General features: G+C 59.1%; 44 protein-coding genes, 2 tRNA genes, 2 pseudogenes and 2 riboswitches (2 of these 50 cut by a window edge). Of the genes and pseudogenes, 27 read left to right on the top strand and 21 right to left on the bottom strand.

The genetic code is table 11. From position 1 onward, the window contains the following. On the top strand, positions 1–1,838 hold the 3' portion of the coding sequence (locus ACA058_RS18230; protein WP_497635268.1) for an NEL-type E3 ubiquitin ligase domain-containing protein. The gene continues 364 nt to the left of window position 1, outside the view; only the last 1,838 of its 2,202 coding nucleotides appear in the window; the start codon falls outside the window, past its left edge; it ends in the stop codon at positions 1,836–1,838. A 55-nt stretch (positions 1,839–1,893) separates the two neighbouring features. Here the strand turns inward: ACA058_RS18230 and metH are convergent, their stop codons facing one another. Beyond that, a complete protein-coding gene (metH, locus tag ACA058_RS18225; RefSeq protein ID WP_497635266.1) occupies positions 1,894–5,604 on the bottom strand; it encodes a methionine synthase in 3,711 nt (1,236 codons plus the stop codon). 156 nt (positions 5,605–5,760) lie between these two features. On the opposite strand from metH, the gene ACA058_RS18220 reads away from it, so the two are divergent. Beyond that, positions 5,761–8,070, top strand: coding sequence for a fatty acid cis/trans isomerase (locus ACA058_RS18220; RefSeq protein ID WP_497635265.1), 2,310 nt, complete (start codon positions 5,761–5,763; stop codon positions 8,068–8,070). A gap of 192 nt (positions 8,071–8,262) precedes the next feature. After that, positions 8,263–8,847 (top strand): Fe-S biogenesis protein NfuA, encoded by a 585-nt coding sequence (gene nfuA, locus ACA058_RS18215; RefSeq protein WP_007912592.1) that lies wholly within the window; start codon positions 8,263–8,265, stop codon positions 8,845–8,847. 215 nt (positions 8,848–9,062) lie between these two features. On the opposite strand, the gene cobM is transcribed toward nfuA, so the two are convergent. From cobM to ACA058_RS18195, 4 genes are all read right to left on the bottom strand, one after another. Then, positions 9,063–9,809 (bottom strand): precorrin-4 C(11)-methyltransferase, encoded by a 747-nt coding sequence (gene cobM / locus ACA058_RS18210; protein WP_497635264.1) that lies wholly within the window; start codon positions 9,807–9,809, stop codon positions 9,063–9,065. A gap of 83 nt (positions 9,810–9,892) precedes the next feature. Then, positions 9,893–10,306, bottom strand: coding sequence for a cobalamin biosynthesis protein (locus tag ACA058_RS18205; protein WP_497635263.1), 414 nt, complete (start codon positions 10,304–10,306; stop codon positions 9,893–9,895). Beyond that, positions 10,303–11,007, bottom strand: a complete 705-nt coding sequence (locus ACA058_RS18200; protein ID WP_497635262.1) for a CbtA family protein — start codon at positions 11,005–11,007, stop codon at positions 10,303–10,305. The genes ACA058_RS18205 and ACA058_RS18200 overlap by 4 nt, the downstream gene beginning before the upstream one ends. Before the next feature lie 11 nt (positions 11,008–11,018). Next, positions 11,019–11,213, bottom strand: a complete 195-nt coding sequence (locus tag ACA058_RS18195) for a CbtB domain-containing protein (protein WP_497635261.1) — start codon at positions 11,211–11,213, stop codon at positions 11,019–11,021. A gap of 122 nt (positions 11,214–11,335) precedes the next feature. Further along, positions 11,336–11,560: riboswitch (cobalamin riboswitch) on the bottom strand. A gap of 255 nt (positions 11,561–11,815) precedes the next feature. Beyond that, positions 11,816–12,027, top strand: a riboswitch (cobalamin riboswitch). A 99-nt stretch (positions 12,028–12,126) separates the two neighbouring features. Here ACA058_RS18195 and cobW point away from each other — a divergent pair. The 8 genes and pseudogenes from cobW (at position 12,127) to ACA058_RS18155 (ending at position 21,660) form a co-directional block, all read left to right on the top strand. Beyond that, positions 12,127–13,209 (top strand): cobalamin biosynthesis protein CobW, encoded by a 1,083-nt coding sequence (gene cobW, locus ACA058_RS18190; protein ID WP_497635259.1) that lies wholly within the window; start codon positions 12,127–12,129, stop codon positions 13,207–13,209. Positions 13,210–13,212: 3 nt separating this feature from the next. Beyond that, positions 13,213–17,097, top strand: coding sequence for a cobaltochelatase subunit CobN (cobN, locus tag ACA058_RS18185; RefSeq protein WP_497635258.1), 3,885 nt, complete (start codon positions 13,213–13,215; stop codon positions 17,095–17,097). Positions 17,098–17,129: 32 nt separating this feature from the next. Then, the gene (locus ACA058_RS18180) at positions 17,130–18,128 is read left to right on the top strand and encodes a magnesium chelatase ATPase subunit I (RefSeq protein ID WP_497635257.1); all 999 of its coding nucleotides are present in this window, start codon (positions 17,130–17,132) and stop codon (positions 18,126–18,128) included. Positions 18,129–18,247: 119 nt separating this feature from the next. Next, positions 18,248–18,793, top strand: a complete 546-nt coding sequence (locus ACA058_RS18175; protein ID WP_497635256.1) for a VWA domain-containing protein — start codon at positions 18,248–18,250, stop codon at positions 18,791–18,793. Positions 18,794–18,988: 195 nt separating this feature from the next. Further along, positions 18,989–19,343, top strand: a pseudogene (locus tag ACA058_RS18170) (transporter associated domain-containing protein); the annotation flags it as partial. 159 nt (positions 19,344–19,502) lie between these two features. Then, positions 19,503–19,892, top strand: a complete 390-nt coding sequence (locus ACA058_RS18165; RefSeq protein WP_497635255.1) for a RidA family protein — start codon at positions 19,503–19,505, stop codon at positions 19,890–19,892. 274 nt (positions 19,893–20,166) lie between these two features. Beyond that, a pseudogene (locus ACA058_RS18160) lies at positions 20,167–20,403 on the top strand (IclR family transcriptional regulator); the annotation flags it as partial. Positions 20,404–20,442: 39 nt separating this feature from the next. Further along, a complete protein-coding gene (locus ACA058_RS18155) occupies positions 20,443–21,660 on the top strand; it encodes an amino acid deaminase (protein ID WP_497635254.1) in 1,218 nt (405 codons plus the stop codon). Between the two features lie 259 nt (positions 21,661–21,919). On the opposite strand, the gene ACA058_RS18150 is transcribed toward ACA058_RS18155, so the two are convergent. Further along, positions 21,920–22,195, bottom strand: coding sequence for a peptidylprolyl isomerase (locus tag ACA058_RS18150; RefSeq protein ID WP_007933743.1), 276 nt, complete (start codon positions 22,193–22,195; stop codon positions 21,920–21,922). Positions 22,196–22,270: 75 nt separating this feature from the next. Next, on the bottom strand, positions 22,271–24,799 hold the full coding sequence (locus ACA058_RS18145) for a PAS domain-containing hybrid sensor histidine kinase/response regulator (protein ID WP_497635252.1): 2,529 nt from the start codon (positions 24,797–24,799) through the stop codon (positions 22,271–22,273). A gap of 120 nt (positions 24,800–24,919) precedes the next feature. Between ACA058_RS18145 and ACA058_RS18140 the strand changes: the two genes are divergently transcribed. After that, positions 24,920–26,029, top strand: a complete 1,110-nt coding sequence (locus tag ACA058_RS18140) for a PilT/PilU family type 4a pilus ATPase (protein ID WP_497635251.1) — start codon at positions 24,920–24,922, stop codon at positions 26,027–26,029. Positions 26,030–26,149: 120 nt separating this feature from the next. Here ACA058_RS18140 and ACA058_RS18135 read toward each other — a convergent pair whose 3' ends face one another. From ACA058_RS18135 to ACA058_RS18090, 10 genes are all read right to left on the bottom strand, one after another. Beyond that, on the bottom strand, positions 26,150–28,105 hold the full coding sequence (locus ACA058_RS18135) for an acetoacetate--CoA ligase (RefSeq protein WP_497635250.1): 1,956 nt from the start codon (positions 28,103–28,105) through the stop codon (positions 26,150–26,152). 149 nt (positions 28,106–28,254) lie between these two features. After that, entirely contained in the window at positions 28,255–29,028 is a 774-nt protein-coding gene (locus ACA058_RS18130; protein WP_497635249.1) for a 3-hydroxybutyrate dehydrogenase, read from the bottom strand. A gap of 7 nt (positions 29,029–29,035) precedes the next feature. Continuing rightward, positions 29,036–30,427: a GntP family permease gene (locus ACA058_RS18125; protein WP_497635247.1), complete on the bottom strand. Its 1,392-nt coding sequence runs from the start codon at positions 30,425–30,427 to the stop codon at positions 29,036–29,038. A gap of 286 nt (positions 30,428–30,713) precedes the next feature. Beyond that, on the bottom strand, positions 30,714–32,129 hold the full coding sequence (locus ACA058_RS18120; RefSeq protein ID WP_497635246.1) for a sigma-54 interaction domain-containing protein: 1,416 nt from the start codon (positions 32,127–32,129) through the stop codon (positions 30,714–30,716). Between the two features lie 162 nt (positions 32,130–32,291). Beyond that, positions 32,292–33,869 carry an ABC transporter ATP-binding protein gene (locus ACA058_RS18115; RefSeq protein WP_497635245.1) on the bottom strand — a complete coding sequence of 526 codons (1,578 nt, stop codon included), beginning with the start codon at positions 33,867–33,869 and terminating at the stop codon, positions 32,292–32,294. Between the two features lie 14 nt (positions 33,870–33,883). Beyond that, positions 33,884–34,906: an ABC transporter permease gene (locus ACA058_RS18110; RefSeq protein ID WP_497635244.1), complete on the bottom strand. Its 1,023-nt coding sequence runs from the start codon at positions 34,904–34,906 to the stop codon at positions 33,884–33,886. Next, entirely contained in the window at positions 34,906–35,976 is a 1,071-nt protein-coding gene (locus ACA058_RS18105; protein ID WP_497635242.1) for a microcin C ABC transporter permease YejB, read from the bottom strand. Before ACA058_RS18105 ends, ACA058_RS18110 begins: the two co-directional genes overlap by 1 nt. Beyond that, entirely contained in the window at positions 35,976–37,844 is a 1,869-nt protein-coding gene (locus tag ACA058_RS18100) for an extracellular solute-binding protein (RefSeq protein WP_497635241.1), read from the bottom strand. Before ACA058_RS18100 ends, ACA058_RS18105 begins: the two co-directional genes overlap by 1 nt. A 135-nt stretch (positions 37,845–37,979) precedes the next feature. Further along, entirely contained in the window at positions 37,980–38,261 is a 282-nt protein-coding gene (locus ACA058_RS18095; protein ID WP_497635240.1) for a peptidylprolyl isomerase, read from the bottom strand. Between the two features lie 106 nt (positions 38,262–38,367). Next, positions 38,368–39,249: an esterase/lipase family protein gene (locus ACA058_RS18090; protein WP_497635239.1), complete on the bottom strand. Its 882-nt coding sequence runs from the start codon at positions 39,247–39,249 to the stop codon at positions 38,368–38,370. Between the two features lie 667 nt (positions 39,250–39,916). Between ACA058_RS18090 and ACA058_RS18085 the strand changes: the two genes are divergently transcribed. Continuing rightward, positions 39,917–40,942, top strand: coding sequence for an IS110 family RNA-guided transposase (locus ACA058_RS18085; RefSeq protein ID WP_497634895.1), 1,026 nt, complete (start codon positions 39,917–39,919; stop codon positions 40,940–40,942). A 420-nt stretch (positions 40,943–41,362) separates the two neighbouring features. Here ACA058_RS18085 and ACA058_RS18080 read toward each other — a convergent pair whose 3' ends face one another. Next, entirely contained in the window at positions 41,363–42,439 is a 1,077-nt protein-coding gene (locus ACA058_RS18080) for a 3-deoxy-7-phosphoheptulonate synthase (RefSeq protein WP_497635237.1), read from the bottom strand. 637 nt (positions 42,440–43,076) lie between these two features. On the opposite strand from ACA058_RS18080, the gene ACA058_RS18075 reads away from it, so the two are divergent. From ACA058_RS18075 to umuC, 8 genes are all read left to right on the top strand, one after another. After that, entirely contained in the window at positions 43,077–43,553 is a 477-nt protein-coding gene (locus ACA058_RS18075; RefSeq protein WP_497635235.1) for a GNAT family N-acetyltransferase, read from the top strand. 127 nt (positions 43,554–43,680) lie between these two features. Beyond that, complete coding sequence (gene gacA / locus ACA058_RS18070; RefSeq protein WP_497635234.1) at positions 43,681–44,322, top strand: response regulator transcription factor GacA; 642 nt, start codon at positions 43,681–43,683, stop codon at positions 44,320–44,322. Between the two features lie 2 nt (positions 44,323–44,324). Then, on the top strand, positions 44,325–46,148 hold the full coding sequence (gene uvrC / locus ACA058_RS18065) for an excinuclease ABC subunit UvrC (protein ID WP_497635233.1): 1,824 nt from the start codon (positions 44,325–44,327) through the stop codon (positions 46,146–46,148). Between the two features lie 33 nt (positions 46,149–46,181). Then, positions 46,182–46,742 (top strand): CDP-diacylglycerol--glycerol-3-phosphate 3-phosphatidyltransferase, encoded by a 561-nt coding sequence (pgsA, locus tag ACA058_RS18060; RefSeq protein WP_150734258.1) that lies wholly within the window; start codon positions 46,182–46,184, stop codon positions 46,740–46,742. 63 nt (positions 46,743–46,805) lie between these two features. Continuing rightward, positions 46,806–46,881, top strand: a tRNA-Gly gene (locus tag ACA058_RS18055). A gap of 45 nt (positions 46,882–46,926) precedes the next feature. Then, positions 46,927–47,000 (top strand) — tRNA-Cys (locus ACA058_RS18050). Positions 47,001–47,200: 200 nt separating this feature from the next. Further along, positions 47,201–47,626 (top strand): LexA family protein, encoded by a 426-nt coding sequence (locus ACA058_RS18045; protein WP_497635232.1) that lies wholly within the window; start codon positions 47,201–47,203, stop codon positions 47,624–47,626. After that, positions 47,619–48,896: a translesion error-prone DNA polymerase V subunit UmuC gene (gene umuC, locus ACA058_RS18040; RefSeq protein WP_497635231.1), complete on the top strand. Its 1,278-nt coding sequence runs from the start codon at positions 47,619–47,621 to the stop codon at positions 48,894–48,896. The genes ACA058_RS18045 and umuC overlap by 8 nt, the downstream gene beginning before the upstream one ends. 96 nt (positions 48,897–48,992) lie before the next feature. Here umuC and ACA058_RS18035 read toward each other — a convergent pair whose 3' ends face one another. The 3 genes from ACA058_RS18035 to ACA058_RS18025 form a co-directional block, all read right to left on the bottom strand. After that, positions 48,993–49,346: a hypothetical protein gene (locus tag ACA058_RS18035; protein ID WP_497635230.1), complete on the bottom strand. Its 354-nt coding sequence runs from the start codon at positions 49,344–49,346 to the stop codon at positions 48,993–48,995. A 568-nt stretch (positions 49,347–49,914) separates the two neighbouring features. Continuing rightward, positions 49,915–50,103 (bottom strand): helix-turn-helix domain-containing protein, encoded by a 189-nt coding sequence (locus tag ACA058_RS18030; protein ID WP_497635229.1) that lies wholly within the window; start codon positions 50,101–50,103, stop codon positions 49,915–49,917. A gap of 307 nt (positions 50,104–50,410) precedes the next feature. Then, positions 50,411–51,706 (bottom strand): hypothetical protein, encoded by a 1,296-nt coding sequence (locus ACA058_RS18025; RefSeq protein WP_497635228.1) that lies wholly within the window; start codon positions 51,704–51,706, stop codon positions 50,411–50,413. Positions 51,707–52,234: 528 nt separating this feature from the next. Between ACA058_RS18025 and ACA058_RS18020 the strand changes: the two genes are divergently transcribed. From ACA058_RS18020 to ACA058_RS17995, 6 genes are all read left to right on the top strand, one after another. After that, positions 52,235–54,604 carry a replication protein RepA gene (locus tag ACA058_RS18020; protein WP_497635227.1) on the top strand — a complete coding sequence of 790 codons (2,370 nt, stop codon included), beginning with the start codon at positions 52,235–52,237 and terminating at the stop codon, positions 54,602–54,604. A 148-nt stretch (positions 54,605–54,752) separates the two neighbouring features. Beyond that, a complete protein-coding gene (locus ACA058_RS18015; protein WP_497635226.1) occupies positions 54,753–55,412 on the top strand; it encodes a PDDEXK family nuclease in 660 nt (219 codons plus the stop codon). Positions 55,413–55,534: 122 nt separating this feature from the next. Beyond that, entirely contained in the window at positions 55,535–56,020 is a 486-nt protein-coding gene (locus tag ACA058_RS18010; protein ID WP_497635225.1) for a hypothetical protein, read from the top strand. 3 nt (positions 56,021–56,023) lie between these two features. Continuing rightward, positions 56,024–56,530 (top strand): hypothetical protein, encoded by a 507-nt coding sequence (locus ACA058_RS18005; protein WP_497635224.1) that lies wholly within the window; start codon positions 56,024–56,026, stop codon positions 56,528–56,530. A gap of 23 nt (positions 56,531–56,553) precedes the next feature. Next, positions 56,554–56,991: a hypothetical protein gene (locus tag ACA058_RS18000; RefSeq protein ID WP_497635223.1), complete on the top strand. Its 438-nt coding sequence runs from the start codon at positions 56,554–56,556 to the stop codon at positions 56,989–56,991. 243 nt (positions 56,992–57,234) lie between these two features. After that, positions 57,235–57,671, top strand: the 5' portion of a protein-coding gene (locus ACA058_RS17995; RefSeq protein ID WP_497635222.1) for a terminase large subunit domain-containing protein. It continues 991 nt past the right edge of the window; the window shows 437 of its 1,428 coding nt (coding positions 1–437); its start codon is at positions 57,235–57,237; the stop codon falls past the right edge of the window.

Genomic DNA, 57,671 nt, shown 5'->3' with positions numbered 1-57,671 from the left:
GTAATTTGCCGCCGACTTCCGCCGCCCGGCTGCAGCGTCTAGATCCGCAACTGGGCGAGGCGCAAGCCGTCGAACGAGTCAATGCATGGTTGGCCCGCGGCCTGGGGGCGACGGAGATTGAAGCGCGACTGGTGCAATGGGAGCAGCAACAGACCCAACTGATCAGTCGTTTGAATGAGTGGATCGATGCCCCGGCGTCACGCCTGCGTCGCGCATGGGTAAACGCTGTGGACCGGCGCCGGGCAGCTGACCAATTGCTGGAAAGCTGGCAGCTCACGCTGAGAGATGTTCCCGGAGTCGAGGGAACTCTCGATTTTAACGGGCTGATCCTCGGCGATCTGCCCACAATGCCCTTCATCTTCAATCATGTGGTGGAACTGGACCTCAGTGGCGTCGGGCTATCGGCGAATTCCGAAGGATTTCTGCGGTCTTTTCCGCGCTTACGCTACATGACACTCAATCTGAACGGCCTGGGCAGCTTGCCCGAGGCGGTGACCCAATGTCAGGAATTGACCCGCCTGAACGCCAGTTTTGTCGATATTCGCGCCAGCGAACCTTTACAGCGCCAGTTGCGCGCCTTGCCGCGCCTGCAATGGCTGGACCTGGGCGAAAACCACTTGAGTGATTTTGACCTCACCGGCCTCGACCGACTGCAAGTCCTGGATCTGCGTGGCAACGACCTGCGCGATTGGCCGGCGGGAGTACTGCAGTCACCCGCATTGACCACTCTGGACCTGACGAGCAACCAGATATCGACCATTCCCCAGGCAGCATTTCAGCCGGAACACGCCAATCTCATGATCGGCACCAACCTGTTCGATAACCTGCTGGAGCCGGATGAGTTCGTGCGCTTGCAGGACTACTTGCGGCAAACCGGGCAGGGGTTGGGCTTCACTCACCTGGATATCGACCACTTTCTGGCGGGATTTGACTCCGAGCAGTCGGAGCCTGGTGAGGGTGTCGCGCATCCTGATCGAGAATCGGACGATGTCCAGAAAGAACGCTGGTTCAGAGGTATTGCGGCGGATTCGGAAAAGCACGCAATGTGGAACGCAATTAAAGAGCGGGACACTACCCACGACTTTTCATACATTCTGTCGCAGCTTCGCCATACCCAGGATTTTCACGCGGATCGCCTCGGCCTGACCCAGCGAGTGTGGCGCGTGATTGAGTCGGCCTATGCCGACGAGGCGCTGAGCGAACGGCTGATGGGCCTGGCGCGGGCACTGCGCCACCAGGCGACCTGTGGCGATGGTCGAATCCTGTTGTTCAACGAGCTGGAAGTCGAGGTGTTCGAGTTCGAAGCCTTGAAGTCCATTGCCCCTGAACATAAAGGTCGCGAGCTGCTCAAGCTGTCCAGGCGGTTGTTTCGCCTGTCGCAGGTGGAAGAGGTCGCCAGCGAAAGAATCAGTGCTCATCCGACTACCGATCCGGCGGAAATTCGCCTGGCCTACCGCATCGGTCTGGCACAACGCTTGGATCTTCCCGATCAACCCAAAGGCATGCTTTACGCCAACTTGTCGGGAGTGGCGGCGGCGGATCTCGATCAAGCCTACACCCGGATCATTGCCCAGGAGCAGACAACGGTGTTCAACGACCAATTGGTTTCGCGCAAATACTGGAGAGACTATCTGGAAGAAAAGTACCCGGATGAATTCACCCGGGTGCAACAGCAATTCCAGGATAAATGCACGGCCCTTGAAGACAAGTACGCCGAGTTCAACGAGGCGTACTTTCAGGAACTCAAGGCGCTGGAATCGGACAACGGGGTTGACCGCAAGAACCTGCTGAGCGAACTCACGTCCCGTGAACTGGCCGAGCAGGCCACGATGACCTGATCCTCGATGGGCAACACTCTGGAGTCGACAGCGTTCGACTCCAGAACTCACCATATCAGTTGTCGTAACCGAGGTTCGGCGCCAGCCAGCGTTCGGTGACGCTCAACTCCTGACCCTTGCGTGACGTATAGCTCTGTACCTGATCCTTGTCGATCTTGCCCACGAAAAAGTACTGCGCCTGCGGATGGGCGAAGTACCAGCCGCTGACCGCTGCCGCCGGGAACATCGCGTAGTGCTCGGTGAGGAACACGCCGCTGCGCCCGGCGCGCATTTCGCTGGCCTCAGGGTCGAGCAAGGCGAACAGCGTCGACTTCTCGGTGTGATCCGGGCATGCCGGGTAGCCCGGCGCAGGGCGGATGCCGCTGTATTGCTCTTTGATCAACGCCTCGTTGTCGAGCGTCTCGTCCTTGGCGTAACCCCAGTAGTCTTTGCGCACTTGCTGGTGCAGCCATTCGGCACACGCTTCGGCCAGACGGTCGGCGAGGGCCTTGACCATGATCGAGTTGTAATCGTCGCCGGCGTCCTGATAAGCCTTGGCCACTTCTTCGGCGCCGATGCCTGCGGTGGTGATGAAACCGCCCACGTAGTCGGTGATTTCGCTGTCCTTCGGTGCAACAAAATCGGCGAGGGAGAAGTTCGGCTTGCCGTCGGTCTTGATGATTTGCTGGCGCAGGTGATGCAGCTTGGCCAAGGGCTTGCCGTCATCGCCGTAGACTTCAATGTCGTCGTCGCGCACCTGGTTGGCCGGCCAGAAGCCGAACACCGCACGGGCGCTGATCAGTTTGTCGTCGATCAGTTTGGCGAGCATTTCCTGGGCGTCGGCGTACAGCGCGGTCGCGGCTTCACCGACCACTTCGTCCTGGAGGATGCGCGGGAACTTGCCGGCCAGATCCCAGGAAATGAAGAACGGCGTCCAGTCGATGTATTCGGCCAGTACTTTCAGGTCGATGTTGTCCAGCACTTTGGCGCCGGTAAAGGTCGGCTTGACAGGCGTGTAGGCACTCCAGTCGAACTGTGGCTTCTTGGCGATCGCAGCCGGGTAGCTCAGGCGTTCGGTGCGGGCGCTGCGGTTGGCGGTGCGCTCGCGGACTTCGATGTACTCCTCGCGGGTTCTCTCGACGAAGCCGGCCTTCAGTTCCCTGGACAGCAACTGGGTCGCCACGCCGACAGCGCGGGAGGCGTCAGTGACATACACCACCGCGTCGTTGCTGTACCTGGGCTCGATCTTCACCGCCGTGTGCGCCTTGGAGGTGGTAGCACCACCGATCATCAACGGCAGGTGGAAATCCTGGCGCTGCATCTCGCGCGCCACATGGACCATCTCATCCAGCGACGGCGTGATCAGGCCGGACAGGCCGATGATGTCGCACTTCTGTTCCTTGGCCACCTGCAGGATCTTCTCCGCCGGCACCATCACGCCGAGATCGACGATGTCGTATCCGTTGCAACCCAGCACCACGCCGACGATGTTCTTGCCGATGTCGTGCACGTCGCCTTTTACGGTCGCCATGAGGATCTTGCCCTTGGCCTGTGGCTTGTCGCCTTTTTCCAGTTCGATGAACGGAATCAAGTGGGCCACGGCCTGCTTCATCACCCGGGCGGATTTCACCACTTGCGGCAGGAACATCTTGCCTGCGCCGAACAGGTCGCCGACGATGTTCATGCCGGACATCAGCGGCCCTTCGATCACTTCGATCGGGCGGGCGAAGGACTGGCGCGACTCTTCGGTGTCTTCGACGATGTGCGTGGTAATGCCTTTGACCAGCGCGTGTTCAAGACGCTTGTTGACGTCCCAGTTGCGCCACTCTTCGGTCTCGGCTTCCTTGACGCTGCCGTCGCCCTTGTACTTGTCGGCGATGGCGAGGAGGGCGTCGGTGCCCTCCGGGGTGCGGTTGAGGATCACGTCCTCGACGGCGTCGCGCAGTTCCACCGGGATCTGGTCGTAGATCTCCAATTGCCCGGCGTTGACGATGCCCATGGTCAGGCCGGCGCGGATCGCGTACAGCAGGAACACCGAGTGGATCGCCTCGCGCACCGGGTTGTTGCCGCGGAACGAGAACGATACGTTGGACACGCCGCCCGACGTCAGCGCATAGGGCAGTTCGTCGCGGATGTAGGCACAGGCGTTGATGAAGTCCACAGCGTAGTTGTTGTGTTCTTCGATACCGGTGGCCACGGCGAAGATGTTCGGGTCGAAGATGATGTCTTCCGGCGGGAAGCCGACTTCATTGACCAGAATGTCGTAGGAGCGTTTGCAGATCTCTTTCTTGCGCGCTTCGGTGTCGGCCTGACCAGCTTCGTCGAAGGCCATGACCACGACGGCGGCGCCATAGCGTTTGCAAAGCTTGGCGTGGTGAATGAACTGCTCGACGCCTTCTTTCATGCTGATCGAGTTGACGATGCCCTTGCCCTGGATGCACTTGAGGCCGGCTTCGATCACTTCCCACTTCGAGGAGTCGATCATGATCGGTACACGGGAGATGTCCGGTTCGCCGGCAATCAGATTGAGGAAGGTCACCATGGCCTTCTTCGAATCGAGCATCCCTTCATCCATGTTGATGTCGATCACCTGGGCGCCGGCCTCGACCTGCTGCAGGGCGACTTCCAGGGCTTCGGTGTAGTTGTCTTCACGGATCAGGCGGGCAAATTTGGCCGAGCCGGTGATGTTGGTGCGCTCGCCGACGTTGACGAACAGCGAGTTGCGATCGATGGTGAATGGCTCCAGGCCCGAGAGACGGCAGGCCTTGGGGATTTCCGGAATCTGGCGCGGCGCATAGCCGGCCACGGCCTTGGCGATGGCTTCGATGTGGCCCGGCGTGGTACCGCAGCAGCCGCCGACGATGTTGAGGAAGCCACTTTGGGCGAACTCTTCGATGACCTTGGCGGTTTGCGACGGCAGTTCGTCGTACTCGCCGAACTCGTTGGGCAGGCCGGCGTTCGGGTGCGCGGAAACGTGGGTATTGGCCTTGTTCGACAGCTCTTCCAGGTACGGGCGCAATTCGCTGGCGCCCAGTGCGCAGTTCAGGCCGACCGAAATCGGCTTGGCATGGGCCACGGAGTTCCAGAACGCTTCGGTGGTCTGGCCGGACAGGGTGCGGCCCGAGGCATCGGTAATGGTGCCGGAAATCATGATCGGCAACTCGATGCCAAGCTCTTCGAACACCCCTTGTACGGCGAAGATCGCGGCCTTGGCGTTGAGGGTGTCGAAGATGGTTTCGATCAGGATCAGGTCGGCGCCGCCTTCGATCAGGCCCTTGGTGGATTCGGTGTAGTTCTCCACCAGCTCATCGAAGGTCACGTTGCGGTAACCGGGGTTGTTCACATCCGGCGACAGCGAGCAGGTACGACTTGTAGGACCGAGCACGCCGGCGACGAAGCGTGGTCGGTCCGGGGTTTCCAGGGTCTTGGCGTCGGCCACCTTGCGGGCCAGGCGCGCGCCTTCTACGTTCAACTCGTATGCCAGGCCCTGCATGCCATAGTCGGCCAGGGAAATCTGGGTGGCGTTGAAGGTGTTGGTTTCCAGGATATCGGCACCGGCATCCAGGTAGGCTTTCTCGATGCCACCAATCACGTCCGGGCGCGTCAGCACCAACAGGTCGTTGTTGCCTTTGACATCGCTTGGCCAGTCGGCGAAGCGTTTGCCACGGTAATCCTGCTCTTCGAGCTTGTAGCTCTGGATCATCGTGCCCATGCCGCCATCGAGAATCAGGATGCGCTCTTTGAGGGCGTGCTTGAGGGCTTGGAGGCGAACGCTGCGATCGGACATTGGGACTACTCGGAAAGACCATGACGAAGGGCCGGGATGATAGCAAACCTGTGCGCTTTTAGAGCATGTCCGGGTTTTCCATGAATATCGCTCATGTTGGTGGGTCAGCCAGACCGGTAGAATCGCGGCGCTTTCTAAAGGATCGGGACCAGGGACATGTCGTATCGCGTCGTCATCAGCAGTGTATTGCTGCTTCTAAGCTTGGGTGCGGTTGCGCAAGATCCGGTCATTTCCGCAGGTATTTCCTCAGCTCTTTCCTACAGTCGCGACATTCAACCGATCTTCACCGAAAAGTGCGTGGCCTGCCACGCCTGCAACGACGCCGCCTGTCAGCTCAACCTGGGCAGCGGGGAGGGCGCGGCACGTGGCGCGACGAAAGTCCCGGTGTATGACGGTGATCGCAGCCAGGCTGTCGCGCCGAGCCGTCTGTTTTATGACGCGTTCGGCAAACGGGCCTGGCAACAAAAAGGCTTTTATTCGGTGCTCGACACCCAGGGCAGCCAAGCTGCATTGATGGCGCGCATGCTTGAACTCGGTCACACCAACAGGTTGCAACCCAATGCCAAATTGCCCGAGGACATCGTCCTGGGCCTCAATCGCGACAACATGTGCGCCCTGCCGGCCGAGTTCGACGGTTATGCCAGCGCGCATCCCAGGGAAGGCATGCCCTTGGCGGTCACCGGCCTGACCGATCAGCAATACCAGACGCTGCAACGCTGGCTGGCTTCCGGTGCGCCGATCGATGAACAGGTCCTGGTGCCCAGCGCGAAGGAAGCGTTGCAAGTGGTTCAGTGGGAAAACCTGCTCAACGCACCGGGCGCCCGGCAGAGTCTGGTAGGACGCTGGTTGTTCGAGCACTGGTTTCTCGCGCACATCTATTTCAAGGACGGCGAGCCGGGGCATTTCTTCCAGTGGGTGCGTTCGCGCACGCCGACCGGCCAGCCCATTGACCTGATCAACACCCGTCGGCCGAATGACGACCCCGGCACACAGGTTTATTACCGCTTGTGGCCGGTCCAGGGGGTGATCGTGCACAAGACTCACATCACCTATGCGCTGAGCGCGGCGAAGATGGCCCGGGTCAAAAGCCTCTTTTACAACGGCAACTGGCAGGTCAACGCCTTGCCGGGCTACGGCCCGGAACGTCGGGCCAATCCGTTTTCCACCTTCGAAGCGATCCCGGCCCAGGCGCGTTATCAATTCATGCTCGATAACGCCGAGTATTTCGTGCGCACCTTCATTCGCGGCCCGGTTTGCCGGGGGCAGATCGCAACCGATGTGATCCGCGACAACTTCTGGGCGCTGTTCCAGGCGCCGGAGCACGACCTCTATATCATCGACCCGAACTACCGCGGCCAGGCCACGCCGTTGCTGGCGATGCCGGGGCAAAACGACGACGTTGGCAGTGTCCTGAGCCTGTGGCACGACTACCGCGACAAACGTAACGAATACGAAGCACTGCGCCGGGACAGCTACGCCGACCTGCCGGCACCGAGCTGGTCGAGCCTGTGGGCTGGCAACGATAACGCGCTGCTGAGCATTTTCCGCCATTTCGACAGCGCCGCGGTGACCAAGGGCCTGATCGGCGACGTACCAGAGACGATGTGGCTGTTCGACTTCCCGCTGCTGGAACGCACTTATTATCAGTTGGCGGTGAATTTCGACGTGTTCGGCAATGTTTCCCACCAGGCCCAGACGCGCTTGTATTTCGACCTGATCCGCAATGGCGCCGAGCAGAATTTCCTGCGCCTGATGCCAGCGGATTCCCGGGAGAGCTTCCTTGACGATTGGTATCAGAACAGCGGGAAATTCAAGATGTGGCTGGACTATGAAGCCATTGACGACGACACGCCGACCGCGCTCAAACTCGATGAAAAGGACCCCAAGCGCGACTTCGCCATGCAACTGCTGGCCCGCTACGGCGAGCTGAACGCCAAGCCTGACCCGATCAATCGCTGCAACGGTGCTTATTGCTCGCGGCCTAACATCGATCCGGTCCTGCAGTCAGCCGAGCAGGCGTTGAGTCGCTTGGCCTCACGTCCGGCGGCTGGCCTCAGGGTCATCGATCAACTGCCGGAAGCGACCATGCTGCGTGTCGAAACCGCGAGCGGCCAGCGTGTGGTCTATAGCCTGCTGCGCAACCGTGCGCACAGCAACGTGGCGTTCCTGCTGGGCGAGTCGCTGCGGTATCAGACGGGGCTCGATACGCTCACCATCTTCCCTGGGGTTCTGAGCAGTTACCCGAACTTCATCTTCAACATCCCGGCCGATCAAGTGCCTGAGTTTGTCAATGCGATGGAAAACGCCAAGGATGCTGACCGCTTCGAGAAAATCGTAGAGCGTTGGGGGATTCGTCGCAGTCATCCGCAGTTCTGGCAGTATTTCCATGATCTGAGTCGCTATATCCACGAAACCGAACCGGTGGAGGAGGGTGTGCTGGATATGAATCGCTACGAGAACCTGTAATCAACCTGTGGGAGCAAAGCTTGCTCGCGATGGCGGTATGCCTGCAAACAATGACGCTGAATGCGCCGACATCATCGCGAGCAAGCTTTGCTCCTACAGGGGGATCAGCGCTAACTTTCCCGACAAAAATACTAGGACTTTGTCCGGCGCGATGATTGGCGTAAACTGCGCCCAAGCCTGCGAGGAGTTTCCATGACCGCTATCACCATCACCGACGCCGCCCACGATTACCTGGCTGATCTGCTTTCCAAGCAGAACACCCCGGGCATCGGCATCCGCGTCTTTATCACCCAGCCTGGCACCCAGTACGCCGAAACCTGCATTGCCTACTGCAAGCCGGGCGAAGAAAAACCCGAAGACACCGCGCTGGGGCTGAAAAGCTTCACCGCGTACATCGACCATTTCAGCGAAGCTTTCCTGGACGATGCCGTTGTCGACTACGCCACCGACCGCATGGGCGGCCAGCTAACCATCAAGGCGCCTAACGCCAAAGTGCCGATGGTCAATGCCGATAGTCCGGTGAACGAGCGTATCAATTACTATCTGCAAACCGAGATCAACCCGGGGCTGGCCAGCCACGGCGGCCAGGTCAGCCTGATCGACGTGGTCGAAGACGGCATCGCCGTCCTGCAGTTCGGTGGCGGTTGCCAGGGCTGCGGCCAGGCCGACGTGACCCTGAAGGAAGGCATCGAGCGCACCTTGCTCGAGCGTATTCCCGAGCTCAAGGGTGTGCGTGACGTGACTGATCACACGCAGAAAGAAAACGCCTACTACTAAGGTGTTCGCTGCGGCACAAAAAACGGCGCCCCGTGAGCGCCGTTTTTTTATGGGCGATGGACAACCTGTGGCGAGGGGATTTAGCGAAACGTCGCACCGCCCCGTTCGACGGCGAAGCCGTCGCTATACGAGCTTGCGGGGTACGCCTGAAGAATGGAGGGGGCCGCTTCGCGACCCAACGGGGATAAATCCCCTCGCCACAGGGTGTGCTTGGTTCAGGGCCTATACAGATGCGCATGCCCCGCACGATACAGCGACGACTCGCTGAACTGCTCACTGCCCAACACCCGACCCACCAGAATCAACGCCGTCCGCCGAAACCCCTTGGCTTCAACCTTTGCCGCAACGTCCGCCAATGTCCCCACCACCCAGTCCTGATCCGGCCAGGTCGCCCGGTGAATCACTGCAATCGGGCAGTCCGCGCCGTAATGCGGCAGCAATTGGGCGAGGATTTTCTGCAGATGCTTGACCCCCAAATGGATCGCCATGGTCGCCCCGTGCTGCGCCAGGCTGCCCAGTTCTTCGCCCGCGGGCATCGCGGTCTTGTCGGCGTAGCGAGTCAGGATCACGCTCTGCGATACGTCCGGCAAGGTCAGTTCCGCGCCCAACAGAGCCGCGCAGGCGGCCGTCGCGGTGACGCCGGGAATGATTTCAAAAGGAATATCGAGCTCACGCAGATGGCGAATCTGCTCGCCTATGGCGCCATACAGGCTCGGGTCTCCGGAATGCACGCGAGCCACGTCCTGACCCTTGGCATGGGCCGTCTTGATCAGTTCGATGATCTGTTCCAGGTGCAGTTCGGCGCTGTTGACCACCTGTTCGGCGCGGTGTCCTTCCAGCACGGCGGCGGGCACCAGCGATCCGGCATAGATGATCACCGGGCAGCCGCGAATCAGCCGCTGGCCTTTGACGGTGATCAGTTCGGGGTCGCCGGGACCTGCGCCAATGAAGTAGACGGTCATCAAAGGTTCCTGTTGAAAATGGGGGCTGGGCAAGGCTTCAGATGAAGATTGCTCATGATCGAATGCGCGGATTATCGAGGATTTTACGCGGCGCCAGCCAATGCGAGAGTGGCCTGGGCATATTTTTGTCGCGGGATCAGCAATTTCGCCGGTGACTGGGTCAGCTGTTCGGCTAATGCCAGAGCGGCACTTTCCGCCACGCCGTAACAGCCGGTACGCTCGAACGCGATCTGCGAATGGTGGCTGAGGTGCGGTTGATAGGCGGCCAATTGTTCGCTGCTGAAGTACAGCATCTGTAACCCAAGCTGTTCGGCCAGTTCGATCAGGGCCGGTTCGTCGCGCTTCAAATCGATGCTGGCCAGGGCCTTGATCTGATGCAGTTCGATCTGGTGCGCCTGCAGTGCCTGGTCGAGCAGTGCCCGCAACGTGCTGACGGGGCAGCCGCGCTGGCAGCCCAGGCCGACCACCAGGGTCGGCGCTGTGCTGAGGTCAGTCATGCGTGGTACTGGCCATCGCTTTTGCGGCGGAACAACCAGGCGCTGATCAGGCCCAGGGCCAGCCAGAACGCGACGTTGGTCAGCTGCGAAGCGATTTTGAACTGCGCCTCCAGGGCTTGCGGGGCGAGCATCGAGTGCACTTGCGGTTGCGGTGCGCCAATCACATGCGGAACGGCAAGGATCGCCACGCCGAGGATCTTCATCAGCCAGTGACGGCTGAACACGATCAGGGCGATGCCGACTGCGGTGGAGGCGGCGGTGCCGATCCACCAAATCTGCCGTTGCGCCAGATCGGCAGCCGCCGTGCCTGGCAGTTCAGGCGGCAGGCCAATGGTCGGCGCCAGCACGAAAGTCGCATAACCGGCCAGGCCCCAGAGCAGGCCCTGGGAGGTTTTGGTCGGCGCGCACAGGGTATAGAGACCGGCGAGCATCAGGGCGAAACCGACCGCCACCACCAGGTTACCGCCAGTGGTCGACAGCACGCGCTGCCAGCCGTCTTCCGGCTCCCAGGCTTGGGCGTCGTGGGTGTGGGCAGCGACGCCCGCGGCGTGTTCGTGGACTTCAACGGCGGCCGGCTCGGATTTTTCGTAGGTCTCGGCCTGCAAAATCAGCGGGGCGACCCAGAAACTTTGCAGCAAGGTCAGCAGCAGGGCGGCCAGCAGCCCGGTGAAACCTGCGGTTTGCGCAATACGCTTGATCATGTCGGCAGGTCTCAATGGCACGGGAACGCGGAACTGTGGCGCGTATCGTGAGCAGCGTTGTGAACGGCTTCGATGTGCGAGAAGCCGGCGAAATACACAAGGCTAGCGCCGAGGATCGACGCACAAACGGCGGCGATCAGGCGTTGGGACAGGGTAGTGGTGCTGCTGGCGGTACTGCTGTGGCCGGTGCTGCTGATAATCGACATGGCGCTTCCCTCTGTTCTGTCAGCGGGGAATATGAGCGCAAGCAGAGCCCCGCACGACCGAGCGCGCAGAAGTCCGAACAGCGCCCGCCCACCGCGGGTTTGTTGATTTGAGTGATCGTGTTGGTCACTTTGTGTTGCGGGCCGGTCTCCGGGCTCACGAGGGGCGCAGGCGTTAGCCTAAACCTTCCAGCGTCACCTTCCCATGCCGCATTGGCACAGTGGATCTGACGCTTCGCTCGTTTACCGTTGCGGGGGCAGCACCGGACTGACATGGCTTGAAGTAAAGCACATGATTCACCGGTTTCCCGTTTCACCCTGTGAAGGGCACCCGTAACAAGATGCGTAGGAGAGCATGGGCGAGGGGCGGGCGTCAATTGGAAGGGTTCTCATCTTTGTGGCGAGGGGACCTGTGGCGAGGGGATTTATCCCCGTTGGGCTGCGAAGCGGCCCCCTGCATTTTTCTGTCATACCCCACAAGCAGGTTTTGCGACGGCTTCGCCGCCGAACGGGGCGGTGCGACGTTTCGCTAAATCCCCTCGCCACAGGTAGCGCTCCTGCCCACAGGTTCTCTGATCGGACATTGACCCGCCCCAATACCATGCGTAGCCTTGCGCTTTCGAGGTTCTTCGGCGTTTGTCGAAGCTAAGAAGGGAACGCGGTCAATGCCGCGGCTGCCCCCGCAACTGTGAACGGTTCAGTTTCTGCCATGCCACTGCATGCGCCAGCCATGGTGCGAGCGGGAAGGCGCAGCAACCGCCAGTCCAACGACTGGCCAGCCGTCAGCCAGGAGACCTGCCTCGATACAGATTCTCACAACAACCGGGCGGGGTGATCCGGTGGCGAACGCTTCCGGCGCGTTTGTGCGTAGCCGGTTCTCGTCCCGTATGCCCGCCACCTTGCCAAAGGGCATCCGATGAAAACACTGGCCAAACTCCCCGTCACCATCGTCACCGGCTTCCTCGGCTCGGGCAAAACCACCCTGCTGCGGCACATGCTCGACAACGCCCAGGGCCGCCGCATCGCGGTGATCGTCAACGAGTTCGGCGAGCTGGGCATTGACGGCGAAATCCTCAAGCAGTGCTCCATCGGTTGCACCGAAGAAGAAGCCAATGGCCGTGTCTACGAACTGGCCAACGGCTGCCTGTGCTGCACCGTACAAGAAGAGTTCTTCCCGGTGATGCGCGAACTGGTGGCCCGTCGCGGCGACCTCGACCATATCCTGATCGAAACGTCCGGCCTCGCCCTGCCTAAACCTCTGGTCCAGGCCTTCCAGTGGCCGGAAATCCGCAGCGCCTGCACCGTTGATGCGGTGATTACCGTGGTCGATAGCCCGGCCGTGGCGGCTGGCACCTTCGCCGCGTTCCCGGACCAGGTCGACGCCCAGCGCAAACTTGACCCGAACCTGGACCACGAATCGCCGCTGCACGAGCTGTTCGCCGACCAGCTGTCCAGCGCCGACCTGGTGATCCTCAACAAGGCCGACCTGATCAGCCCTGAAGACCTGGCCCGTGTGCGCCTGGAAGTCGCCGAGGAATTGCCGCCAGCGGTGAAAGTCATCGAAGCCTGCAGCGGCCGCCTGCCGCTGGACGTGCTGATCGGCCTTGGCGCCGGTTCCGAAGAACACATCGACAGCCGCCACAGCCATCACGATCATCACCATGACGGCGACGCTGATGTTGAGGGGGAGCATGATGACCACGATCACGATGCCTTCGATTCGATCTCCATCGAACTGCCGGCATCCGACGAAAGTCTGCTGATGGACGCGCTGACCCAACTGGTGGTTCAGCACGGCATCCTGCGCGTCAAAGGCTTTGCCGCGGTCCCGAACAAACCGATGCGCCTGCTGATCCAGGGCGTGGGCACCCGTTTCGACAAGCATTTCGACCGTCAGTGGGGCGCCGAAGAAGCGCGCACCACCCGTCTGGTGTTGATTGGCCAGGCACTGGACGCTGCAATGCTCGAAGCGCAATTGCGCGCCGCGCTCAGCGTGTAACCCATGCACCTGCTCAGGACCCAGCCCGGCGGATTCGTGTCGGATGACAACATTGTCGACCTTGGACAAACCCCCGCCGAACTGGTGATCCTGTGCAGCGGCGACTCCAGCCTGGCCCTGCTCGCCGAAGCGGCGCAGCAGTTACCCGACGACTACCCGAGCGTGCGCCTGGCCAACCCGATGCAGGTGCAGAATCATGCTTCAGTCGATCTGTATGTCGACGAAGTACTGCGTCACGCCAAAGTCATTCTGATTTCGCTGCACGGCGGCATTGCCTATTGGCGTTACGGCGTCGAGCGGCTGGTGGAGTTGTCGCAGCGTGGTGTGCAGCTGATTCTGGTGCCGGGCGATGATCGCCCGGACCCGGATCTCAGTGACCTGAGCACCGTGGGCGTTGAGGATCGCGACCGGCTTTGGCAATTTCTGCGACAGGGCGGCATGGGCAATGCCCTCGACTTTTTCCGCTGCCTGGCCAATCGCTGGCTGGATCGCGACTACACCTGGGCCGAGCCACAAACCCTGCCGCGCACGGCGATTTACCACCCGCAAAAAAGCCCCGCGCAATTGAGCGACTGGCAAGGCGAGTGGCAGGCCGGTCAACCGGTTGCGGCGGTTCTGTTTTACCGCTCGCATTTGCAGGCGGCGAACACCGCTTTCATCGATATTTTCTGCCAGCGTTTGCAGGCGGCGGGGCTTAATCCGTTGCCCATTGCGCTGGCCAGTCTAAAAGAGCCCGGCTGCCTTTGCGTGGTCGAGGACTGGCTGGATGAAGTCGAGGCGGGGGTGATTCTCAACACCACCGGTTTCGCACAATCGAGCCCTGAAGCACCGCATTTGCGACCGTTTCGCCGTAACATCCCGGTGATCCAGGCCATTTGCGCCCAGGACAACGAGCCCGGATGGCGTGCCAGCGAACAGGGCCTCGGTCCGCGTGACCTGGCGATGCACATTGCGTTGCCGGAACTGGACGGGCGCATCATCAGTCGGCCGATCAGCTTCAAGGACCTGGCCTGGCGCAGCGAGCGCGGTCAGTCCGACGTGGTCTGCTACCGCGCGCAGCCGGAACGAATGGATTTTGTCGCGCAGCTGGCGCGGCGCTGGATCGATCTGGCGCGGGTGCCCAATGGCGAAAAACGCATAGCGCTGATTCTGGCAAATTACCCGACCCGCGATGGTCGGATAGGCAACGGCGTCGGGCTCGATACGCCGGCTGCGGCGTTGAATATCCTGCGTGCGCTTCATCAAGAAGGCTATCCGCTGCCAGCCGGGTTGCCCGACAGCGGCACCGGGTTGATCCAGCAATTGCTCGGCGGTGTCAGCAACGACCTCGATACCCTCGATCAACGCCCTTGCCAGCAAAGCCTGGCCATGGACGATTACCTGCAGATGTTCAACGCGCTGCCGCAAGCCAATCGTCAGGCGGTGCTGGAACGCTGGGGCGCGCCCGACAGTGATCCGATGTGTCGTGGCGGGCGGATGATGATTGCCGGGTTGCGCTTTGGCCTGACCTTCGTCGGCATCCAGCCGGCGCGGGGTTACCAGGTCGATCCAAGTGCGGTGTATCACGACCCAGACCTGGTGCCGCCCCATGGCTACCTGGCGTTCTATTTCTGGTTGCGTAACACCTACGGCGCCCACGGCGTGATCCATGTCGGCAAGCACGGCAACCTGGAATGGCTGCCGGGCAAGGGCGTGGGGCTGTCGGAGCACTGCTGGCCGGATGCGCTGCTCGGGCCGCTGCCGAACATCTATCCGTTCATCGTCAACGACCCGGGCGAAGGCGCCCAGGCCAAGCGTCGCACCCAAGCGGTGATCATCGATCACTTGATGCCGCCGCTGACCCGCGCCGAGACCTACGGCCCGCTGCGCAACCTCGAACTGTTAGCTGACGAGTATTACGAGGCGCAATTGCTCGACCCGCGCCGTGCCCGGGAATTGCAGCGCGACATCCTGCAACTGGTGCGCGACACCCACATCGACCGCGAGCTGCAACTGGACGAACAACTGGACAGCGATGCCGACGCGGCGATCTGGCTGCCGCGCCTGGACACGTACCTGTGCGACTTGAAAGAGTCGCAGATCCGCGACGGCTTGCACGTGTTTGGCGAGTCGCCGGCCGGAAGCTTGCGTATCGACACCTTGCTCGCGCTGCTGCGCATCCCCCGGGGCGATGGCCGTGGCGCGCAATCGAGTCTGCTGCGAGCGCTGGCCAAGGCATTCGCGCTTGGGTTCGATCCGCTGGATTGTGCGTTGGCCGAACCGTGGGACGGCCCGCGCCCAAACGCATTGTTGACGATCTGCGATGAACCCTGGCGCACCACCGGCGATACCCGCGAACGTCTCGAGTTGTTCGCCACACATCTTATTTCACAAACGTTGAATGACCCTTGTGGGAGCGAGCCTTTGTGGCGAGGGGATTTATCCCCGTTGGGTCGCGAAGCGGCCCCAAATAATGGGACTGCTGCGCAGTCCAACGGGGATAAATCCCCTCGCCACAAAAGCTCGCTCCCACAGGAGGCGGGTTGGTCTGAAGTGAACGCCATCCTCGACAACTTACGCGAAGTGGTCGCACCCAAGCTGGACGCCTGCGGTCCCGCAGAAATGCGCGGCCTGCTCGACGCCCTCAGCGGCCGTTTCGTTCCTGCCGGCCCCAGTGGAGCGCCGAGTCGCGGTCGCCTCGACGTGCTGCCCACCGGACGCAATTTCTATTCGGTGGACGTGCGCAACCTGCCAACCACCACGGCATGGCGCATCGGTTTCCAGTCGGCCAACCTGATTCTCGAACGCCACTTGCAAGACCATGGTGATCACCTGCGTCAACTCGGCCTGTCGGTCTGGGGCACTGCAACCATGCGCACCGGCGGCGACGATATCGCCCAGGCCATGGCGTTGATGGGCGTGCGCCCGGTCTGGGCCACGGGCAGTCAGCGGGTCGACGACTTTGAAATTCTGCCGCTGAGTTTGCTGGATCGTCCGAGGGTTGACGTGACCTTGCGCGTATCGGGTTTCTTCCGCGATGCCTTTGCCAATCTGATTCGTCTGTTCGACGCCGCCGTGCAGGCAGTCGCTGCGCTGGATGAGCCGGACGATCTCAATCCGCTGGCCGCCAAGGTGCGCGCCGAGCGTGAAGCATTGCTGCAATCGGGGCTCGACGATGAAGCCGCACGACGTCAGGCTGGTTGGCGCATTTTCGGCGCCAAACCCGGCGCCTATGGCGCGGGCGTGCAGGGCGCCATCGATGGTCGCCTGTGGCAGAGCCGCGAGGACCTGGCCGAGGTTTACCTGAATTGGGGCGGCTACGCGTACGGCGGGTCTGACGAAGGCACCGTGGCCCGTGAGCAGTTCTCCCAGCGCCTGAGCCAGGTGCAAGCGGTGCTGCAAAATCAGGACAACCATGAGCACGACCTGCTCGATTCCAATGACTATTACCAATTCCAGGGCGGTATGCTGGCCGCCGTGAAAAGCCTGAGTGGCGAGTCGGCGGCCAGTTATCACGGCGATCACAGCCAGCCGGACTTGCCGAAGATCCGCACACTGAAGGAAGAGCTGAACCGGGTCATCCGCTCCCGGGCGGCCAATCCGAAGTGGATCGAAGGGGTCAAGCGGCACGGCTACAAAGGCGCATTCGAAATGGCCGCGACGGTCGACAACCTGTTCGCCTTCGACGCCACCACGCAGCTGATCGACGATCACCAATACGCGCTGCTGGCGGATGCCTATTTGCTCGATCCGAGCACCCGGGATTTCGTGCGCGAGCATAACCCCCATGCCCTGCGCGACATGACCGAGCGCATGCTCGAAGCGCAACAGCGGGGGATGTGGAAAGAACCGGGGGATTACCGTGAAGCGCTGGAGAACCTGTTGCTGGATATGGAAGAAGACAGCTGATAAACACCACCGACCGTGATGAGTAACCCGACATGACCGACACCCCCCATTTCCCGCTCTCCGCCGTGGTCGGCGCCGACGATTTGAAACTCGCGCTGTACCTGACTGCCATCGACCCGAAAATCGGCGGTGTGCTGATCGAAGGCCCGCGCGGCATGGCCAAATCGACCCTGGCCCGCGGCCTTGCGGACCTGCTGGCCAGCGGCCAGTTCGTCACCTTGCCCTTGGGGGCCACCGAAGAGCGCCTGGTCGGCACCCTCGACCTTGACGCGGCCCTGAGTGAAGGTCGCGCGCAATTTTCCCCCGGTGTGCTGGCCAAGGCTGACGGCGGTGTGCTCTACGTCGATGAAGTGAATCTGCTGCCGGATCACCTCGTTGATCTGCTGCTCGACGTAGCCGCCAGCGGCACCAATCTGGTTGAACGCGACGGTATTTCCCATCGGCATTCGGCGAAGTTCGTGCTGATCGGCACCATGAACCCGGAAGAGGGCGAGTTGCGTCCGCAACTGCTCGATCGCTTTGGTTTGAACGTCGCCCTTAGTGGCCACACCGCACCGACGGAGCGCGGGCAAATCATCCGTCGGCGCCTGGATTTCGACAGTGATCCGCAACAATTCTGCTTCGAATGGGAGTGTCAGCAACAGTCGTTGCGTGAGCGCTGCCAAAAAGCGCGCAGCACATTGGCGAGCATTCCCCTTGACGATGAAGCGCTGGCGCAGATAACCGAGCGTTGCTTTGCCGCCGGTGTCGATGGCTTGCGCGCCGATCTGGTCTGGTTACGCGCGGCGCGTGCCCATGCTGCCTGGCGCGGCGCAACATCCATTGGCGAAGAGGATATCGACGCGGTCGCCGAGTTTGCCTTGCGCCATCGTCGTCGCGCGCACACGCCTCCCGCACCACAACAAAACCAGTCCCCATCCAGCCAACAACCAAACCCGAGCGAAGGCCAGGGCCAGTGGGGCGAAATGCCCGCTCAAGCGCTGCCGGTCGGTGCGCGGCGTGAAGTGCCGAGCTGGCCAAAAAAGCCCTAGGCATTCGCCCTCGATCTGACGCGGGGGCGAATGCCAGACCCCGCGCCGGACGGCTGGATCACGGCAAGCAGGGTAAACGTCACGCTGACCGCAACGGCTCGATCAATTGGCCCGGCACTTTGCTCAACGGCCGCCCCCGTCAGCGCCGTGATGTGTTGTTCCAGCTGCGCACGCGCTCGGCCCATGAGCTGTGGCTGGTGATTGTCGACGCATCCGCTTCGACCCGCCGCCATCAAGCCTTGAGCGATGCCAAGGGTTTTCTGGCGCAGTTGTTCGACGACGCCTACCGCCAGCGTGCGCGCCTGGCATTGCTGACGGCCAGCGGTGCAGTGCCGAAGTGGCAAGTGCAAGGGTTGAAGGCATCCAGCGGTTTGCGCCATTGGCTCGACGGACTCGGTGCGGGAGGTGGCACGCCGTTGCTGGCGGCGCTCGGTGAAGCGGCGCTTTGGCTTGCCGTGCGGCAAAAGCGTTTTCCGACGGAGCAGCAGCGCTTGCTGGTGATAACCGATGGCCGTCTGAAAGAGTGGCCGTCGTTGCCCGCGCTCGATTGTCCAGGGCTGGTGATCGACATCGAGCGCGGGCCGATTCGCCTTGGGCGCAGCAAGGTTCTAGCCGCGCAGTTGCGATCCGAGTATCGGCATATCGACGAGCTGATTCCGGGGTGAGTTCTGTGTCGCCCTTGCGCTGGCTTGCCTCTATCGTCGGTTTCTACCGATGAATTCCTTATCGGCGCTTCGGGTAGAAAGGGCGGGACGAGAAGTCTCCCACTGTCCGTACTGGCTAGAGTCGGAATCGAGCTTTTAGTCCCGCCCACCCCTTCAAGTCTAAACATACAAGCGAGCTTGCTCGCGATGACGTCTCGCGACGGCGCGGTGGATGAGCCGCTGGGCTTCGTGCACAAGAAGGAGCTGCTGAAGGAATTCCTCGTCGGCAACCAGCCCGATCTTGCACACCTGGCGCGCCAGGGACGTGGTCGAGGAGAAGGGCGGGTTCGTGGTCAGCGGCGCATTGAACCTGGCGCGGGTGCGTCAACGGACCGGGTTTGCGGCAGAACCGACCGACGACAATCAAACCCTGGCCGGTTTAGTGGTGAGCCTGCTGGATCGGCTGCCGATGATCGGTGACAGCCAGGAGTGGGAAGGCTGGCGGTTGACCATCATGTCAGTTGAAGAGCGGCGGGTGACGCGGGTGTATTTGGCGCGCGTTGGCGGTTGATTCATTGTTGGGCTCTGCGTGGAAATGCAGTGGACTTGCCCCTACAAAACCGGACACCAACTCCCTGTTAAATTGATGCTGCCGCCAATCGCCACGACTGGCGGAATTTCTCAAAAGCACACGTTTTTGATCCTCACTTTTCAATCAGGAGAAACACTCATGAGCATTACTCGTTACGGCACCGGCAGCACCGCCGCTGGCGGTCAGCCTCGTCCTTTCGCCCGCGCCGTTGAAGCCGATGGCTGGCTGCACGTGTCCGGCCAGGTGCCGGCGGTGGATGGCGAGATCATTGTTGGCGGCATCGTCGAGCAGACTCACCAGACCATGAAGAATCTGATCGCAATTCTCGAAGAGGCAGGTTTCGGCCTGGAAGATGTGGTGCGCGCCGGGGTGTGGCTGGAAGATCCGCGGGATTTCTCGAGTTTCAATAAGGTCTTCTCCGAGTACTTCAAACCTGAACACGCACCAGCCCGGGCCTGTGTGCAGGCGAACATGATGGTCGACTGCAAGGTCGAGATCGACTGCATCGCGTACAAGAAAAAGGCCTGAACCGCGGTGGCTTCATCGCGAGCAAGCCCGCTCCCACAGGGCTCTATGTACTGCCACAGAATGCAGCCACACATTGATCCTTGTGGGAGCGGGCTTGCCCGCGATGGCGGCCTAACGGTCACCGCAGCACTCTCGGTAAACTCCCGGCACTTTGAATGGGAACCACTGACATGAGCGAAAACACCATCAAGCGCCGGGCACGCGGGCTGGACCGGGCGTTCGATATCCTCGATTTCCTCAAGGAGATCGGCCAGCCCCTGCGCCCGAACGACATCTGGAACAGTTTCTCAAGGAAATCCGTCAGGCCGGCATCGATGGTTTTTTCTCCTTCGACAGCGTGGCCGACACCTTTACCCATTGCTTCGCCGCCCCGGTCAAAGACCCTGATGGCGTGGCCATTGCCACCCTGTGCATCGTCGCCCCACGGGCCGATGCCAGGACCCATTACACCGACTACCGGCGGGTGCTGATCGATAGCGCCAACAGCCTGGCCCGTCGCATCAACGAATAACAGCGGCTGTTCGCGGCCGCGAATGTGAGGAGTTCGACCATGTCTTCTGCCAAAAATACTGCCGCCGTGGAAAAGGGTTTTGCCCACACTGGCGCCAACCTGGTGCGCGACGTCAGCCTGCCAGCGCTGGTGCTGCACCGCGAGGCGCTGGAGCACAACATCCGCTGGATGCAGGACTTTGTCAGCAACAGCGGCGCCGAGCTCGCGCCCCACGGCAAGACCAGCATGACCCCGGCGCTGTTTCGTCGGCAACTGGACGCCGGCGCTTGGGGCATCACCCTGGCCAGTGCCACGCAAACCCGTGCGGCCTATGCCCACCGCGTGCGCCGGGTGCTGATGGCCAACCAACTGGTCGGCACCCCGAACATGGCGTTGATTGCCGATCTTCTGGCTGATCCGGGCTTCGACTTCTATTGCATGGTCGATCACCCGGACAACGTCGCCGACCTCGGCGCCTATTTCGCTTCACGGGGTGTGCGCCTGAACGTGATGATCGAATACGGCGTGGTTGGCGGTCGTTGCGGTTGCCGCAGCGAGGAAGAAGTGCTGAGTCTGGCCAAGGCCATCGCCGCGCAACCGTCGCTGGCGCTGACTGGCATCGAAGGTTATGAAGGGGTGATCCACGGCGACCACGCGGTGAGCGGCATCCGCGCTTTTGCCGGATCAATGGTACGTCTGGCGGTGCAGTTGCAGGACAGCGGCGCCTTCGCGATTGCCAAGCCGATCATCACGGCTTCAGGGTCCGCCTGGTATGACCTGATTGCCGAAGAGTTCGAAGTGCAGAACGCTGGCGGGCGTTTCCTCAGCGTCTTGCGTCCCGGCAGCTATGTGGCGCACGACCATGGGATCTACAAGGAAGCGCAATGCTGCGTGCTCGACCGTCGCAGCGATTTGCATGAGGGCCTGCGTCCGGCGCTGGAGGTCTGGGCGCACGTGCAGTCCTTGCCGGAGCCAGGCTTTGCGGTGATTGCCCTGGGCAAGCGCGACGTGGCCTATGACGCCGGATTGCCAGTGCCGTTGCTGCGTTACCAGGCCGGTGTGGTGCCGGCCAAGGGCGATGATGTGAGCGCCTGCAAGGTCACCGCCGTGATGGACCAGCATGCCTTCATGGCTGTGGCACCGGGGGTTGATTTGCGGGTGGGCGACATCATTTCGTTCGGCACTTCGCACCCGTGCCTGACGTTCGACAAGTGGCGCGTGGGTTGCCTGGTGGATGAGCAATTGAACGTCATCGAGACCATGGAGACCTGTTTTTAAGGTAGAGACCGCGGCGCGGCCATCGCCCAGACACCCGCGAACTCCGAAGGGCTGATTCACCTTTTTTGCTCAGGCGGATCTGTGGCGAGGGGATTTATCTGTGGTGAGGGGATTTAGCGAATCGTCGCACCGCCCCGTTGGACTGCGCAGCAGGCCCATTTTTTGGGGCCGCTCCGCGACCCAGCGGGGATAAATCCCCTCGCCACAAAAATCCATTGACCACAAAAATCCCTACACCACAGAAACCTGAAGCGAACAATCAATCCCGGTAAAACACTTGCACCAGGTGATAACCGAACTTGCTCTTGATCGGCCCATGCACCACCCGCAGCGGTTTCTTGAAGATCACCGCATCGATCGCACCAACCATCTGCCCAGGCCGCACTTCACCCAGGTCGCCGCCGCGTTTGCCGGACGGGCAGGTGGAGTACTTCTTGGCCAGCACATCGAAGGCTTCGCCCTTGGCGATGCGTTGCTTGAGTTGCTCGGCTTCTTCCGAGGTTTTCACCAGAATATGGCGGGCTTGAGCTTTCATGGGGCGTGTACCTTGCAACGGTGGTGGCATGGGGGGTGAAGCGGGGGCGCGCGATTATGCCCTAACTCACTGCGGTTAACCGATCATCGCGCGAATCTTGTTGGCCAACAGATCAATGGAGAAGGGTTTGGCCACCATGTCCATGCCTTCTTCGAGAAAGCCCTGGCGTTCAGCGGCTTTCTCCGCATAACCGGTCATGAACAGCACTTTCAGCTCGGGCCGATGCTGACGGGCAATCTCTGCCAGTTGCCGGCCATTCATCCCGGGCAGTCCGACATCGGTGACCAACAGATCGACCCGCAAGCCGGATTCAAGCAAGGGCAGGGCAGTCTTCGCGTCCTCGGCTTCATAGGCGTGATATCCCAGCTCCTTGAGCAGATCGAACACCAGCATGCGCACCGCCGGATCGTCCTCCACCAGTACTACCGTTTCGCCGGCAATCGCCGACGGTGCTTCGCTGATCACGGGCGATAGCACATCCTGCGGCTCCATGCCGACGAGTCGCGGCAAGTATAAACGTACGCTGGTGCCCTCGCCGGGCATGCTGAACAGGGTCACGTGGCCACCCGACTGCTGGGCGAAACCGTAGATCATCGACAACCCCAATCCGGTGCCCTGGCCGATGGGTTTGGTGGTGAAGAACGGGTCGAACGCCTTGGCCAATACCTTGGGTGTCATGCCGGTGCCGTTGTCGCTGACCGCGATCATCAGGTAATCCCCGGCCTTGACCGGTTCCAGGGTGGTGATATCACTGCCGTCGAGATAGACATTGGCGGTTTCGATGCACAGCTGGCCACCATCGGGCATGGCGTCCCGGGCGTTAATCACCAGGTTGAGCAGGGCGTTTTCCAATTGACTGACGTCGGTGCTGACCGGCCAGACGTCTTTGGTCAGTTGCAGCTTGAGTTCGATATGGTCGCCCTTGGTCCGGCTGAGCAGGTCCTCCAGGGAGTGGATCAGGTCATTGGCATCCAGCGTCTTGCGATCCAGCGACTGACGCCTTGAGAACGCCAGCAGCCGATGGGTGAGGGCGGCGGCGCGGTTGGCCGAGGAAACCGCGGCCTCGGTGAAACGGGCGATTTCGGCGGCGCGGCCGTCGGCAATGTAGCGTTGCATCAGGTCCAGGCTGCCGATGATTCCAGTGAGCATGTTGTTGAAGTCATGGGCAATGCCGCCGGTGAGCTGGCCGACCGCTTCCATCTTCTGCGCATGCCGCAGGGCTTCTTCGGCGCGCTCGCGTTCGAACATCTCGCTGAGCAGTTTTTCATTGGCCTCGGCCAATTGTCGGGTGCGGGCGCTCACCCGTTCTTCGAGGGTTTCGTTGAGGTTGCGCAGGGCTTCTTCGGTCTGTTTACGCTCGGTTTCGTCGATGACGAAGATATAGAAACCATTCACCGCGCCATCCGGGCCGTGACGCGGCAGGTAATTCATCAGCGCCTGGCGGATGCTGCCATCGCGGTGCGGGGTGCTGATGCTGAAGCAGCAGGCCTTGCCGGTCAGTGCCTGGGCGATGTGCTCGGCACGCAAGGCGTAGGCCTCATCACCCAGCACTTCGCGTATGGTGCGGCCGTAGAGTTCCTGGGGCGTCAGGCCATACCAGTCCAGGTAGGCGGCGTTGTTCAGGCGAAAGCGTTCCTCGCGGTCGACGTAGCTGATCAGGATCGGCATGGCATTGATGATCAACTGCAGCTCGGTCTGGCTCTGGCGCAAGGCCTGCTCGGTGTTTTTGCGATCGGTCAGGTCGAGGGCGGCGCCGAGGAAGCGGATCGGACGTCCATGGTGATCCTTGTAGCAGCGTCCGCGGGCAAACACCCAGCGCAACTGGCCATCGGGTAGCAGCAGGCGGTATTCCTCGGCGTATTCGCTGCCGTGAGTGATGCAATGCTTGATGCTGCGGGCGATCAATGTGCGGTCTTCGGGGTGGACGCCGTGCAGGTATTCGCTGATCGGCAATTGGCTGGACAGGGCCGGTTCGATGCCGTGCAATTGGGCGAAATGGGCATCGGCGATGAAGCGGTCCTCACTGATGTCCCAGTCCCAGGTGCCGACCGCGTCGGTGGCGGCGAGGGCCAGTTGCAGGCGTTCTTCGGTGTCTTGCTGGGCCTTGAGGCTCGCGGCGGAGCGCTGTTCCAGTTCGAGGGCGATGCGCCGGCGGTCGTTGGTTTCGATGGCGGTGACCAGGATCCCGGCGACCTGCGTGTTTTCGTCGCGGATGGGGCTGTAGGTCAGGTCAAGCCAGAAGTCGGAATCGATACCGTCGCGCTGCAGGGTGAAGCGCTGTTCGCTGTAGGTTCGCACCTGGCCTTGTAGGACCGCGCTGTAAATCGGGTCGGTAAAGTCCTTTAATTCGGGCCAGATCAGGTGGGTTGGCTGTCCGAAAGCATGCGGATGCTTGCTGCCGGCCAGCAGCGCGAAGCCGTCGTTGTAGATCTGCGTCAGTTGCGGTCCCCAGAGCAGCAACATCGGCATCGGCGAATGAATCACGATGTCCACGGCGGTGCGCAGGCTCTGCGGCCAGGTGCCAGCAGCGCCTAGGGGGCTGCTCGCCCAGTCGAGTCTGGCAATCAAGGCCTGGGCATCGCTGCCGGTCGGTGATGCGTTCATAAAGACGTCCTGCACATAATTCGGTGTGGCTGTTTCTACTATCCTTGCAGGGCAGTAGACGCCGGATGACCTGCTTCAGGTCATTTTTTATCATTGAATGCTTCGCGGGTGCTTTTTGCCATGGAAATCGACGCGTTGTTAAGACGCCTGGCCAGCCAGGATGGCTCCGACCTGTACCTGTCCACCGGTGCTCCGCCCAGTGCACGGTTCGACGGTGTGCTCACCGCCCTGGCCAATCAACCGTTCAAACCGGGAGAGATTGCGACGATTGCTGCGTCCATCATGGACGCCGAACAGCGCCTTGAGTTCGATCGGGAACTGGAGATGAACCTGGCGATCTCCCTGGCCGGAATCGGACGCTTTCGGGTGAATATTTTCAAACAACGTAACGATGTGTCGATGGTCGTGCGCAACGTCAAGCTCGACATTCCGCGCTTCGAAGACCTCAAGCTGCCGTCGGTGCTGCTTGAAACGGTGATGCTCAAGCAAGGGCTGATGCTGTTCGTCGGCGCTACCGACTCGGGCAAGTCGACGTCGCTGGCGGCGTTGATCGACTACCGCAATCGTCACGGCAGCGGTCACATCGTCACCATCGAAGACCCGATCGAGTACATCCACCGGCACAAGCAATCGATCATCAACCAGCGCGAGGTCGGTGTCGACACCCGCAGTTTTCATGCCGCGTTGAAAAACACCCTGCGCCAGTCCCCGGACGTGGTGCTGATCGGCGAGATCCGCGACCGCGAAACCATGGAGCATGCCCTGGCGTTTGCCGATTCCGGGCACTTGGTGATCTCCACGCTGCATGCCCACAACGCCAGCCAGGCGCTCGACCGGATCATCAACTTCTTTGCCCAAGAGCGCCGGGGTCAACTGCTCAACGACCTGGGCAATAACCTCAAGGCGTTCGTATCGCAGCGCCTGGTACGTACCCGTGATGGCCAGCGACGCGCAGCGGTGGAGGTCATGCTGGGGACGCCGACCATTGGCGACCTGATCCGGCGCAACCAGTTTTCCGAGCTCAAGGGTGTGATGGAGAAATCAGTGGCGCAGGGAATGCAGACGTTTGATGCTGCGCTATATGCGCTGGTGCTGGAAGGGGCTATCGATGAGCAAGAGGCGTTGAAGCATGCGGATTCGGTGAACAATTTACGGTTGCGGTTGAAGTTGCATGCGGATGCATCGCCTGGCCTCCACACACCGCCCGGCGAATGGGGTTTGATGGATTGACCTGTACCTTGTAGGAGCGAGCATGCTCGCGATGGATGTCAACGATGACGCTGGAAACCTGACACCCCGCGGCGCTCTCAGGTTCATCGCGAGCATGCTCGCTCCTACAGGGGGCGATGTTCAATCCTGGAGTTCGGGGCGGTCGCGGAATTGCTCAAGCGCTTCGGGATTGGCCAGCGCATCCGTATTTTTCACCTTCTGCCCATGCACCACATTGCGCACCGCCAGCTCGACGATTTTGCCGCTGATGGTCCGAGGAATGTCCGCCACCGCAACAATCTTCGCCGGCACATGACGCGGCGTGGTGTTGGCGCGAATGACCTGGCGGATCTGCTGCTGCAACGCTTCATCCAGTTCCACGCCATCGCGCAAACGCACGAACAGCACCACCCGTACGTCATCCTGCCACTGTTGACCGATGGCCACGCTGTCGAGCACCTGCGGGACTTTCTCCACTTGTCGGTAGATTTCCGCGGTGCCGATGCGCACGCCGCCGGGGTTGAGCACGGCATCGGAGCGCCCATGGATCATCATCGCGCCATGGGGCAGTTGTTCGGCGTAGTCGCCCTGGGCCCATACGCCGGGAAACTGACTGAAGTAGGAGGCCGTGAGCTTTTCGCCGTCGGGGTCGTTCCACAGGCCGACCGGCATCGCCGGGAAGTGCCGCGTACACACCAGTTCGCCCTTTTCGCCAATGACCGCTCGGCCCTCGTCGTTCCACACCTCCACGGCCATGCCCAGGCTCTTGCCCTGTATTTCGCCACGGCGCACCGGCTGCCAGGGGTTGCCGTTGACAAAGCATGAGACGATGTCGGTGCCGCCCGACATCGAGGCCAGGCACAGGTCGGCCTTGAGATCGCGATAGACGTAGTCGTAGCTCTGCGGCGACAGCGCCGAGCCGGTGCAGAGCAAGGTCTTGAGGCTGCTCAAGTCAAAGCTTTGCCCAGGCTTCACGCCGCTGTTTTCCAGGGTGGCGAGGTACTTGGGGCTGGTGCCGAATACCGTGATGCGCTCGTCGTCGATCAGCTCGATCAAGCGTTCGGCATCAGGCTGGAACGGCGAGCCGTCGTACAACACCACGGCGCTGCCCACCGCCAGGGCCGAGACCAGCCAGTTCCACATCATCCAGCCGCAGGTGGTGTAGTAGAACAAGCGATCACCAGGGCCGAGATCGCAATGCAGGCCGTGTTCCTTGACGTGTTGCAGCAGCACGCCGCCGGTGCTGTGGATGATGCATTTGGGCACACCGGTGGTGCCGCTGGAGTAGAGGATGTACAGCGGATGGGAGAAGGGCACGGCGACGAAATCCGGATCGCCTCCGGGGAAGTAAAAATCGTCCCACAGCGTCACATTGGCCTGGGTACGGAAATCTTCGATGTGTGTTTCGGGCCGTGCGTAAGGCACGATGACCAGCTGCTGCAAGGACGGCAGGCGTTCGAGGATTTCGTTGACCTTGGTGGTCTGGTCGATCTCCTTGCCGACATAACGATAGCCAGCGCAGGTGACCAGCACTTTCGGTTCGATCTGGCCGAAGCGGTCGATCACCCCTTGGGTGCCGAAATCAGGCGAGGAGCAGGACCAGATTGCCCCGAGGCTGGTGGTGGCGAGCATGGCCACCAGGGTTTGCCAGGTGTTGGGCATGCACGCCGCCACCCGGTCGCCAAGGCCGACACCGGCCGCGATCAAGCCATTCTGAAAGCCGGCGACATGCTCCGCCAATTCAGCCCAGGTCAACTGTTCGCGCTGACCGTTTTCACCCACGGCCACGACTGCCACGGCATCGTCGCGACGGCTGAGCAGGTGTTCCGCGAAGTTCAGGGTTGCGCCGGGGAACCACTGGGCGCTGGGCATTTGCGGGCCTTCGAGCAACACCGCGTCGGGTTGCTCATGGAAGCGGATGTCGAAGAAGTCGACGATGGCCTGCCAGAAGTCCCGACGCTGATCGATCGACCATTGGTGCAGGGCGGGGTAGTCGTCGATGTGCAGGTGGTGCCGTTGATTGATGAAGCGCCGAAACGCCTCCATGCGGGTCTTGCCGATACGTTCGGCGGTGGGCTGCCAGAGGATGTCGGACATGATTTGCCTCTTCTTATGAATGCATTCGGTCGGATCGTTCCCACGCTCTGCGTGGGAATGCCTCAACGGACGCTCCGCGTTCGGCTCTTGGGACGCAGAGCGTCCCGGGCTGCATTCCCACGCAGAGCGTGGGAACGATCATTTGCAGGTTATTGCGCCAACCACCCACCATCAATATTCCACGCCGCGCCACGCACCTGCGTGCCAGCCTCGCTGCACAGGAACAGCACCAGTTCACCGAGCTGCGGCGGCGTTACGAACTCCAGCGACGGCTGTTTCTCGGCCAGCAGGTCATGCTGCGCCTGCTGTGGGTCGATGCCGGTGGCGGTGCGATCGTCGATCTGCTTCTGCACCAGCGGCGTTAACACCCAACCCGGGCAAATCGCGTTGCAAGTGATGTTGCTGGTGGCCGTTTCCAGGGCGACCACTTTGGTCAGCCCGATCACGCCGTGCTTGGCGGCGACATAAGCGGCCTTGCCCGTCGAACCCACCAGGCCATGCACCGAGGCGATGTTGATCACCCGGCCCCAGCCCTTGGCGCGCATGCCCGGCAGGCTCAGGCGGGTGCTGTGAAACACCGATGACAGGTTGATGGCAATGATCGAGTCCCAGCGTTCCACCGGGAACTCGTCCACCGGTGCCACGTGCTGGATGCCAGCGTTGTTCACCAGAATGTCGACCCCGCCGAATTCCCGCTCGGCGTAGGCGATCATGTCGGCGATTTGAGCGGGGTCGCTCACATCGGCCGGATGATGGCCAACCTTGCCGCCGAACTGTTCTACCTCGGCAATCACTTTGGATGCATCGCCAAAACCGTTGAGGATCAGATTGGCGCCAGCCTTGGCCAAGCTCAGGGCGATGCCCAGGCCGATGCCGCTGGTGGAACCGGTAACCAGTGCGGTCTTGCCCGAAAGAGTCGTCATCAATACCTCACACAATGCCAGTGGCGTAGAAAGTGCCGATCACTACGAAAACCGCCAGGGTCTTGATCAGCGTAATACAGAAAATGTCTTTGTAGGCTTCGCGGTGGGTCAGGCCTGTCACCGCCAGCAAGGTAATCACCGCGCCGTTGTGCGGCAGGGTGTCCATGCCACCACTGGCCATGGCGGCTACCCGGTGCAGGACTTCCAACGGGATGTTGGCGGCGTGGGCGGCTGCGATGAAGTCATTGGCCATGGCCGCCAGCGCAATGCTCATGCCGCCCGACGCAGAGCCTGTGATGCCGGCCAGCAGGGTCACGGTAATCGCTTCGTTGACCAGCGGATTGGGAATGCTCTTGAGCCAATCGGCCAATACCAGGAAACCCGGCAAGGAGGCGATCACCGCACCAAAGCCGTACTCCGACGCGGTGTTCATCGCCGCCAGCAACGAACCGCTGACCGCACTTCTACTGCCTTCGGCGAGTTTGCCGCGAATCGCCTGGAAGCCGAACACCAGCACCATGATGATGCCGACCAGCAGAGCAGCTTGAACGGCCCAGATCGCGGTGAGCTTGGCGATGTCGGTGGTCACCGGCGCGGCCATGCCCGGCAGCGCGAGGCTGTGGGTTTTGCCGTACCACTGGGGAATCCACTGGGTGAACAGCAGGTTCATGATGCCGACGGCCAGCAGCGGTGACACGGCGATCCACGGGTTGGGCAGTTTGATGTCGACAGCGGTTTCCGGCTCGTTGCGCAAATCGGTGCCATACCCTTCACCGGCGTGCTGCGCCTTATTGCGCTGGCGCTGAAGAAACAGCATGCCGGCGCAGACCACGAAGATCGCGCCGATCAGGCCCAGCCATGGCGCGGCCCAGGCGGTGGTGTTGAAGAAGGTACTGGGGATGATGTTCTGAATCTGCGGGGTGCCGGGCAGGGCGTCCATGGTGAACGAAAAGGCGCCGAGGGCGATGGTCGCCGGGATCAGGCGTTTGGGGATGTTGCTCTGGCGGAACATTTCCGCGGCAAACGGATAGACCGCGAACACCACCACGAACAGCGAGACGCCGCCGTACGTCAGCAGGGCGCAGACCAGCACGATCACCAGCATCGCCTGGCGGGTGCCGAGCAAGCGAATGGCTGCCGCGACGATGGAGCGCGAGAAGCCGGACAACTCGATGAGTTTGCCGAACACCGCGCCCAGCAGGAACACCGGGAAATACAGTTTGATGAAACCGACCATTTTTTCCATGAACACCCCGGTGAAGGCAGGGGCGACGGCAGAAGGATCGGTGAGCAGGACGGCGCCGAGGGCGGCAATCGGGGCAAAAAGGATAACGCTGTAGCCACGGTAGGCAGCCAGCATCAGCAGCGTGAGGGCTGCCAAGGCAATGATCACACTCATGGTGTGTCTCCTGGATTGTTATTTTTCTAAGGGTGGATCTTTTGTGGGGAGGGGCTATAGCGAGTTTCGTGCCAGATAGTTAAGGTGTTGAAATATAAAGAAATATTATTATGGGCTTAGGCGGTTCTAAATCGTTTGTCTCTATTTGGAGACTTCCGGTGATGGTGGGGCCTCTTCGCGAGCAGGCTCGCTCCCACAGTAGATCGAGTTGCCGGGGATAACGCGGTCCAATGTGGGAGCGAGCCTGCTCGCGAAGGACTGTCTAACAATGGAGATCTATGTCTCTTTATTGAGACTCTGCTATCCCCAACGCCACCATCTTCTTGTACAAAGTAGACCGCCCCAGCCCCAATCGCGCCGCCGCTTCAATCACCTTGCCCCCGCATTGCGCCAGGGCAGCTTCAATCAATTGCCGATCAAAGCGCTCGCGCGCGGCAGTGAACGTCTCATGCTCCACCGCTTCGACACGCAACGGCGCCACGCGCGCAACCGGGGTAAAAGTCCCGATCGCAGCACGGATATCCGCCACCGTCAGCCGCAGGTCGTCACTGAGCAATGCCGCCCGCTCCAGCACATTGCGCAGTTCACGAATATTCCCCGGCCAGGCGTGTTGACCCAGAAGCGCCAGCGCTTCGCTGTGCAGTTCGTGCTGGCTGCGCAATTCTTCAAGGATCGCTTCACTGAGGGCGGGCAGGTCGTCGAGACGCTCGCGCAGCGGTGGAACCTGGATCGGCAGGACGTTGAGGCGGTAGTACAGGTCGGCGCGAAACTCGCCACGCTTGATCGCCGCTTCCAGGTCGGTCGAGGTCGCGGCGATCACTCGCACATCGCTTTGGATCACCTCGTTGGAGCCGACCGGTTCGAATTCCTTTTCCTGCAGCACCCGCAGTAATTTGCTTTGCAGCGGCAATGGCATGTCGCCGATTTCATCGAGGAACAGCGTACCGCCCTGGGCGATCTGCAGTTTGCCGGCGCGGCCTTTGCGGTCGGCGCCGGTATAGGCGCCAGGGGCTGTGCCGAAGAATTCGGCTTCAAGCAGTGCTTCGGGGATCGCCGCACTGTTGATGCTGACAAACGCCTTGTGTGCTCGCGGCGATGCATTGTGGATCGCCTGTGCCAGCAATTCCTTGCCGGTGCCGGTTTCACCGAGCAGCAACACCGGCGAGTCGGTGCTGGCGCTGCGCCGGGCACGGCGCTTGACTTCCAGGCTGGCGGCGCTGGTGCCGATGAAGTGGGCGAAGTTGTACTTGGTCTGCCGCGCCCGCAGCAGTGAGCGCGTGGAAGCAAGCTCTTGCTGCATGCTCATGTAGCGCTTGAGCATCGGCGACAGGCTGCGCAGCTCGTCGAACAGGGCAAAGCCGATGGCACCGATCACCTCGCCGGCATCGTCGTGAATCGGCAGGCGCATGACCACCAGCGGCTCCTTGGGGGTGTCCTGCATGTCGAGCAGAATCGGTCGGCCGGTGCGCACCACTTCGCGCAACAGGCTGCCGGGGATGACGCTTTCGCAGGCCTTGCCAATCGCTCCTTCAGCCGATGGCAGGCCGAAACGCTTGGCATAGCGCTCGTTCATCCAGACGATGTTGGCGTCACGGTCGACGATCACCGTGCCTTCACTTGACTGCTCGATGATCTCGAACAGCGAGCGGATCGCCAGCAGGCGTACGCGCTGGTAGTCCTTGAGGCTTTCGGTGGTGTTCATCGATTTCATTTCCGGAATGTGTGGTGTCTGTTCTGGCGCCATCGCGGGCAAGCCTTGCTCCTACAGCTTTTGTGTCGAACCAACATTCGGAGGCAAACACATACCTGTAGGAGCAAGGCTTGCCCGCGATGGCGGCGACTCGGTCAATAGCCAGTAGCCGGATTATGCCTGCCCCACATGCGCCGCCGCCAACAGCTCTTTGGTGTACGGATGCTGCGGCGAATCGAACACGTCGTGACTGGCACCGCTTTCGACCACCTTGCCGTCCTTGATCACGATCATGTCGTGGGCCAGGGCGCGCACCACCGCCAGGTCATGGCTGATGAACAGGTAGGTCAGCCCATGCTTTTCCTGAAGCTGACGCAGCAGGGCGACCACCTGCTTTTGCACGGTGCGATCCAGCGCCGAAGTCGGTTCGTCCAGCAGGATCAGCGCTGGTTTCAACACCAGCGCCCGGGCGATGGCGATGCGCTGGCGCTGGCCACCGGAGAACTCGTGGGGGTAGCGGTGCCGGCTTTGTGGGTCCAGCCCGACTTCCTGCAGCGCCCGGATCACCTCGGCGTTGCATTGCTCGCTGCTCAACTGGCTATGCACCTCCAGGCCTTCGCTGATGATCTGCGCCACGGACATGCGCGGGCTGAGACTGCCAAACGGGTCCTGGAACACCACCTGCATTTTCTTGCGCCACGGACGCAACTGCTTCTGCGTCAGGCCATCGAGCGCCTGGCCCTGGAAGCGAATACCGCCCTCGGAGTCCAGCAGGCGCAGGATCGCCTGGCCGAGCGTGGACTTGCCGGAACCCGATTCACCGACGATGCCCAGGGTCTTGCCGCGCTGGATGCTCAGGCTGATGCCGTCCACGGCCTTGAGGTAAGTCTTGCGTTGGAACAGTCCGCCACCGACGACAAATTGCACCCGCAGGTCGTGCACTTCCAAAACTTTTTCCCGTTCGTCCCGGGGCAGGGCTTCGCCTTCCGGCTCGGCGTTGAGCAGCACGCAGCTGTAAGGGTGTTTCGGTGCGGTGAACATCGTCTCGCAGGTGGCTTGCTCGACTATTTCCCCGGCTTTCATCACGCAGACGCGCTGGGCAATGCTGCGCACCAGATTGAGATCGTGGCTGATCAGCAGCAGCGACATGCCCAGTCGCTGCTGCAGCGACTTGAGCAGCAGCAGGATCTTGCGTTGCACCGTCACGTCCAGCGCGGTGGTCGGTTCATCGGCGATCAACAATTGCGGCTCGCAGGCCAGGGCCATGGCGATCATCACCCGCTGGCGCTGGCCGCCGGATAACTGATGGGGATAGGCCTTGAGCCGCTCCTTGGGCTTCTGGATACCCACCAGGTGCAGCAACTCGAGAATCCGCGCTTGCGCCGCTTTGCCGGCCAGGCCCTTGTGCACCAGCAAGGTTTCGCCAATCTGCTTCTCGATGCTGTGCAACGGGTTCAGGGAGGTCATCGGCTCCTGGAAGATCATCGCTATGCGATTGCCCCGCAGTTCGCGCAATTTGCGCGCATCGGCACCCACCAGTTCCTGGCCGCGATAACGGATGCTACCGGTCGTTTCGGTGCCGCATTCGGGCAGCAATTGCAGGATCGAGTGGGCCGTCACCGACTTGCCCGAACCCGACTCGCCCACCAGCGCCAGGCATTCGCCGGGGCGGATGTCCAGGCACAGGTCGCGCACCACGGTCTGGCCGTTGAAGGCGACGCTGAGGTCACGGATTTCGATCAGGTTGCTCATATCAACAGTCCGCTTCACGAACGAGGGTCAAAAGCGTCGCGCAATGCTTCGCCGATGAACACCAGTAGAGAAAGAATCAACGCCAGGGTGAAAAACGCCGTCAGACCCAGCCACGGCGCCTGCAGGTTTTGTTTGCCCTGACCGATCAGTTCGCCCAGGGACGCACTGCCGGCCGGCATACCGAAACCGAGGAAGTCCAGCGCCGTCAGGGTCGAGATGGCTCCGGTCAGAATGAATGGCAGGTAACTCAAGGTCGCGTTCATGGCATTGGGCAGAATATGCCGCACGATGACCTTGCGGTCAGTGAGGCCCAGGGCGCGGGCGGCCTTGACGTATTCCAGATTGCGCCCGCGCAGGAATTCGGCGCGCACCACGTCCACCAGGGCCAGCCAGGAAAACAGCGCCATGATCCCCAGCAACCACCAGAAATTCGGCTCGACGAACCCCGAGAGGATGATCAGCAGGTACAGCACCGGCAACCCGGACCAGACCTCCAGCAGCCGCTGACCGAGCAAGTCGACCCAGCCGCCGTAATAGCCTTGCAGGGCGCCTGCGGCGATGCCGATCAGCGCGCTGACGAAGGTCAGCATCAAGGCAAACAGGATTGATACCCGCGCACCGAAAATCACCCGCGCCAACACGTCCCGCGCCTGGTCGTCGGTGCCGAGCCAGTTCACATTCGAAGGCGGGCTCGGGGCGGGTTTGTTCAGGTCATAGTTCGGTGTGTCATCGCTGAAGGGGATCGGCGGGAACAGCAGCCAGCCACCGTCCTTCTTGATCAGGTTCTGTACATAATCGCTGCGGTAGTCGGCCTGGAACGGCAGTTGTCCGCCGAATTCCTGCTCGGTGTAGCGCTTGAGCGCCGGGAAGTACAACGAACCCTGGTAACTGACGATCAGCGGTTTGTCATTGGCGATCAGCTCGCCACCCAGGGTCAGCAGGAACAGTCCGACGAACAACCACAGCGACCACCAGCCGCGGCGATTTTTCTTGAATCGCTCGAAGCGACGTCGGCCCAATGGCGAAAGCTTCAACATCAGGCGTTCCTCGCGGCGAAGTCGATTCGCGGATCGACCAGGGTGTAGCACAGGTCGCCGACGAGTTTTATCAGGAGGCCGAACAGCGTGAAGATGAACAGCGAACCGAACACCACCGGGTAGTCCCGTGACACGGCCGCTTCGTAGCTCATGCGACCCAGGCCATCGAGGGAGAAAATCACTTCGATCAGCAGGGAACCTGCAAAAAACACGCTGATGAAGGCCTGGGGAATCCCCGACACCACCAGCAACATGGCGTTGCGGAACACGTGGCCGTACAGCACCCGGCGTTCGCTCAGGCCCTTGGCGCGGGCGGTGACCACGTACTGACGGGTGATTTCGTTGAGGAACGAGTTTTTGGTCAGGATGGTCAGGGTCGCGAAACCGCCAATCACCAGCGAGGTCACCGGCAGTACCAGGTGCCAGAAGTAATCGGCGACCTTGCCCAGGGGCGACAGCGACTCGAAATTGTCCGAGACCAGCCCGCGTACCGGGAACCAGTTCAGTGAGGTGCCGCCGGCGAACATCACGATCAGGAACATGGCGAACAGGAAGGCCGGCATGGCATAGCCGATGATGATCGCGGTACTGCTCCAGACGTCGAAATGGCTGCCGTGGTGCACCGCCTTGCGGATCCCCAGGGGAATCGACACCAGGTAGGTGATCAGCGTCGCCCAGAGCCCGAGGGAAATGGTGACCGGCATTTTTTCCAGGATCAGGTCGGTGACGGTGGCGCCGCGAAAGAAGCTTTTGCCGAAGTCCAGGCGCGCGTAACTGGTGAGCATCAGCCACAGGCGTTGCGGTGCTGGGTTGTCGAAGCCGTATTGCTTTTCGATGTCCTTGATCAACTGCGGATCGAGACCGCGGCTGGCCCGGGAATGGCCCATGGTCTCGCTCGAGCTGCCACCGACGCCGCCACCGATGCTGCCCCCGCCAATGCCCTGCAAATGCGCGATGGCCTGTTCCACCGGGCCACCCGGTGCGGCCTGGACGATAACGAAGTTGACCAAAAGAATGATCACCAGTGTCGGGATGATCAGCAGCAGGCGCCGCACGATATAAGCCCACATCAATGCGGTCCTCCGGGTCTGCCACGACGGATTCGCTCGGCGGTCATTTGCTGGTTGGTCAGCGGCGTGGTGCTCATTTCCCACCAACTCTCGATGGCTTCGTCATTGCTCGCCTGCACGTTCGGTATGCCAAAGCGATTCCACCACACGGTAGAGGTGCCTGGCGGGTAATAGTTGGGAATCCAGTAATAGTTCCATTGCAGCACCCGGTCGAGCGCATGGGCATAGTGCAGCATGTCGGCCTGGGTGTTGGCGCGTATCAGGCCGTTGATCAGGGTGTCCACCGCCGGGTTCTGCAAAACCATGTAGTTGTTGGCGCCGGGATCAAGGGCCGAGGCCGAGCCGAAGTAGTTGATCAGTTCGCCCCCGGGAGAGGTGGTGACCGGGTAGCCGGTGACAATCATGTCGTAGTCGCGGCTCATCAGGCGATTGACGTACTGCGACGAATCGATGCGGCGGATGTTCAGGTCGATGCCGATCTGTTTCAGGGTGCGCTTGTAGGGCAGGAGCAAGCGGTCCATGCCGTTCTGGCTGACCAGGAAGGTGAAGCTCAGTGGCTCGCCGTCGGCGTTCACCAGTTGATCGCCTTGGGGTTTCCAGCCGGCCTGTTCGAGCAGGTCCAGGGCTTGCAACTGCTTGTCACGAATCAACCCGCTGCCATCGGTTTTCGGTGGTTCGAACACTTGGCTGAAGACTTCATCGGGAACCTGTCCACGCAAGGGTTCCAGAATCGCCAGCTCACCGGCATCCGGTAACTGCCGGGCCGCGAGGTCGGTATTGGAAAAGTAGCTCTGCTGGCGGATGTACAGGTTGCGCATCATCTGCCGGTTGCTCCATTCGAAGTCCCAGAGCATCGCCAGCGCCTGCCGCACCCGGCGGTCCTGGAACATCGGCTTTTGCAGATTGAACACGAAGCCCTGGGCCGATTGTGGCGCTTCGGTGGCCAGGTGGGCCTTTTGCAGGCGACCGTCGCTCAGGGCCGGGCTGTCGTAGCCGATGGAGTAGCCGGTGGCGGAAAATTCGCGGTTGTAGTCGTAGGCGCCGCCGCGCAATACCTGGCGCGCGACATCGGTATCGCCGAAGTACTCGATGCTGAAACGGTCGAAGTTGTACAGGCCTCGGCTGACCGGCAGGTCCTTGCCCCACCAGTCGGGGTCGCGCTCGAAGGTGATGCTGCGCCCCGAATCGACCTTGCCGACCTTGTACGGTCCGCTGCCCAGGGGCGGTTCGTAACCACCGCCATTGGCAAAATCACGGGTCTTCCACCAGTGTTCGGGAAACACCGGCAAAGTCGCGATGTCCAGCGGCAGGGTACGATTTTCGTTGTTCTTGAAGTCGAAGCGCACGGTCAATGGCGATTCGATTTCTACACCTTTGACGTCGGCGAACTGCGTGCGATAGCGCAGGCTGCCCTGGGTCATCAACAGATCGAAGGTGTAGCGCACGTCCTGGGCAGTGATTGGCTTGCCATCGGCAAATTGCGCCTTGGGGTTGAGGTAGAAACGCAAGGACAGACCATCGTCGGAGCGCTCCATTTTCTGCGCCACCAGACCGTACACGGTGTAAGGCTCGTCCAGCGAGCGCTGCGCCAGGGGGGAGTAGAGCAGGCCATCGATCTGCGTCACGCCGATGCCCTTGTCTATATAAGGCAGGACGTGATCGAAATGCCCGATCTCGATCGCCGAACGCCGCATCGTCCCGCCCTTGGGAGCTTGCGGGTTGGTATAGGCAAAATGGCTGAAGCCGGCAGGGTACTTGGCGGGCTCGCCGTATACGGTCAACGCATGTTGCGGTGCGGCATTCACACCGGCGGCGCCCAGGAGCAGGGCTACGGCAGTGAACAATAAAGTCGGGAAAGCCAGTCGCATTGTCAGCCTTAGAGCCGGGTGGTCGTTAACCACAATTTGTACGCTAGCGGCGCGTCCCTCGCCAGCCGTATTACGTATCTGAAACACGACGGCCCACCGGAAGGCGGGCCGTTGCACAGCCAATCCAGGGGTCTATCAGTCCTGGCGGCTGGTCACTTCCAGCAGGTGATAGCCGAACTGGGTCTTGACCGGACCTTGCACCACGTTGAGCGGTGCGCTGAAGACCACGGTGTCGAACTCTTTGACCATCTGGCCCGGGCCGAACGAGCCCAGGTCACCACCCTGGCGGCTGGAAGGGCACGTGGAGTTGGATTTGGCGACTTCGGCGAAGTCTGCGCCAGCCTCGATTTGGGCCTTCAGTTCGTTGCACTTGGCTTCGCTGGCAACAAGGATGTGACGGGCAGTGGCTTTGGCCATGGGAAAACTCTCCATTCAATGTACGGTAAAATGCTGAGCCTACCGGATTCAGTGGGCTATTTCTCCTCAAAGTTCCGTTGCCAGCGGTCTGGACGGCAGGCTTGGGTCAAAGACCGGCTTTTTTCAAGCGCTCGGCATGCTGCACATAGAGATCGATCGGGTCGATGCGCTTTGCACTTTGACCGGCTGACGGGCGAAGGGTGCCCAGATGGTCCAGCGGATAGTCTGAGCGGATGATGGTACCCAGATGGGAACTGTAGCGGCCGACCAAGCCATCGTTCTGCAAGGGCTCAGTGGTGAAATAACGTGACAGCGCCCGCAGTAGGCCATGGAACGGATCAAGTGCGTCAAGTCCTTCATCCCGCCGCTGTCCCTGCAGGATGCCACTCCAGGAATAGTAGCGGACACCATTGACCTGTTCGCGACCCTTGCCACCCCAGATCTGCGGCAAGCCTTGAGGGTACTTCTGGTTGAATGCGCCCACGCCTTGCGTGGTCAAGGCGTTCAACGCGGCGACGGCATTTTGCGGCATCCGACGGTTGCCACTGAGCAACGACAGTAGGTCGGCGAACAGGGTGGCAACGGTTTCGGCCACCGTTTCCGGCAGTTCGCCGGGTGTCAGCGCCTTGCGCAGCAAGTCGGCCAGTTCCGACCCGTGGTTCGGTCCGCTGACGGACGTCACCGAGGCAACCTTGCCTGGCGCTGTCGCGGCGGCATAACGTGCGGTCAACGCGCCTTGGCTGTGGCCGATCAGATTGACCTTGTGGACGCCTGTGCCCTGCAGTACCCGCTGGATCTGCGCCAGAAGCTGTTCGCCGCGGACTTCGTTGCTGTGGGTGGCAGATACATGCGGGACGAACACGCTCGCCCCGGCGCACCGCAGGGCCTGCTTGACGTCGTGGAAGAGGTGCACGCTGCCGATCCGCTCGAAGCCGAAAAGCCCGTGCACCAGCAGGATTGGATAATGAGTCTTTGCATTCCGTTGCATGTTCATTCCTTTTTCCAGGGTTCAAGAAAGTGACTTCGACCTCACTCTAAAGACTCCAACGCCGCAGCGATGCATGAAATAGCCGCTGTGGCCTGGGGAAAACGGCATAGGCACGGTACGAATACGCGGAGGTGGATGTGGCCTTGGTCTTAAACTGCGCAGGTCTTTTGCGCGGGGCTTGAGGGTGGATGGGCAAAGGCCTGCTTCAGGCAGTAATGCTGTTCACTTTAGGTCAAGGGCTGCAGGTGCATATTTGGATTGGGTGTATATCCGTTGCTGTGGTAACGGCCACTGGCGGTTTCGCTCTTACAGGTCACTTGGAAAAGCCTGTAGGAGCGAGCATGCTCGCGATGGAGGTCAACGATGACGCGGGGAGCCTGACACCCCGTGGTGCACTCAGGTTTTTCGCGAGCATGCTCGCTCCTACAGGGCCCGCCGCGCTGGGCCAGGGATGGCCCATCGCGGCGACCCACGGAGCAATGCCTTCGTTACGGCATGCCGAGCCACAGCGAGGCACCGAGTGGTGGGGCAAGAGCCTTTTGGTTACTTTTGGCTGGGCCGGCATTCCGGCTCTTTCAAAAGTGACCCGCTAATGAAATGGCTACCCCCGCCGCCCCCTGCGATCGCCCACTAAGCTTTCGCAGGGGGCTCACCGGAGACTGTTGCCATGAACGAAATATCTATCGCCGCCATCGATTTGGGAAAACACACTTTTCACCTGCATGCGCAGGATGATCGTGGTCATGAAGTTTGCCGCAAAAAATTCACCCGGTCGGCACTCATGCAGTACCTGATGAATCTCCAACCCTGCACCGTCGTGATGGAAGCCTGTGGTGGCGCCCATTTCATGGCACAGGAGGTGGCCAAGCTTGGGCATATACCCAAGCTCATTGCCCCTCATCTCGTGCGCCCTTACGTGAAAAGCAACAAAAACGACTTCGCTGATGCCGAAGCGATTTGCGAGGCCGCTACTCGCCCAACGATGCGCTTTGTGCCGGTCAAAAACCAAGCCCAGCAAGCGCTGGCCATGCTCAACTCGACACGTGATGCGTTCATCAAGGACCGCACTGCGGCCGTCAATCGTATTCACGCCGCTCTTCTGGAGGTCGGCGTCAGCCTGGCCCCGAGCCTCAAATCGATTCGATCTCTTTCGGCGCTGCTTGAAGCGAGCTCAATGGCTCAGCCCTTCAAAAACACTCTGACGAGGCTGTATCAACACTTCAAGCATTTGGACGAGGAGATCAAATCGCTGGACAAGGATGTGGAGTGCCAGGCCGCTGAAGATGATCTGGCGACTCGTTTGATGACCATGCCGTGTGTCGGTCCGATCACCTCCACCGTCCTGGCTGCCGAATTGGGCGATGGCAAACAGTTCAAATGCGGCCGAGACTATTCAGCCTCGATCGGGCTGGTGCCCAAGCAGCATTCCACGGGCGGCAAAACCGTACTGCTGGGCATCAGCAAGCGCGGCGATCGCAACCAGCGACGCCTGCTTGTCCAGTGTGCCCGCGTTTACGTGAGGTATCTGGACCGCCAGAAAGGCTGGCTGGCGGACTGGGTCCGGCAGCTATTGGCCCACCATCACTCCAACCATGTGGTTTGCGCGCTGGCCAACAAGCTGGCGAGGATCGCCTGGGCGATTGCGGCACACCACACTGAATTCGATGCAGGGCCAAGCGCGATGAACGCCTGACCCTGCTGTCACCCGAGCATCACCCACCTGGTTTTGCGATGCTGGATAACTGATGACGTGAACGGCCAACCGGCCTGACGACAACCCTGGGCTTTTACACGGCTGAAAGGCCGTCTCGCTAATAAGGATCGTCGGGCATCGATTCTCATCGAGGCGCGGGGCTACACCCCCACTCAGACGCCGGATAGATGAAAGCAAGCCAACCACTCATCAAAAACAGTATTGCAGAAAAGGGGGTAACCATAGATGTAAAAGCGGAACCGTCAGTTGCCGTTACCGCAGCAATGGATATCCCCCCAATCCAGTTCTTATATACAACCCCATGCTTAAGTGAACAGCATTATGCTTCAGGCCAGGCATTTTCTCCTGCTGGCCGCCAACCCCTCTGCGCAAAAAAAAGACGGGTTGGCGTAGGATTTGTCAGCGGTTTTCCTGTGTCCGCAGCCGATCCGCCGCCTGGCGCAACAGCTGTTCTGTCCCGCTCCAACCCAGGCAGCCATCGGTGATCGATACGCCGTATTTCAGAGACGAGCTCAGCGGCTGGCAGCCCTCGAACAAATGGCTTTCGATCATCATGCCGATCAGCGAGCGATCACCCTGCAGGTGTTGTTCCAGTACGTCGTTGAACACAGCGGGTTGGCGCAGCGGATCTTTACTGCTGTTGGCGTGGCTGCAGTCGACCATGATCCGGGTCGGGATCTTCAGTCGGGTCAAGTCGCCGTGCACGCGGGCAATGCTGGCGCGATCGTAGTTCGGGCCGTGATGACCGCCGCGCAGTACCAGGTGGGTGTCCGCGTTGCCCTGGGTCTGGATGATCGCGGGATGGCCCTGGCTGTCGACACCGAAATGGCGATGTGGATGGGCGGCCGAGCGCATGGCGTCACAGGCCACGCCGACACCGCCGTCGGTGCCGTTCTTGAAGCCTACTGGCATGCCCAGGCCGCTGGCCATCTCCCGATGGATCTGCGATTCGGTGGTGCGGGCGCCAATGGCCACCCAGCTCAGCAGGTCATCGAAGTAGCCGGCGGCCATGGGTTGCAGCAGTTCAGTCGCCACCGGCAAGCCCAGCATGAGCATTTCACGCATCAGCTCGCGGGACAGGGTCAGACCGCCGGCCATGTCATCGCTGCCATTGAGGTGCGGATCGTAGGCCAGGCCTTTCCAGCCGACTGTGGTGCGAGGTTTTTCGACGTAGGCGCGCATTACCAGGAGCATCTGGTCGCTGACGTCGACGGCCAGGCGAGCCAGATTGTCGGCGTATTCGAGCGCTGATTTCGAATCGTGGATCGAACAGGGCCCGACGATGACCAGCAGGCGGGAGTCTTCACCGTCGAGGATCGCGCGAACCGCCTGACGATGAGCCGCGACTTGCCGGGCCAGGGCGTTGGACAGTGGCAATTGCTGTTTGAGTTGCAACGAACTTGGCAGGCGCAGGGTCAGCGCTTCGTTGGCAGGGTTGAGGGTCGACAGTGGCAGAGCAGAGACGGACGAGTTCATGTTCAGGCTTCCTGGGCGGCGGCGGGTCGTTCCCGCGCGCTCGGCCCTACTGGGGTGTTCGACAATTGGCCGGATTGGCTGCGTGTGGGTGCTTGCCACCTGTGGGTGACCGATCGGAGGCGGCAGGCTGTCCCGAGCGGAGGGTGGTAAATCGCCAGGCGCTAAAACTGTCGTGACGGTAATAAGTGGCGTAGTTCATTTCCAAAATCCTCTTGATGGCGGTACGTCGCTAAACGTGTCTGGAGCTAGTGCGGGGCCCAAAAAAACAAAACCCCCGATCGGGAGGCCGACCGGGGGTTGAAAATTCTCTGGTGGCGACCCGTTTGAAGTGGGCGCCGTGTGGGAATCAGGCGCGCCAGTGGCTAAACCAATACCCAAAATAAAAGCTTGCCGGAGCGCACACGTCGTTCACCCGGGCAGCCGCAACCGAGCGCGGGGCGCTGGCGGTACGAAGCGGTGGGCGGGCGTTGAACATGGTCTGTCTCCGATGAATGCACCGAGCTTACTAGAGGCCGGTACGAGGATTCAATCAGAAAATGCTATCGATCATCGACGGCGTTTTCTATCGCTTGAGTGCCCGTGAGGTTGTGACACACTCCTTGTTTTTTGAAAACAACCCACCGTCACAGGATCAAGCATGACGCCATTGCACGACGTTCGCCGGGGCTTGCCGGATGTTGACTGGCGCCCGGCGACGGACCTCGACCTCGATTTCGCCCGGGACCTGACCTGCAACAACATGCTGCGGTATTACATCCAGCACGGTCTGTTGTGGCTGGACGAAGCGTTCGATGTCGCCTGGGCCGGACGTGACAACCGGGTGATTGTGCGCGGCGAGCGTCGACTGGGATTCGTCAGCCTCAGTCGGGATGCCCGGGCGCTGTACATCCGCGAACTGCATGTTGGCCAGGCGTTTCGAGGACAGGGTGCCGGTTCCTGGGCAATCGATCAGGTATTGGCACTGGCGTGCAGGGAGCGGCGCCAGGTCTTGCGCTTGACGGTTTTTGAAAATAATCCGGCGCGGTCCTTGTACGAACGCAAGGGCCTGAAGGTGGTGGGCAGGGATGAGTGTTTCCTGCGCATGGAGCATGAAGTATCCGCTACGCCACGCTGAAACACGCTGCCGACAGGCCCGACAAGATGAATGGAAACTTTTTATATAACGCTTGGCGCTAGGTCTGCCAGTTGCTTTTTGCTAAGGTGGCGGGCAACCCAATAAGATCATATCGCGAGGTGTCTGCTTGATTAGGGTGCTAGTAGTCGATGACCATGATCTTGTTCGTACAGGCATTACTCGAATGCTGGCTGACATCGATGGCCTGCAGGTAGTCGGCCAGGCAGATTCCGGGGAAGAGTCCCTGCTCAAGGCGCGCGAGTTGAAACCCGATGTGGTCTTGATGGACGTCAAAATGCCCGGGATCGGCGGTCTTGAAGCCACCCGTAAACTATTGCGCAGCCATCCCGATATCAAGGTCGTCGCGGTGACCGTGTGTGAGGAAGATCCGTTTCCCACGCGACTGTTGCAAGCCGGTGCGGCGGGCTATCTGACCAAGGGCGCCGGATTGCCGGAAATGGTCCAGGCCATCCGCCTGGTGTTTGCCGGGCAGCGCTACATCAGCCCGCAAATTGCCCAGCAACTGGCGATCAAATCTTTCCAGCCGACCAACGATTCACCTTTTGACGCCCTGTCGGAGCGGGAAATCCAGATCGCGCTGATGATCGTCGGCTGCCAGAAAGTCCAGATCATTTCCGACAAGCTATGCCTGTCGCCGAAAACCGTGAACACCTACCGTTATCGCATTTTCGAGAAGCTTTCGATCAGCAGCGATGTCGAGTTGACGTTGTTGGCGGTGCGTCACGGCATGGTTGATGCCAGCCTCTGAAAATGACTGAAAACTTCGATCCAAGCGCCTTCCTGTCGACGGTCAGCGGGCGCCCCGGTGTCTATCGCATGTTCGACAGCGATGCGCGCCTGCTCTACGTCGGCAAGGCCAAGAATCTCAAGAATCGCCTGTCGAGCTACTTTCGAAAAACCGGCCTGGCCCCCAAGACAGCAGCGCTGGTAGCCCGTATCGCCCAGGTCGAAACGACCATCACGGCCAATGAAACCGAAGCCTTGCTGCTTGAGCAGACGCTGATCAAGGAGTGGCGTCCGCCGTACAACATCCTGCTGCGCGACGACAAATCCTACCCTTATGTCTTTCTCTCCGATGGCCAGTTTCCGCGCTTGAGCATCCACCGCGGGGCGAAGAAGGCCAAGGGCAAATACTTCGGTCCTTATCCGAGTGCCGGAGCGATTCGCGAAAGCCTGAGCCTGTTGCAGAAGACCTTTTTCGTTCGCCAGTGCGAAGACAGCTATTACAAGAACCGCACGCGGCCTTGCCTGCAATACCAGATCAAGCGCTGCAAGGCACCTTGTGTCGGCCTGGTCGACCCACAGGTGTATGCCGAAGATGTGCGGCACTCGGTGATGTTCCTCGAGGGTCGCAGCAATGCGTTGAGCGACGAGTTGTCCGCGGCCATGGAAGAGGCGGCGATCAACCTCGAGTTCGAGCGTGCCGCCGAACTGCGCGATCAGATTTCGCTGCTGCGCCGGGTTCAGGATCAACAGAGCATGGAAGGCGGCACGGGCGACGTCGATGTGATTGCAGCGTTCGTCAATCCGGGCGGCGCCTGTGTTCACCTGATCAGTGTGCGCGGCGGGCGAGTGCTGGGGAGCAAGAACTTCTTCCCCCAGGTGGGTATCGAAGAAGACGTGTCTGAAGTCATGGCGGCGTTTCTCGGCCAGTACTACATCAGCAGTCCCGAACGCGACTTGCCGAGCGAGCTGATCGTCAATGTGGTTCATGAAGATTTTCCGACACTGATCGCGGCCATTGACGAGTTGCGCGGTCGCGAACTGACCATCAGCCACCGGGTGCGCGGTACGCGTGCGCGCTGGCAGCAATTGGCGGTGACCAATGCCGAGCAGGCCCTGGGCGCGCGCCTGGCCAACCGACAACACGTTGCCGCGCGTTTCGACGCCCTGGCAGAAGTGCTCAAGCTGGACGAGCCACCCCAGCGCCTCGAGTGCTATGACATCAGTCACTCCAGCGGGGAGGCGACCGTGGCCTCGTGCGTGGTGTTTGGCCCTGAAGGCCCGATCAAGTCCGATTACCGGCGCTACAACATCGAAGGCGTTACGGCGGGCGATGACTACGCCGCCATGCACCAGGCGCTGACCCGGCGCTTCAGCAAGCTCAAGGACGGGGAGGGCAAGCTGCCGGACATCCTGTTGGTGGATGGCGGCAAGGGCCAGCTGTCGATGGCTCGCGACGTGCTCAATGAGCTGGCGGTCCCCGACCTGATCCTGCTCGGCGTGGCCAAGGGCGCGACGCGCAAGGCCGGTTTCGAAACCCTGTACCTCAACGACGCCGCCCACGAATTCACCTTGCGCGGTGATTCCCCCGCGCTGCACCTGATCCAGCAGATTCGCGACGAAGCCCACCGTTTTGCGATTACCGGGCACCGCGCGCGACGCGGGAAAACCCGGCGCACCTCGACCCTTGAAGGCGTTGCCGGGGTCGGGCCGACACGTCGCCGCGATTTGCTGAAACATTTTGGTGGATTGCAGGAGCTGTCTCGTGCCAGCATCGAAGAGATCGCAAAAGCCCCCGGGATCAGTAAAAAGCTCGCAGAGTTGATTTATGCCAATCTGCACAGCGAGTAGAATGCCCCCCTCACCTCGTAGCCAGTTGTGCCGATGAATATCCCTAATCTGATTACCGTACTACGCGTCCTGCTCATACCGATCTTCATTTTGCTGTTCTACCTGCCTTACCACTGGAGTTACCTGGCGTCAGCCTCGGTCTTCGCCTTCGCCGCCGCCACCGACTGGCTGGACGGGTATCTGGCCCGACGCCTGGAACAAAGTACGCCGTTCGGGGCCTTCCTCGACCCCGTGGCCGACAAGCTGATGGTCGCCGTTGCCCTGGTGTTGCTGGTACAGGAACACGGCAACCTGTGGCTCACACTGCCGGCTGCCGTGATCATCGGTCGCGAGATCGTGGTCTCGGCCTTGCGCGAATGGATGGCCGAACTCGGCGCCCGTGCGCACGTGGCCGTGTCGAACCTGGGCAAATGGAAAACCGCCGCGCAAATGCTGGCGCTGGTAATCCTTCTGGCCAATCCGTCGGACTTCAGCTTCTGGGTCTTGCTGGGTTACACCTTGCTGATGGTATCTGCAGGCCTGACATTGTGGTCCATGGTTCAATACTTGCGAGCTGCCTGGCCGCATCTGAAGACCGACGTTGAAAAGAAATAAAACTTTTTTGAATCAAGGGGTTGACGGGGCTTCTGGATTCTATAGAATGCGCCACACCAAGACGCGGGAATAGCTCAGTTGGTAGAGCACGACCTTGCCAAGGTCGGGGTCGCGAGTTCGAGTCTCGTTTCCCGCTCCAAGTTTTACGCATTTGATGTCGCGCTACTGACAACAGATGTTTTGAGGCCGAGTAGCAAAATGGTTATGCAGCGGATTGCAAATCCGCCTACGCCGGTTCGATTCCGACCTCGGCCTCCACTATAAACAACCCCGTAGATCGATGATCTGCGGGGTTTTTTATTGGCTTCAGGAAAGTGATGTGTTCCGCAATTTTTCGACGGTGCGAAAGTCGTCCACTCATAACTCACCCACCTATCAGATTTTTCCTACAAAAAAATTGACCGCAAGGCCTTCTGGACGTTAACTGTATATTCGTACAGTATTGGAAGTCGTGCGTCATGAGCTTTGCAATTTTAGGACCTATTGGCAAGGGCGGTCGGAAACTGCCGCTTTGTCTGTTCCAAGTGCCGGCAGGTTTTCCATCGCCAGCAGCGGATCACATCGAGGCGCACATCTCTCTGGATGAGGTGCTGAACATCCGCGCACCGCACGTCTACCTGGTATCGATCACCGGGGAGAGCATGCAAGGGGCGGGAATTTTTGAAGGTGATCTGGCGGTAGTGGACCGCTCGCTTGAACCAGCCCATGGCCATATCGTCGTTGCATTGCTGAACAACGATCCGGTCTGCAAGCGCCTGTGCATTCGCGGCAAGGACGTGATCCTGCTGTCGGAGAACCCCAAATACCCCCCGAGGTATGTTCTGGAAAGTGACGAACTGTCGATCTGGGGTGTGATCACGGGCAGTGTGCGCAGCCATGTCTAAGCCAGCGCCGGTCTACGGTCTTATCGATTGCAACAGCTTTTATGCCAGTTGCGAGCGGGTGTTTCGCCCGGACCTGGCCAAGGTGCCGATCGTCGTCCTCTCGAATAACGATGGCTGCGTCATCGCGCGCAGCTACGACGCAAAGCCTTTCGTGAAAATGGGTGAGCCGTATTTCCAGATAAAGAACACACTTCGACAGCAGGGCATCGTCGCCTTCTCGTCGAACTATGCCCTGTATGGCGATATGAGCGAACGGGTGATGACGCTGATCGAGTCGATGGTGCCAGCGATCGAGGTGTATAGCATCGATGAGGCTTTTGCCGACCTGTCCGGTATCGAAGGGCTGGACGTTCTCGGTCGACGGATTCGCAGCCAGGTGCTGCGGTGCACGGGTATCCCGGTCGGCGTTGGTATCGCCCCCACCAAGACTTTGGCCAAGTTGGCCAACCACACGGCTAAAAGGTTGCAGGCCCAGACTGGCGGCGTCGTGAATATTTGCGACCCGGTAAAACGAGATTGGGTACTTCGCAACACCGACGTGGGTGAAGTGTGGGGCGTGGGCAGGCGCATGAAAATGCACTTGAACGCACTAAGCATCAAGTCAGCCATGGACTTGGCCAAGGCGGATGCCTGGTCGCTGCGCAAAAACTTCAGCGTGGTGATCGAGAAGACCGCCCGGGAACTGGCGGGCACCCCGTGTCTGGAGCTGGATGAGCCGGACCCGCCGAAGCAGGAGATCTGCTGCAGCCGAATGTTTGGCATGAGGCTGAGGGAGCTTGCACCTATTAAGGAAGCCGTCGCCACCTACATGATGCGCGCCTCGGAAAAGCTCAGGGCGCAGAATTCTCTGTGCAAGAAGATCAGGGTCAGTATCCGTACCGGCATGTTCAATCCCGAGGAAGCCAAATACGCGAACGGTGTGGTGGTGGATCTGCCGTATCCAACAGATGACCTGCGTCTGCTGACCAGGACGGCTGTCGACGCGCTTGATCGAGTATTCCGCCCCGGATTCGCCTACAGCAAAGCTGAGGTCATGCTGCTGAACCTGTGCCAGCCAGGCGAGTATACGGATGATTTATTCGCCACCTCGCAACCGGCCGAGGCCAGCCGCGTCATGACGGTGCTGGATCAGATCAACGGAAGGTGGGGAAGGGGGACTCTTCGAGCCGCCAGTGTGCCGACCAATCCCGATTGGGGCATGCGCCGGGAGATGATGAGCCAGAGCTACACCACGAAGCTGGACCAGCTTTGGAAGGTGTCATGTATTTGATCAGGTAGTTTGGGCTTGCCGGTTGCTTGAGTAAGCTCACAATTCGATTGAGGCCTGCTGTGCGGGAGGGGGGCGAATGCAATAATTCCTTCTCGATTACCTCGTAGCGCTGAAGCTATTTATCCCGTATGCGGCCACGCCACTGGTAGTGATCGTTGCGCCTCTTTCATTGATGAACGTACCACCGCTGCCGCTGGTGAACAGGCATTCCGAGCGGTTCCCTGTGGTCGTGATCTCGCCTTGATTGATCGCGGTATTGGCGGTTCCCCGTGAAGAGGCCTGGACCCAGGAACTTGATGAAAGACCCTTCAAAGAGCACTTCTTTATTTCACCACGCCATTGGCTTTTTCCGGTGCGGGGACAGGCAGTTTGAGGTCGTTTTCGCAATGCAGTTCGCGCAGGTTCGCTATCGATCTTGCCCGATGCTGTAAAAAAGAACCGTAGATCCATGATTTAAGGCGCTTTTTTTTTCGCGACCAGCTCGATCCAGTGTTCGAAAAACACCATCGCAAACTTGCTTCACTCGGGCGGGATGTATATATTCCCCCCTCTGCTTCACCGCGCTACCGCCCGAATGGCGAAACTGGTAGACGCATGGGACTTAAAAGCATCTGACTGTCAACACCCCTCGCAATCCTTCCTCTTTTCCCATACCCCTCTGAACACCCCGTAGACGCTGGCTCTCAGCAACTTTCTGCCTAAAAAATCTGGCCATCCAGGCAACACTGCTTTTTATCCTTGGGAGCTATTTGGGAGCTGGGGCTCAAAAATTCGATAGCCATCGACTGCCTTCACTCTCTCATCTCAGCTCTCACCGAATTTATTTTCACTTTCCACGAAATATTTTTATGACCGCTTCTCGGCTCCCAAGCTGGCACTCTGGCTTTCGCCGGGCAATAAAAAACCCAGTCGCTGGGCTGGGTTCTTAGCGGGCCTTTGGCGTCGTGCCAGGGCCTCTGTCGAGCGTCGTGCTCTTGTGTCGCTGGTGGGTCAGGTCAAGCCGGGTGGCGCAGGAGCATTACGCTGGGCAATACATGTTCTGTGAAAACCGCACAACGTCTTCGCGCTTGTAAAAAACACGGCGGCTGATGCTCTTGTAAGCCGGGATTTGTTCCATGTGCTTGCCGGTATACCGCCAAAAACGCAGGGTGTCTGCTTTGACGCCGAGGATGTCAGCAGCCTGCTCAGGATTGATGTACTCGCTCATGCAACATTCCTTTTTTCAAAAAAAATCAACGGTTTACGTGCCAGACCGGGTCACTCCCTGATCTGTCAATATACGTTAAATTGTCGAAAAACTGCCGTCAAGGCGCGGATGCAACATATTTTCAATGGGTATGTCAAGCGCATACCGTTAAATGGGCAAAAAAAAGCCCCGACAGGAGAGAGTGAGAGCCTGTCAGGGCCGTGGCCGAAGCCTTGTGCTCAGGGAAAAAGGAGGTAAACCCTGAACACAACTAATTATAACATATAAATATTGTAAGTGTTGCTGTTGCGGTGCTTTTATTATCAAATTAGATTGTATTTAAGTGCAGATCACCGATCTCGTTTTGTGCTGCAAAGCCGTTGGTGCCGGGTTTATGTTTGATGCGGGCTAATACTGTTTCCCCCTCAGCCTTGATTAGGTCTTTGAGGCTTTCGATTTCGGTGTTGGTGGCTTTCGAGATCTTTTTGATAATGGTATTGCTGATCTGGATGGCCATCTGACTATTGCCAGCGCCGTAAACCCTGTGCCAAAAATGACGGCCTGCATGTTCACCCGACATTACTTGCAGTTCCATCAGGATAGTTTCACCGCCTGTTTTGGTCGGCTTGGCATTGAAAGATTTGAACATAATTATGGCGTCGTGAGTTGGCATGGCCTCTTTTGAGTCTGATTTTTTGACGACAATTGTAGTATCGAATTGCTTTTTGAACTTCCTTTTAATCGAGTTGATGTGGGACTTTGCAAATATTTGGCATGAGCGCCATGCAGCTGCTTCTTGGGATTCGCCTGGACGTGGACGGTTGCGGGGATATTGCATGTCGCGGAAGTATTCGTTGCCAGCGTGGTTGGTGTTGTCCACCTCGAATATGCGTTTCGCTATTTCTTGTTCGGTGGACGAGCTAATCATGCCGCCAATGATTCTATTTAATTCATATGACCGCCCACGGGCGCCTGTCGCACCTGTTGCTTTGCGCGAGGCGCCAGGCTTGTATTCGACTTCCAGGCCGTAAGTTGATTGATGGAGTTTGAGGTCGTCGATGTCGGCAGGTTGGCCGGGGTTATAAAAGCTGATGGCGTGGTTATGGCGATCCGGGTGGGTCGTGTACACGTAATAGCACTGCGATGGCACCCTCCAGCACGGATCGATTGCGCGGAGTACGCGACCATCGAGGAAGTCGTCCAAGGCCTCCAGCATAGCTGCGCAGATGGTGTTGTGCTCCTCGGGAAGGAATGGCCTTGATGCGGCGATGACAATGCGGAAGCGCGGGGCGACGAGAGTGTGGCTGTGGCTTGTATAGAGGAAGTGCTCTAGGTCGAGGTCAAGCAGGGCGTCTTCGATCTCTTCCAGGGCGATCATGTCGTCGTCATAGCCTTGGCCGAGCTTTTGATCGATGTCGAAAATAATGACCGACGACGAGATGACGTTTGCATCGCTGCGGGTAGGTAAACGAAAAGTGGCCGGTACGAACGTCGTGGCATTCGTTTTCTCAGCCAAAACTGTGGGTACTTTAAAGTGTTTCGCGAACAGGACATTCAATGTGTCGGCTGTTTGTGCTGATACATAGCCGGTAGCTGCTGATGTTTGGGTTGAATACTTGATCATGATTGAGTTCTCTCTTTAATTTTGGGCTCTCACACCCTTGATGTCTATAGTATTAAATTGGAGCAAGTGGTGGTGCAAGGGGTGTTTCAATATTTTTTAATATGTTGTCGCTAACTAAGTTAGTTGGGAGCAGTCGAGAGCTGAGATGCGCTGTACATGGCAGTTAAAAGATGAGGTTGTTTTGAGCTGGGTTCGGCTGAGTTGAGCTGAGTTGGGCTTCAAGGGGGTTTACAAAAAGTTTTTCTGAGCCAAGATGGGGTTCCTCTCATCACTCAGGTGCTACCCCCACTACCCATCTCTCTATATAATAAGAAAATAGGAATGAGCTACCCCCACTACTATAGCGAGCATCGGTGGGCCATCCCCCCTGGTTTAGGAAAACTTCTTTAAGGTTGTTAGGCTCAAGTAAAATATAGGTGAATTATTTATTTTGTCTAATTTAATGATGGCTATTGTTTTAGTTGTTGCTCAAATTTAATAATGGGTTTGTGTCGTGAGAGGCGCACATCAACTTAAAAGGAAAGTAGTATGAGTAACTCAAAATCTAAAGTAGAGCGCAAAGTGGAAGTCATAACTAATGCAGGCAGCGACGTGACGAAAGTCGAGCGAGAGGTAGTTGTCATCGACAATAACCAAGAGTCTCTGGATAGGGCGCTTGAGCTGAAAGAGTTCGATAATGTAACTCGCTTGATGTCTGTCGATGGCAATGTCCTTCGCGCCGTTTCAGTGGCTTACAAGACCGCGTCAGGGCTGCACAGCGAAGCGCATGGCCAGATCACCAGGTGCATCTACAACATGTCAAAGCTGTCCATTGCTCTGTTAATCGCCCAAAACGACGGCAGCGACAAAGCATTCGACGCGGCTGCTTTTGAAATCGCACGTGATGCGTTCGTGAGCGGCAAGCTTAAGGAAAAAGCCGGCACACTGGCCCTGGCCTCAGGTCGCACTAAGGAAGCCTGCTTCGCCACGATCAATCGTAAGCTCACTCAGATGGTTGAGCAGATGAGCGCCAGGACAAACCTTATCGCAGCTCCAGGTGAGCATGCAGAGAGCCCAGAGGCGATCACAGCGATCATACTGAAAGAGGGTGGCAAGTTCGCCATAGGCCTTCCAACAGGTGACGGCAAGACATCGAAGATCAACAACCCAGTCATTCAGTCGTATCTTGATGCGGGCAAAAAAGTCCTGGTGATCTCCCACCGCCGTTCGATCAACAAAAACACAGCGACCATGGAAGGCATAGTCAGCTACGACGAGTGCGACCACCCCGACGTCCTGCTCAACGCCAAAGGCTTAAAGATCGTCGTCAACTCACTCTCGAACATCAAGTTCAAACACTTCATCGGGAACGCAGACCTGGTTGTGATCGACGAGGCATCACAAGTGATCAGCCACGTACTCGGCGGCGAAGTCAAAAACCGCCAGGACGTGTGGGATGCCCTCAATTTTGTCGTCAAGAACACAAAAAACGTGATCTTCACTGATGCCGACATCGACAGCCGTTGCATGACGATGCTTGGTGAGTGCCGTCTGTTTCGCAAGTCCGCAGATCACTCCGGCATCACGGTGCGCACTGGCGACATCAACCACGTCAGAGCCCTGGCTATTGAAGCCGCGATTGGCCGAAAAGCTGATCCAAAGAACGATATTACGGAGCTTGCGGCCACGAATGTTTTGATCGCATGCGACACTGTTAAAGAAGCCATGGCCCTGGCAAAGGCAATTGAAAAGAAAGGTGGGCCAAGGGCTCTGGTTATCACCGCTGACAATGCTAGGTGGCCAGAGCAGGCGGCATTTATCGCAGATCCAAACTCGACAGCTCACAGCGTGGTGATCTACAGCCCAGTCATTACATCTGCGCTCTCGATTACATCGGGACACTTCAAATCGCACTTCGGCATCTTCCAGGGCCAAGTGGTGCCATCTGATGCGATCCAGATGCTTCGCCGCGACAGGAAGTCAAAGAAGTTCGTGTTGGGCATCAAAAACTCGGACTATCAGAAGTCTGAAGTGGTCGACGTCAAATTCTCAGACGTAAATACACAACGCCAGGTCGTCAGCGAGCGGATGGAGGCACTGGACGTGGCTTTTGCAAAGATGAATCTTTCGGATGATGAAAAAAACAAAATCCGCGCTGCGACAGCACTTTTCTCCAAGCCTAGCGCGTTTCGTGCTCTTGAGTACAAGCACTGCAGTGACGAGGCATGGCTTAAAGACCATATCCAGAACACTCTGCCAGCAACGCTGATTGCCCAGGGTTTTAAGGTCGATGTTATTGAGTTCGATGATGAGCTCAGCAAAGCCGGATTTGTAGGAAATAGCCAAGGTCGTAAGGCCATAAAAAAAGAAGCGGCAGGCAAGCTCCTAGCGTCCAAAGCGGCGACCGTGGAGATGGTCAAGGCCGTTGAAGATGCAGGTTCATCGGACGAAGTGGAGTTGATCTCTGTACGTCGCGCCAGAGCTGAGGAAGTGATGAATGTAGGAGTCCTGACTGAGGCGGACGCAAAGGTGTGGGGCAGTGGAGAAGGAGAGGTCAAGATCCGCAATTTCCGCAAGCTCTTTGATGGCCTCGAGTATGCGGGCAGCTCCAGCGATGATGTTTTTGGCTTGCTGCGAGCTGCATCGAAAGTGATGAGCGAAACGGATAGCTGGACTGGCGATGACTGTGTGGCTATTTACGACAAGCTTAATGCGATGCGTCATGAAGTGATCAGGCTTGGCATCAAAATTAGCAATGCGAAGTCAGATCAAGCCAAAAAGGCTGATATCACAAAGATCTTTAGCCAGTTCGGGTTAAACGTCAAGAGGCGCGAGCACACTAAGGGGGCCAATGGTGCCAAGAACTTCTTTTACGTAATCACTGCCGACTCAATCGCTCAAATGAACCGCTACATTTAAGCGCGTAACCTCACGACGAATCCCCAGGGCCACGATGGCCCGAATATACCCCAAATAAATATCTTGCCAAACTTCGAAAGTAGTTGTTGATCCATCAATGGTTCATCTTTAATATAAAAGCATAAGAACTATAAAAAAGGAAAAGTTCATGACTGCTTTTATCGATATATCAAAACACGAAATTGATATGGGTGAGGTTGACGAGATCAGAGCCTGCCTGATGAAGCCTTGGGGCTACTTAGAGCTTGATAGGGGATTGCTCTACAATATCGCTAAAACATGCATTCACGCACTACACAAGGTGCCTTGGAACGCATACAATGCACAGCACTACAGCGGGCAAGTAGTAACTGTTGATGAAGTGATTTTTCTTCCGGACTTGCCGCCAGTACCTAAGCCGTATCGCAGCTGGCCAGAAGCTTTCATCATGATTTTTGGCGGCCTGCAGGATTGCGAGTACGAGCCAAAGCAACACAAGCTGAAGTACGTAGTCGAACACACCTACAGTCCTGACTCTGTTGACCCGGAAAACAACAAGATAGTTTTTGAGATTAAGGGGGTTATCCCAACGCTAGAGGATGCACGGAAATATAAAACCGTGGCGCAACAAAATGGCGTCCACATCATCTTTATCTTGCAAGAGAAAGACATCATCTGCCCATGGTCTAGGCCCCGCAAAGACGGCTCAAGGATGTCCCAGGAAGAATGGATCGCCGACAAAGGCTTTGATTTCTGCTATCAGGGTGAAGAAGAGGCCTTCCGCAAGACCGATAAATACCGTAAGTTGGTAGAAACATTCGGCAAATAACAGTAGTAACTACATGACGAAAAGAACACCAAGGGCCACGATGGCTCTTTTTTTTGCGCACAAATAAGTGCTTCTAATAGTGTTACAATGTCTGCATAAGAATAATAATAAAAGAGCACGACATGCGTAAGATCTTGGGGATCGATCCAGGTCTCTCCGGTGGACTATCAATCATCGACGAGCAGTTTAATTTCATTGCTTGTATTCCAATGCCAACTATTAGCCTCGATGGCGGTAAGCGTCGGGTAGACCCGCGTCCGGTATTTGACTTCATCGCTCTCCATGGGCCCGAGCTGGCTGTCGTGGAGCTGGTTGGTGCAAGGCCCGGTCAGGGCGTCGTCAGCATGTTCAACTTTGGCGATGCCTTCGGTGCTGTAAGGGCTGCCGCAGAATGCCTTTGCCCTGAGGTGAGGTATTCCAGGCCGCAGGAGTGGCGCGGTCACCAGAGTCTCACGGGTCTATCAAAAGAGCAGATCGCTGAGGTCGCATTTGAGGTCTTCCAGGCCGAAGCCATATACGGCAAGCCACGTGCTGGTAAGCGTGCTGTGCGCGACGGTATATCCGACTCCTTGATGATCGCCAAGTTTGGCGTGCGGTTCTTGGAGTAAGGAATGGCAACCAAGGCACTCACCAAAAAGATCATCGCCGATCTCGAAAAGTACATCACCCAGACGACCAGTTTGAAGATCGCCTGTGGGTGTGCTGGTGTGCCTTCGTCCACATTTTTCGCATGGCAGAAGGCAGCAAAGGAGATTGAAGATGAAGGAAAAGACGAGTCTAACTTAACTAAAGATGAAGCCCTTCTGTTGGAGTTTCTGGAGCGCATTGACCTGGCCAAAGCGAAGTCGTGTAAGCCGGCAATCGACACCGTTATGAAGGCCATCAAGTTGGGTGATGCCAACCAGGCCGCAAGATTACTCAGCCGTCGCATGCCGGAAGAATTCGGCGACTGGAATCGCAAAGAAGTGACGATTCGCCAAGAGTCCACGGAAGAAAGCAGCACCGGCATCGCCCTAATTCCATCCATGGGCGCAGACAACGACCTCGACCAGCTCCTCCAGCGGCAACAAAGTGACGCTCTTTTGCTCGCAAAAACACGAACAGACGAACTCTCATAACAATAAAAATAAAGGTTGTTCAGATGATTAAGCAAAGAAGTTGGGGCGATTGCGGTGTTGCAGCCCTAGCAAACTCAATAACATTCTTTCCTACTTATGAAAAAGCTTTGGAGATGCTTGGTGGACGTGATTGTGGAATAACCATACAAGAGATTTGCGCTGCTATATATGAAAGCGGGAACGATCTTCCGATGTATCTACCTCTGGATGGTTTTGGGAGTGAGGCTGGTATCTCTAACGCTAACATCTCGTCCCTAGAGTCGATCCTGAAAAAGAGCGAATTTAATAACTATGGTCGACGTGCAATTTTCCAAGTGAAGACGAAGTCTGGAATGCTTCATTTCGTGTACTTCGACGGAAAGAATATTCACGATCCTTCCCAAATTGCCCCAGAGCACCCTGTATTTAGTGACTACCAATACGTAGTTGATGGGGTCTTTCTCTATGCAATCCATCACTGAGACGGCGCCGTTTGTGATCAAACAAGTGCAGGCGCTTGTGCGCAAACAAGCTTTTCGAGGTTGCCTGGGTGGGCCATGCGTCTGCGAATCAGCGTGTCCGTTAGTGACCCATTTAGGGGACATTAAGCCAGGAAAGGGGCGTTAATGAGCTCTTTTGGGGTCACTAAACACATCGCTAAAGCGGCGAGAAACATCGTATGGGAGCCAATACCTGGAGCGGGTGGTGGGCTGAGCTCGCAAGGAATGCTGCTCATCACTGGCCAGCCTCGCAACCTCGTCAAAGAGGTGCTTTTCCACGGTTCACGGGGTAACGGCAAGTCTGAATGCCTGCTCATGGCGTTTGGGCAACACATAGGGAAAGGGTGGGGCAGTTATTGGCGTGGTGTGATCCTGCGCCGGCAGTTCTCTTCGCTTAAAGACCTGATAGTCAAAAGCCATCGTCTGTTTCCGAAGCTGTTCCCAGGTGCTACGTACAACAAGAGCATGCGCGAGTGGACGTTCCCAACTGGCGAAGTGCTGATCTTTGATTACATCGAAAAAAAGGAACAGTACGAAGCCAAATTCCACGGCCAGGAATACTCGTTCATCGGTTGGGACGAATTAACGACCTGGGCTACTGACGAAATCTATGAGTCGATGATGTCCACGCTTCGGACGTCATACCAGCCCACCAAGGCCCA

This window comes from Pseudomonas sp. LBUM1649, assembly GCF_059716155.1.
Note: the sequence above shows the minus strand (reverse complement) of the source record. Positions and strands in the feature narration are given on the sequence as shown.

Bases quoted from the DNA above. Each gene is read 5' to 3' on its own strand.
- ACA058_RS18015 (WP_497635226.1), top strand. From the start codon at position 54,753: ATGACTGCTTTTATCGATATATCAAAACACGAAATTGATATGGGTGAG.
- uvrC (WP_497635233.1), top strand. From the start codon at position 44,325: ATGACTGAAAACTTCGATCCAAGCGCCTTCCTGTCGACGGTCAGCGGG.
- ACA058_RS18180 (WP_497635257.1), top strand. From the start codon at position 17,130: ATGACCGACACCCCCCATTTCCCGCTCTCCGCCGTGGTCGGCGCCGAC.
- ACA058_RS18075 (WP_497635235.1), top strand. From the start codon at position 43,077: ATGACGCCATTGCACGACGTTCGCCGGGGCTTGCCGGATGTTGACTGG.
- umuC (WP_497635231.1), top strand. From the start codon at position 47,619: ATGTCTAAGCCAGCGCCGGTCTACGGTCTTATCGATTGCAACAGCTTT.
- nfuA (WP_007912592.1), top strand. From the start codon at position 8,263: ATGACCGCTATCACCATCACCGACGCCGCCCACGATTACCTGGCTGAT.
- ACA058_RS18010 (WP_497635225.1), top strand. From the start codon at position 55,535: ATGCGTAAGATCTTGGGGATCGATCCAGGTCTCTCCGGTGGACTATCA.
- ACA058_RS18155 (WP_497635254.1), top strand. From the start codon at position 20,443: ATGTCTTCTGCCAAAAATACTGCCGCCGTGGAAAAGGGTTTTGCCCAC.
- ACA058_RS18220 (WP_497635265.1), top strand. From the start codon at position 5,761: ATGTCGTATCGCGTCGTCATCAGCAGTGTATTGCTGCTTCTAAGCTTG.
- ACA058_RS18145 (WP_497635252.1), bottom strand. From the start codon at position 24,799: ATGAACGCATCACCGACCGGCAGCGATGCCCAGGCCTTGATTGCCAGA.
- ACA058_RS18165 (WP_497635255.1), top strand. From the start codon at position 19,503: ATGAGCATTACTCGTTACGGCACCGGCAGCACCGCCGCTGGCGGTCAG.
- ACA058_RS18195 (WP_497635261.1), bottom strand. From the start codon at position 11,213: ATGTCGATTATCAGCAGCACCGGCCACAGCAGTACCGCCAGCAGCACC.
- ACA058_RS18135 (WP_497635250.1), bottom strand. From the start codon at position 28,105: ATGTCCGACATCCTCTGGCAGCCCACCGCCGAACGTATCGGCAAGACC.
- ACA058_RS18130 (WP_497635249.1), bottom strand. From the start codon at position 29,028: ATGACGACTCTTTCGGGCAAGACCGCACTGGTTACCGGTTCCACCAGC.
- ACA058_RS18045 (WP_497635232.1), top strand. From the start codon at position 47,201: ATGAGCTTTGCAATTTTAGGACCTATTGGCAAGGGCGGTCGGAAACTG.
- ACA058_RS18125 (WP_497635247.1), bottom strand. From the start codon at position 30,427: ATGAGTGTGATCATTGCCTTGGCAGCCCTCACGCTGCTGATGCTGGCT.
- ACA058_RS18030 (WP_497635229.1), bottom strand. From the start codon at position 50,103: ATGAGCGAGTACATCAATCCTGAGCAGGCTGCTGACATCCTCGGCGTC.
- ACA058_RS18000 (WP_497635223.1), top strand. From the start codon at position 56,554: ATGATTAAGCAAAGAAGTTGGGGCGATTGCGGTGTTGCAGCCCTAGCA.
- ACA058_RS18100 (WP_497635241.1), bottom strand. From the start codon at position 37,844: ATGCGACTGGCTTTCCCGACTTTATTGTTCACTGCCGTAGCCCTGCTC.
- ACA058_RS18035 (WP_497635230.1), bottom strand. From the start codon at position 49,346: ATGGATCTACGGTTCTTTTTTACAGCATCGGGCAAGATCGATAGCGAA.
- ACA058_RS18020 (WP_497635227.1), top strand. From the start codon at position 52,235: ATGAGTAACTCAAAATCTAAAGTAGAGCGCAAAGTGGAAGTCATAACT.
- ACA058_RS18150 (WP_007933743.1), bottom strand. From the start codon at position 22,195: ATGAAAGCTCAAGCCCGCCATATTCTGGTGAAAACCTCGGAAGAAGCC.
- ACA058_RS18110 (WP_497635244.1), bottom strand. From the start codon at position 34,906: ATGTTGAAGCTTTCGCCATTGGGCCGACGTCGCTTCGAGCGATTCAAG.
- ACA058_RS18120 (WP_497635246.1), bottom strand. From the start codon at position 32,129: ATGAACACCACCGAAAGCCTCAAGGACTACCAGCGCGTACGCCTGCTG.
- cobW (WP_497635259.1), top strand. From the start codon at position 12,127: ATGAAAACACTGGCCAAACTCCCCGTCACCATCGTCACCGGCTTCCTC.
- ACA058_RS18085 (WP_497634895.1), top strand. From the start codon at position 39,917: ATGAACGAAATATCTATCGCCGCCATCGATTTGGGAAAACACACTTTT.
- metH (WP_497635266.1), bottom strand. From the start codon at position 5,604: ATGTCCGATCGCAGCGTTCGCCTCCAAGCCCTCAAGCACGCCCTCAAA.
- cobM (WP_497635264.1), bottom strand. From the start codon at position 9,809: ATGACCGTCTACTTCATTGGCGCAGGTCCCGGCGACCCCGAACTGATC.
- ACA058_RS18115 (WP_497635245.1), bottom strand. From the start codon at position 33,869: ATGAGCAACCTGATCGAAATCCGTGACCTCAGCGTCGCCTTCAACGGC.
- ACA058_RS18005 (WP_497635224.1), top strand. From the start codon at position 56,024: ATGGCAACCAAGGCACTCACCAAAAAGATCATCGCCGATCTCGAAAAG.
- ACA058_RS18090 (WP_497635239.1), bottom strand. From the start codon at position 39,249: ATGCAACGGAATGCAAAGACTCATTATCCAATCCTGCTGGTGCACGGG.
- ACA058_RS18095 (WP_497635240.1), bottom strand. From the start codon at position 38,261: ATGGCCAAAGCCACTGCCCGTCACATCCTTGTTGCCAGCGAAGCCAAG.
- ACA058_RS18140 (WP_497635251.1), top strand. From the start codon at position 24,920: ATGGAAATCGACGCGTTGTTAAGACGCCTGGCCAGCCAGGATGGCTCC.
- cobN (WP_497635258.1), top strand. From the start codon at position 13,213: ATGCACCTGCTCAGGACCCAGCCCGGCGGATTCGTGTCGGATGACAAC.
- ACA058_RS18205 (WP_497635263.1), bottom strand. From the start codon at position 10,306: ATGACTGACCTCAGCACAGCGCCGACCCTGGTGGTCGGCCTGGGCTGC.
- ACA058_RS18080 (WP_497635237.1), bottom strand. From the start codon at position 42,439: ATGAACTCGTCCGTCTCTGCTCTGCCACTGTCGACCCTCAACCCTGCC.
- ACA058_RS18200 (WP_497635262.1), bottom strand. From the start codon at position 11,007: ATGATCAAGCGTATTGCGCAAACCGCAGGTTTCACCGGGCTGCTGGCC.
- ACA058_RS18105 (WP_497635242.1), bottom strand. From the start codon at position 35,976: ATGTGGGCTTATATCGTGCGGCGCCTGCTGCTGATCATCCCGACACTG.
- pgsA (WP_150734258.1), top strand. From the start codon at position 46,182: ATGAATATCCCTAATCTGATTACCGTACTACGCGTCCTGCTCATACCG.
- ACA058_RS18025 (WP_497635228.1), bottom strand. From the start codon at position 51,706: ATGATCAAGTATTCAACCCAAACATCAGCAGCTACCGGCTATGTATCA.